Raw genomic sequence first — 55,682 nt, forward strand, 5'->3', positions numbered from 1 at the left:
GCGCAACGACGAGTGGCGCGCCGGCAAGGGCCTTCCCTTCGGGTTGCCCGGCCTGGGGGCCGTCTGCGGCGTTGCCCTCGCTTGCAAGGTGCATACCTTGCTGCGCACGGGCGCCTTGCATCCAGCCCCCAGGCCGGGCAACGCGATCCCCGAAATCAGTGTGAACAGGCCCTAGTACAACCCCCTGAGGCGCTTACGCGCCTTCACCCCTTCTCTCGAATGGCTGCGCCATTCGGGAAGGGGGACGCAGCCGGTGCGGCGGGGCGGCCCTTGCACGGCCGCCCTCGCTTGGGCAGCGCGCTATCCAAGGCCTGCTGCCGGAGCTTGTGCGCCGCAGCGTTTATGTACTAATACAAACGAAAAATTGTGGCCATACAGTGCGGCCTTGCCGCGACTGTAGGCGTGCCGATCAGCCGGCCGAGCGGTAGATCTTGGCGATGCCGGCGGCTTTTTGCTTGCCGCCCAGGCCGTTGCCGTAGGTGGCGTTGGCGGAGCTGTCCTGGGAGGGGACGAGCACGGCGGTCTGGCGGTCAGTGATGGCGGCCAGGCGGGCCAGGCTCTCGCGGTGCACCACCAGGGTGGCGGCGATGGCGTCCATGCGGGCCTTCAGGGCGGGGGTGATGCTGCTCACCTGCTGGCGCGACAGGTCCAGCGCATACGAAAACCGCGCTGCCGCGTCGCGCAGCCCGGTGCTTGCTTGTTCGAGGGTGGGGGCATCGGCCTTGAGCAGGGCAGCAGACACCATCTCGATGTGCTGCTCAACGGCCTGCAGGGCGTCTTCCAAAGGCGTGGTCACGGCGGGTCCTGGTGAATGCGGGCCGGTGACGCCTGGAAGAAAGGGGTCACGCTAGCCGCGCGAGCGGGAAAAAATCTCTTGGGCATTGGCCAGCAGCTTGTCGGCAATCGCGCCGGCACTGACCGTGAAAGTACCTTTTTCGATGGCTGCACGCACGGCTGCCACCTTTTTCGTGTCGAAATCGCTGGCCGCGCGGCCAGCAGGGTCCAGGGCACGGACTGCCGTGGAAACCGTCACAGGCACGCCAGCGGCCTGGGCTGCCGTAGTGCCCTTGGCCACTCCCTCGGGTGTCGCAGGGGCTGCAGCGGGGGCCTTGGCCTGCTTGGCCTGCCCCGTTTGCGCCAGTGCGCCCGGAAGTTCCGGTTGTTGACCTATCTTCATCGCCTTCTCCAGCGCTCCGATGACACGGAGCTCGTAGCAATGTTTTCGACCCTTCGGCGCTGGACTTTAGCTATTTATGCAGGTGGGATGAATCAAAGGGTAACGTCAACCGTCCCATTTTCACCCACAATACCAGAGATCGTGCGGCCATTGTCCATGCGGACTCGCACAGTCTGGCCTACGGCGCCCGCGGTGAGTGCCTGCCCTGCCGAGGTTACCGCATAACCGGGTCCCTGTGCCACCACCCGCACCTGGGCCCCGGCCTTGAAGATGCTCGGCGCGCGCACCATGGGCTGCCGCAGGGCCTGCCCAGCCACCAGGGGGCGTGAGGCGATCTGGCCGACCCATTGGTCGGGATTGGCCACGATGGGGGCGACATCCGCCGCCCAGTCCACCTCGGCCTCGGCGGCGTCGCTGGCGGACAGCACCGCGCCGGAGGCCACGTTGCCCGTCAGCACCCATGCCGGCCCCCAGGCCTTGACCGTGACCGGCAGGAACACGTTCCAGGCGGCCTGCCCCTCCACGCAACGCAGGCCCAGGCGGGTGCGGCCCCACAGCCGCGATCCGGCCGGCAGGTAGGGCTCGACCCGGGCACAGGGCGCCAGGCGCAGCCGGGTGTCCAGCGCACCGATGCTCACCTCCATGCGCAGCGGCAGGCCCGCAGGCTGGTTGCGCGTGATGGCATCGTCCAGCCAGCGCTGGGTCAGGGCGGGCAGGTCGGCAGCCGGGTCGGCCACGGCCTGGGCCTGGGCCACGCCGGTGGCCAGCGCGCATGCGAGTGCGGCCAGCGCTGCACGGCCGGCGGTGGACAACAAGGTGGGAAATGCGGGTGCCATGGGGCGCTCCTGGTGGGTCAACGGGGCCCTGCAATCCGGTGCAACGGCCATTTCACGACCATCACTGTAGGCCCTGTGGCCGCCGCCGAACCCCTGAACTGCGGCCGCAAACGCAGGCTCTTCGCGCTTTAGAAAATCCGGGCGGTTTTCATAATCGAGCCACGCCAGAAAACCGTTTTTGCTGGCAGTTTCGCAACCTGGACGTGAGGCAGACATGCTTGACAAGATGACCAACCGGCTGGACTTCCACGGCAACGCACTGATACTGCGTGCCGAGCGCCAGCGTGCCATCGCCAGCAACATCGCCAACGCCGACACCCCCGGCTACGTCGCCCGCGACTTCAAATTCTCCGACGCGCTGAGCAACGCCACGGGCGAGCGCTCCTCGTTCACCGAATCGCCACGCCGCCTGTCCACCACCACGCTGGGCGGCTCCGGCTACACCAGCGAGCGGCCCACGGTCACCATCGGCACCGATCCGCGGCACATCACCGCTTCCACCGCCGACGAGGGCTCTTCGGCCGAGCTGGGCGGCAAGGGCAAGCTGGCCTATTCGCTGCAGACCCAGCCCGCCCTGGACAACAACTCGGTGGACCTGGACCGTGAGCGCGCCGCCTTCGTGGACAACGCCGTGCGCTACGAAGCCACGCTGCGCTTCATCAACGGCAACGCCAAGACCATGCTCAGCGCCATCCAGGGCCAGTAAGCAGCCCTACCGCGATAGAAGAGGCTCCCCACCATGTCCATGTTCTCCATCTTCAACGTCTCGGGCAGCGCCATCAGCGCGCAGTCCCAGCGCCTGAACGTCGTGGCCAGCAATCTGGCCAACGTCGATGCGGTGGCCGGCCCCGATGGCAATGCCTACAAGGCCCGCCAGGTGGTCTTTCGCACCACCAACATGGGCGAGCAGGGCTCGGACGGTGTGCGCGTGAGCGCCATCACCGAAAGCAATGTGCCCGGCCGCAAGATCCACGACCCCAGCCATCCCTCCGCCGACGAACAGGGCTACGTGACCCATTCCAACGTGAATGCCGTGGAAGAGATGGTGAACATGATTTCCGCGTCGCGCTCGTACCAGAACAACGTCGAAGTGATGAACACCGCCAAGACCCTTCTGCTCAAGACCCTGCAGATGGGCCAGTAACCCCGGGAGACCCTCGCCATGATCCTCAGCGCCACCAATGCCGCCACGACCGCCGATACCGCCAATGCCAAGGCGACGGAGGCCAACGACCCTGCCGCCTCCCAGGACCGGTTCCTCAAGCTGCTGGTTGCCCAGCTCAACAACCAGGACCCGATGAACCCGCTGGACAACGCCCAGATGACCTCACAGATCGCGCAGATCAACACCGTCACCGGCATCCAGCAGCTCAACACCACCATGGCCAGCATGGCTGCCCAGTTCAACTCGCTGCAGGTCATGCAGGGCACGACCCTGGTCGGGCGCAATGTGTTGACAGAGGGTTCGGGCATGAACGTGGCCGACAAGGTGGGCAAGGCCGGATTCGAGATTGCCTACCCAGCCACCAAGGTGGAGGTGGAAGTGGTGACCCCCGGCGGCCAGGTGGTCGACACCTTGGACCTGGGTCCCAAGGACGCGGGCCGCCACAATTTCGAATGGGATGCCAGCGCCTACAAAGGCAGCACCGAGGGGCTGCAGTTCCGCGTCAAGGCGGTCAACGGGGCCACAACGCTCGAATACGCCCCGCTCACCCTGTCCAAGGTCACGGCCGCTGGAGCCACCGACGGCCAGCTCGTGCTCACGCTGGCCAACGGCAAGAACATCAACTACAGCCAGATCAAGTCCCTGGTCTGAGGCTGCCCTCCCCCTTCGTCCCCCGACACCTGAACACCACGCCCCCTCAAGGAGAACACCATGGGTTTCCAGCAAGGCCTCTCCGGCCTGAACGCCGCCAGCAAGAACCTGGACGTCATCGGCCACAACATCGCCAACTCCAACACCGTGGGCTTCAAGGCATCGCGTGCGGAATTCGCCGAGATGGTGGCCAATGCCATCGGCTCGGCCGGCGGCTCCAATGCCGGCATCGGCGTGGAAACCGCTGCCGTGGCCCAGCAGTTCACGCAGGGCAACCTGACCATCACCGGCAACAGCCTGGACGTGGCGATCAATGGCAACGGCTTCTTCACGCTGCAGCTGCCTGACGGCTCTTCCGCCTACACCCGCGCCGGCAACTTCAAGCTGGACAAGGTGGGCAACATGGTCACCAACGACAACGCCAAGGTCATGGGCTACCCCATCGACCCGACCACGGGGCTGCGCACCGGCACCGATCCGATTCCCATGGTGTTCCCGACCTCCGAACCGATTCCTGCCAGGCAGACGACCAAGATCACCGCCGCCTTCAACCTCGATGCGCGTGCCACGGACGCCGCGGGCGACCCGGCCGCCACGCCGCCCGTGCCGGCCACGCCACGCGCTACCTACGGCACCTCGATCAACGTGTTCGACAGCCAGGGCGTGGCCAAGCCGGTCAACCTGTACTTCCAGAAGACCGCCACGGACAACACCTGGGACGTGTACGACGCGCTCGACGACCCCACGGCCGTGCCGCCCGTGGTGGCCACGGCCATCGGCCAGATCACCTTCGACAACAACGGCGTGATCACCGGCCCGGCCGCCACGCCACCCGCCACCGGCTTCTCGCTGGCGCTGAACGTGAACCCCACGCCGCCCAACCCGAACAACCTGCCGGCCTACAACGTGGACGTGCAACTGGACGACGTGACGCAGTTCGGCCGCAAGTTCTCGGTGTCCGACCTCTCGCAGGACGGCTATACCGCCGGTGACCTCACGGGCATCAACGTCGAGAACAACGGCATGATCATGACGCGCTACTCCAACGGCGTCACGCGCGCCGAAGGCCAGATCGCGCTGTCGAGCTTCCGCAACACGCAGGGCCTGGCCTCGGTGGGCGGCAACAACTGGGTGGCCACCTTCGAATCAGGCCAGCCCGTCATGGGAACGGCCACGGACGGGAACTTCGGTGCACTGCGCTCGGGCGCGCTGGAGGACTCCAACGTGGACCTCACGGCCGAACTCGTGAACATGATGACCGCGCAGCGCACCTACCAGGCCAATGCGCAGACCATCAAGACGCAAGACCAGGTGATGTCCACCCTGGTGAACCTGCGCTGACCCGCACCTGAGCACCTGACCGGAAGCCGCCATGGACCGCATCATCTACACCTCCATGACAGGGGCCAACGCCGCTGCCCACCGGCAGTCGGTGCTGGCCAACAACCTGGCCAATGCGTCCACCAACGGCTTTCGCGCGGAGATGTCCACTTTCCGCTCCGTCCCGCTGCAAGGCGATGGCTCCACCACGCGCGTGTTTGCGCTCGAGGCCACCTCGGGCCATGTCGACAAGCCGGGCCCCGTGCAGCGCACCGGCCGGGCCCTCGATGCCATGGCCGTCGGCAACGCCTGGTTTGCCGTGCAGGGCCTCGATGGCCTGGAAGCCTACACGCGCAACGGCGGCTTCGAGGTTTCGCCCACCGGTGCCTTGCTGACCAACACCGGGCTGCCCGTGCTCTCGGACGGCGGCGGCCCCATCGATGTGCCGCCCGGCGCGGAAGTGTCGCTGGGTGCCGACGGCACCCTCACCGCCAAGACCGCGGGCCAGCCACCAGCGGCCATCGGGCGCCTGAAACTGGCCACGCCCACCGCCGAAGACCCGCTCAAGCGTGGCGACGACGGGCTGTTCCGCGCCGCCTCGGGCGAACAGATTCCCAACGACCCCAATGCACGCCTGCTGTCGGGCGCGATCGAAGGCTCCAACGTGAACGCCGTGGAAACCATGGTCGGCATGATCGCCGCCTCGCGCCAATTCGAGCAGCAGATCAAGATGCTGCAGACCGCGGAAGCCGATGACAAAGCCGCCAGCCAGTTGCTGAGCATCAACGGCTGAACCGCCACCAGCCCCTAGGAAAACGCCATGATCAATTCCCTCTGGATCGCCAAGACCGGCATGGAGGCCCAGCAGACCCAGCTGGACGTCATCTCCCACAACCTGGCCAATGTCTCCACCACCGGCTACAAGCGCGCCAACGCGGTGTTCGAAGACCTGATCTACCAGAACCTGCGCCAGGTGGGCTCGCAGACCACCGAGCAAAGCCAGCTGCCCACCGGCCTGCACCTGGGCCTGGGTGTGCGCACCGTGGCCACCGCCCGCAACTTCATGCAGGGCAGCATGCAGCAGTCCAACAACAACCTGGACGTGGCCATCAAGGGCAATGGCTTCTTCGAGGTCACGCAGCCCGACGGCACCATCGGCTACACCCGCGACGGCTCGTTCCAGCTCGACTCGCAGGGCCGCCTGGTCACGTCCAGCGGCCTGCCCATCGCCAACGGCATTACCGTGCCCCCCAACGCCACCAGCGTCTCCATCAGCGCCGAAGGTGCCGTCACGGCCACGGTGCCGGGCAACACCGCGCCCCAGCCACTGGGCAACATCGCCATGGCCACCTTCGTGAACCCGGGCGGCCTGGAGCCACGCGGCCAGAACCTGTTCATCGAGACCGCCGCCTCGGGCCAGCCCCAGCAGGGCACGCCCGGCACCAACGGCCTGGGCACCATCCTGCAGGGCTACCTCGAAACCTCCAACGTGAACGTGGTGCAGGAGCTGGTGACCATGATCCAGACCCAGCGCGCCTACGAAATGAATTCCAAGGCCATCCAGACCTCGGACCAGATGCTGGCCAAGCTCAGCCAGATGTAAACCGCAGACAGGCCACAAGCCCCTTGCCAGGATTCTTCCCATGACCTTCCTCCACGCTTTCCAGGACGCCCGCGCCCGCCTCCTTGCATGGCCCAGCCTGGTCGCAGCCGTGCTCAGCACCGGCTGCGCCAGCATGTCCCCACCACCGCCCGTGGACATCCTGCCCACCACGCCGCCGCCCCTGGCCGCGGTCATGCCGCGCACGCCGCCACCGGTCACCGGAGGCCTGTTCCACACCGCCAGCTACCGCCCTTCGTTCGAAGACCGGCGTGCACGCCTGGTGGGCGACAACGTCACCATCCAGATCGTGGAGAACGTGACGGCCAGCCAGAAGTCCTCTTCCACCGTGGACCGCACCTCCAAGGTCAGCAGCGGCGTGACGGCGCTGCCGTTCACCGGCCAGAAGTTCACCGACAAGCTGGGCGTGGGCGCCAATTCGGAAAATGCCTTCGAGGGCAAGGGTGGCACGGAAAGCGCCAACACCTTCCAGGGTTCGATCACCGCGACCGTCATCGACGTGCTGCCCAATGGCCACCTGATCGTGGCCGGTGAAAAGCAGATCGGCGTGAACCAGAACGTGGATGTGCTGCGCTTCTCGGGCACGGTGGATCCACGTGCCCTGCAGCCCGGCTCCATCGTCGCCTCCACCCAGGTCGCCAATGTGCGTGTCGAGTCGCGCGGCCGCGGCGCCCAGAACGAAGCCCAGGTGACCGGCTGGCTGGGCCGCTTCTTCAACACCGTGACACCTTTCTGATACAAAATGTGACCGGGCCTCTGCGGATTGCCTGCCAGCAAGGCGGCCAGCGCAGTGCCCCTGTGCATTCAGATCCGAGGTTCACGATGTCATTTTTCCGCAGCTCCCTGGTGTGCGGCCTCACGGCACTGGCCGCTGCATTCTCGCCGCTCGCCCAGGCGCAGCCCACCACCTACGCCTACTCCGTGGGCCTGACGGTGGCAGCCCCCAAGGGCTCGGCGTCCGAAGCGGTGTCCAAGAACAAGACACTGCCTGCGGGCATCAAGTTTTCGCCGTGCGACGCGACCGCGCTCGACCAGTTCGCCTTCACCATCAAGTACGACGCTGGCAAGCCCTCGGTGGGGACCACCCCCGGCACGCTGCAGAACGTGTACCTGATCTTCTACCGGGACGGGGGCTTCGTCTTCCCCCTGGTGCGCTCGCCACTGATCACCACCGGAGCGGTGTTCAAGGTGTATGTCGCGCCGGGGAACATCCCGCCGACCGACGCCTACATCGCCACGGCCGACAACCTGGGCGGCGCCCAGACCGAGGTGGTTCTGGGCGGCAACCTCACGCTACACGGGCTGGACTCCGGCATCTGGCTGGTCACGGCCATCATCGCGCCGGCCGCCACGGTCAATTTCGACGACCCGCGCACCTGGAGCGCTTGGGACACCGTGCCGTTCATGCTGCGCAAGCCCTGGAAGGGCTTCACCAACAACTACTGCGAGTGATTTGCAGCGACCTGGCGCAGCCAGGCCGGCGGCAAGGCGCCCGGAATATGTAACCGGGTCCCTCTCCCAAAAGGCAGGTGAATTCGCCTCTTTTTCGGCATTCCCTTGTGCGGCAACCGCCCACAATGAAGCCTATGAAAGCCTCGCCCTCCCCCTTCCTGGCACACCCCCTGCGCGCGCTGTGGCTGTCGGCCATGGCCCTGGCCCTGGTGTGTGCCGCGTGGCCGGCGCATGCGCTGCGCATCAAGGAAATCGCGGCGGTGCAGGGCGTGCGTACCAACCAGTTGACCGGCTACGGCCTGGTCGTGGGCCTGGACGGCACGGGTGACCAGACCACCCAGATGCCCTACACCACGCAGGCCATGTCCAACTACCTGCAGCAGATGGGCATCAGCCTGCCGCCTGGCACGGCTTCGCAGCTGCAGCTCAAGAACGTGGCGGCCGTGATCGTCACGGCCCAGTTGCCCGCCTTTGCGCAGCCCGGCCAGCAGATCGACGTCAACGTCTCCTCCATGGGCAACTCCAAGTCGCTCAAGGGCGGCATGCTGATGGTCACGCCCCTGCGCGGTGCCGACGGCGAGATCTACGCCCTGGCCCAGGGCAACCTGGTGGTGGGCGGTGCCGGCGCGTCGTCCGGCGGCAGCAAGGTGCAGATCAACCACCTGGCCGCTGGCCGCATCCCCCTGGGTGCGCAGGTCGAGCGCTCCGTTCCCACCCCGCTCAACGAGGGTGACACCATCAGCCTGGGCCTCAATGCCTCGGATTTCCAGACCGCCCGCCGCGTGGCCCAGGTCATCAACACCCGGCTGGGCAACGGCCTGGCCACGGCCCTGGACGGCCGCACGGTGCAGGTGCGCGCCCCCAGCGATCCCGGTGCCCGCGTGGGCTTCATCGCCGATCTGGAAGAGCTGCCGTTCGAGCTGTCGGCCCCCGCCGCCAAGGTGGTGATCAACGCCCGCACCGGCTCCATCGTGCTCAATCAGGCCGTGACCCTGGGGCCCTGTGCCATCGCGCACGGCAACCTGTCCATCACCATCAGTTCGCGCCCCGTCATCAGCCAGCCCAATCCGCTGTCGCAGGGGCAGACCGTGGTCACGCAGCAAAGCGACATCAAGATCAACCAGGAGCCGGGCAACATCATCCAGATGCCGCCCTCGCCGCAGCTGGCCGACGTGGTGCGCGCACTGAACACGCTGGGCGCCACGCCGGGTGACCTGCTGGCCATCCTGCAGGCCATCAAGGCCGCCGGCGCCCTGAACGCCGAGCTCGAAGTGATCTGACCATGGCCCTCACGCTGCCTTCGTCCTCCACCACCAGCACGTCCAATGCGCTGGCGGCCGACGTTCGCTCGCTGAACGCGCTCAAGTACGAAGCCGGCGCCAACAATCCCCAGGCCACGAAAGAGGCCGCCAAGCAGTTCGAATCGCTGTTCATGCGCGAGCTGATCAAAAGCATGCGCGAGGCCACCATGAAATCCGGCCTGATGGATGGCGCCCAGGGCGACCTGGGCACCGACCTGCTGGACCAGCAGCTGTCGGTGCAGATGGCCGGCCAGCCTGGCGGACTGTCCGAAGCCATCGCGCGCCAGCTCTCGCGTCAGATGGGCGGCCCCGATCCATCGTTCTCCGTGCCCTCCACGGTCAGCCTGTCGCAGATCCAGCGCCCGGCAGCCGCGAAGGTCAGCGCCAGCACCGCCAGCACCGAAGCCGTGGGCCAGGCCCCCAAGGGCCGCGACGGCTTCGTGCAGCACCTGAGCGGCACGGCCGAGAAGGTCTCGCAGGAGAGTGGCATCCCCGCGAGCTTCATGCTCGGCCAGGCCGGCCACGAGACCGGCTGGGGCAAGAGCGAGATCAAGAACGCCGACGGCAGCAACTCCTTCAACCTGTTCGGCATCAAGGCCGGCAAGGGCTGGACCGGCAAGGTCGCCGAGATCACGACCACCGAGTACATCAACGGCACACCGCGCAAGGTGGTGGCCAAATTCCGGGCCTACGACTCGTACGAGGATTCGTTTCGCGACTACGCGCGCCTCATCAAGGAAAGCCCCCGCTATGAAAAGGCGGAGTCCGTGGCGCAGTCCGGCTCGGCCATGGCCTATGCCTCCGCGTTGCAGAAGGCAGGCTATGCCACCGACCCCGAGTACGCCAGGAAGCTCAGCGGCGCCATCAACAGCGTGCAGCGTGCGCAACGTGCGCAGGCCTGAGAACACGAGGTAAACCATGAGCTTGCTCAACGTCGGCGCCCGCGCCCTGCTCGCCAACCAGGTGGCCCTGCAGACCGCCGGCAACAACATTGCCAACGTCAACACGCCGGGCTATTCGCGCCAGACCGTGGTGCTGCAGACCGTGCAGGGCCAGTTCACGGGCGGCGGCTACATCGGCCAGGGCGTGGACGTGCAGACCATCCTGCGCAACCAGAGCGAATTGCTCACGCGCCAGTCGGCCACGGCAGGCTCCGTGCAGGCCGGCGACATCGTGCGCGCCGAGCGCCTGCGCCAGCTGCAGGAGGTGTTCAGCGGCGGTGCCACGGGCCTGGGCGCCGCCATCAACGACATGATGAACGCGTTCTCGGACGTGGTGAGCGCCCCCACCGACATCACGGCCCGCACGCTGGCGCTCACGCGCATGGACGAAACCGCCTCGCGCATGCGTTCCGCGGCTGAACGCGTCGACGAGGTCGAGTACACGGTCAAGGAGCAGCTGCAAAGCAGCATCACCGCCATCAACAGCCTGGCGGGGCAGATCGCCGCAGTGAACGAGCAGATCGCGCGCGCCAAGGGCAATGGCCAGACACCCAACGACCTGCTCGACAACCGCGACCAGCTGATCCGCGAAATGAACCAGTACGTGCAGACCACGCAGATTCCTGCGGATGACGGCACGATCGGCCTGTTCGTGGGCGGCAGCCAGCCGCTGGTGCTGGGCACCACGCCATCGCAGGTGTCCGTGGACGATGCCACGCAGTTCCCCGGCAGCGGCCAGCTCAAGCTGTTCTTCAACCGCCCGGGATCACCGCCCATCGAGGTGGATGAGAACATGCTCGGTGGCGGTTCCGTCTCGGGGCTGCTGCGCTTCAACAACACCGACCTGTCGGAAAGCCGCAACCTGCTCGGGCGCATGGCCATGGCCATCGGCATGACCATGAACGAGCAGCACAAGCTCGGCCTCACGCTGGACGGCCAGGTGGGCAAGGACCTGTTCAGCATCCCCACCAGCATGCCGGGCCTGACCAACGGCGCCGGCGTGGGCAACGTGACCTTCAGCGACCCGACCAAGTTCGCGGCCTCCGACTACGAGATCCGCTTCACCACCGGCACGGCCGGCCAGGTGGTGCGCCTGTCCGACGGCAAGGCCACGCCCTTCACCGACGCCGCCAACCTGGCGACGCTGGACATCGACGGGCTGACCTTCAACCTCACGACGCCGGGCGTGCCGGGCGACCGCATGCTGTTCCAGCCGTTCAATACGGCGGGGGCCAACATCAACGCCCTGGTGTACTCGCCGCGCGACCTGGCGGCAGCCAACCCGATCAACGCCGCCATGGGCACCACCAATGGCGGCACGCTGCAGCTGTCCGGCCTCAAGGCCACCGACACCCTGGTGACCCCGCCCATCCCGGGCGGCGTGACGCTGACCTTCACGGCCGGGCCGCCCACGACCTACGCCGTGACCGGCTCGACCACGCCCCCATCGGGCACGGCGGGCCTGGCCTATACCTCCGGCTCCACCATCACCATCGATGGCTGGGAAATCAAGCTGCAGGGCTCGCCCAAGACCGGCGATACGGTGCGCGTCGGCAACGCGCTGGACCCCCAGTACGGCGACACCTACACGCGCAATGCCGGCAATGCCACTGCGCTGATGAACCTGCGCGACGTGAAGATGTTCGACGAATCCACGCTCGCCGATGGCTATGCCGGCCTGATGGCCCAGGTCGGCACGCGCACGCAGAGCGCCACCTTCGCCGCCGAGCTGTCCACCACCATCGCGGCCAACCTGGAGCGCGACCGCACGGCCGTATCGGGCGTCAACCTCGACGAGGAAGCGGCCAAGCTGATCCAGTACCAGCAGGCTTACCAGGCTTCCGCCAAAATGCTGCAGATTGCACAAAGCGTCTTCGACACGCTGATCCAAGGGTTGACACGATGACCCCCCTGAGTCGCTTTGCGCCTTGGCCCTTGCGCGGGGCCACTGGCCCCGGCCGCGCCGGTTTCGCAGGCCGTGGGTGGCGCGCAGCAATGTGGAAAACTAAGATGATCCCCCTTGGGAACTGGTCCAGGAGTACGACATGAGCAACACCCTTTACCGGCTTGGCACGGCCAACATGTACGACAACGCGCTGCGCAATCTCGGCGCGCGCCAGACCAACCTGTCCAACCTGCAGGAGAACCTGACCTCGGGCAAGCGGGTCGTGCGCGCCAGCGACGACCCGGTCTCGGCGGCGCAGGCAGAGCGGGCGCTGACCCGCCTTACCCGCATCCAGACCGAGCAGCGCGCCCTGGAAACCCAGCGCAACGCCGTGGCCCAGTCCGAATCCGCGCTGGGCGACGCCATCGATCTGGTGCAGAACGCGCGCGAACTGATGGTCAATGCCGGCAGTGCGACCCTGACCAGCAACGACCGCGCCACCATTGCCAACCAGTTGCAGAGCCTGCGCGAGCAGTTGCAGACGGTGGCCAACCGCAAGGACACCAACGGCATCCCCCTGCTGGGCGCGCTGGGCAGCGCGCTGGCCCCCTTCCTGGGCCCGCAATCCACCTCGCCGGACTACCTGTTCGATGGGCTTCCCGGGCAATCGGGCAGCACCGGAACCTCGATTCCCAACACCCTGGATGGCGAGTTCGCCTTCATGTTCAAGCCGCAGCGCGACGGTGCCTACAACGTGCAGGTGAACCCGGCGACCATCAACAACAACCAGCAGCTGACGACCACGGGCGTCAAGCCCACGAACCTGGCCCTGGTGACGGGGGACAACTACTCGATCACCTTCAGCGCGGTGGGCCCCGGCGCCACCGTCGGCACCAGCACCGCCACCTACACCATCACCAACACCACCACCGGCGTGGTATCCGCCCCCGTGGTGGTGCCCGACTACCCGACGGACAAGCCGGTGACCATCTCGGTGACCGGCGTTCCGGGGTTGGCCTTCGACATCACCGGCGCACCGGCGAACGGGGATGCCATCACCCTGCAGCCCACGGCCAGTGTCTTCAGCACCCTGGACAGTGCGATCCGCGACCTCCGTAGCGCCCCCAACAGCAACGCGGCCACCCAGGCCGTGGGGCAGGCCCTCACCAACGTGGACATCGGCCTCGAACGCATGAGCAACATGCGCAGCTATGCGGGCGAGCTGCTCAACCGTGCCGACCGCATCACGGGCGACCAGGAAAAGCGCTCGATCCAGCTCGAGGGCGACCGCTCGCGGGCCGAGGATCTGGATATGATCAAGGGCATTTCAGACTTCCAGAACCAGCAGGTGGGCTACGAGGCAGCACTCAAGTCCTATGCCCAGGTCCAGAAGCTGTCCCTGTTCAATTTCATCAGTTAAGCGGGCCTGCCCTGAGCCGCACTCCCTGGCCGGGGGACGGACCCCAACGAGACAACGCCTGAGAGCCCATGGTCCAATCCGTCCTCGGCAGCCTGATCCTGGGGTACCGCCCCCTGTGGAACCGTGCCCGCAAACTCGCTGCGATCCAGCTCTACGTCCAGAACGAATCCCCCAGCGCCATGGTCGATACCGGCCACCTGCTGCGCACGCTGCAGGAGCTGTGGTCCGCCAGCTCGCCGCCACTGCTGCTGTCGCCCCAGACCCACCAGGTGCTGGCCGACATGCTCGAGCATGCCCCGCGGGGCGCGCCGTGGATCGAGGTGCGTGGCGACTGGCTGCAGGACTCGGGCATCTATGCCCTGGTGAAAGCCGCGCACCAGCGCGGCTTGAAGCTGGTATGGCGCGGCGACATCGGCAAGCTGCCCGAGCCGGCCGTGGCGCAGTGCTTTGACAACAGCCTGCTGAGCCTGACCCCGGCCGATGCGGTCGCGACCCTGCAGGCCAACGCGCGGCCCGGCAGCCCGGCGGCAAGGACGCCGCCCCGGGCCGTGAGCCCCATCCTGGCCGGGCAGATGTACGAGAACATTCCCAGCCGCGCCCTGATGGAGCACTGCCTGGACAAGCACAATGCCCTGGCCCTGGCCGGCTGGCCCACCGAGGACGTGCTCTACAGCGTGCGCCACACGCCCCAGCAACCTTCGCACGCCGTGATCGCCAAGCTGCAGAAGGCCATCGACGCGGAGCAGTCGCTCGAGACCTTCGAGGACATCATGGGCGAGGACCCGCTGCTGGCTTACCGCTTCATGGTCTACACCAACTCGGCGGCACTGGGCCTGCGCACCGGCATCGACTCGCTGCGCCGCGGGCTGGTGATGATGGGCTACGGCTCCATCAAGCGCTGGCTGTCCGACCAGTTGCCCCATGCCAGCACCGACCCCAACATGCTGCCCGTGCGCGAGTCCATGGTGCTGCGCGCCAAGCTCATGACGCAGCTGCTCAACGCCGGGATCGAGAACGACCTGCGCCGCGAGATCTACCTGTGCGGCCTGCTGTCGCAGATCGACGAGCTGCTGCAGGAGCCCCTGGGCACCATCTTGCACCGCATCCCGTTGTCCGAGCGCATCTACGACGCCACCGTGCTGCGCACCGGCCCCTATGCCGCCAGCCTGCAGATGGCCTGTGCGCTGGAGACCGGCGACGCCAGCGCCATCCGCCACCTGTGCGAGACGCAGGAGATGGACCTCGAGGAGGTCAACCGCGGCCTGCTGCGCGTGCTCTCCGACATCGAGGTACAGCGCTAAACCGGCGGCGGCTACAGCAGCGGCGAGAACAGCCGCGCCGTGGCATCGCACAGGCGCGGCACGAAGGCCTGGCGGCGGCGGGTGGGTACAGCCCGGGCATTGCGCATGTCTGCCTCGAACTGGCGCGCCAGCGGCAAAGCCAGCGCCGACCCGTAGACCACCGCGCAGACCTCGAAGTTGAGCCGGAAGCTGCGGTTGTCGAAGTTGGCCGTGCCGATGAAGGCGCAGTTGTCGTCCACCAGCATGGTCTTGGAATGCAGCATGCCGGCCGTGTACTCCCAGACCTTGACGCCGGCGGCGATCAACTCGTCGAAGTAGGAGCGTGCCGCCGCGCTGACCACGAAGGAATCGCTGCGCCGGGGCACCAGCAGGCGCACGTCCACCCCGCGCAGCGCCGCGCTGGTCAACGCCATGAGCGCCGGCTCGCCGGGCACGAAATACGGCGTGGTGAGCCAGACCCGGTCCACCGCCATGTGGATGGCGGCCACATACACGCGGTGGATGGCCTCGTTGGCGTTGTCCGGTCCCGAGGTGAGGATCTGCACCGGGTGGTCGCCCGGCTCGGTGGCGGGCAGCAGGTGCCGGCTCTCGCGCGCCACGGCACCGGGGCCCTCGCCCGTGGTGTACACCCAGTCCTCCATGAAGGTCATCTGCAACAGGCGCACGGCCCCGCCCTCGATGCGCAGGTGTACGTCGTGGTAGGCATCGCGCCGCGCGCGCTGGTCTTCCTCGTCGGTGACGTTGATGCCGCCCGTGAACCCCACGACGCCGTCGCAGACCACGATCTTGCGGTGGGTGCGGAAGTTGATCACGGGCCGCACACGCCGGCCGATGCGCGAGGCATGGAAGAACGCCACCTGCACGCCCGCATCGAGTAGCGGCGCGAGGAAACGCTTTCCCAGCCGCTTGGAGCCCAGGGCGTCGACCAGCAGCCGCACGATCACCCCCTGGCGCGCTCTCTCGGCCAGCAGGTCGCGCAGGGCCGTGCCGATGCCATCGGGCTCGAAGATGTAGTACTCCAGGTGCACGTGGTGGCGCGCCGCGCGGATGGCGTCGAAGATCGCATCGAAGGTCTCGGCGCCGTCGACCAGCAGATCCACCCGGGTGGCGGTGGAGACGCGCAGCTCGCAACTGGCCTCGCCCAGCAGCACCAGTTGCCGCAGGGCCTCGGGAGCGGCAGCGGCCGTCTGGCGCAGGCTGGCGAAGTCGGCATGGGCGTACAGCGCCGACTGGCTGCGCATGCGCTTGATGCGCTGCTTGCGCAGCCGCTGCGGGCCGAAGAAGTAATAGATCACATAGCCCACGAAGGGCAGCAGCGCCATCGACAGGATCCAGCTGAGCGTGGAAACCGGGAGGCGCTTTTGCAGCACGATCCAGACCGCCAATACCGCGATGTACAGGCTCCAGGTGACGGAGACCGTCGTCAGCAGTCCTTCATGCCCGCCAGGAAAGAACTGCACCATGGACTGCAGGCCATCGGTCATTGCGGCCCAGCGCCCTTTTACGTCCATGGTTCCTTCGCGGTAGTGGGATCAGGTGGCGATTGTAGGCAGTGCGCCCATCACCGGCTTTGCTTGACGACGCGCTCGAAGGTGCGCCAGAAGGTCGCGTCCTGCGTGGTCGCGAAGTTGATGCGCATCAGGGTGCTGGGTTTTCGCTCGGCATGGAACAGCGCGCCGGGCGCGAGCAGGTAGCCCTCGTCGAGCATGCGCTGCGACAGCGCATCGGTATCCACCCCCGTGTCCACCCAGCCGAACAGGCCCACCGGGTCGGCCGCGAAGGTACAACCCGCACTCAGTGCCAGCTTGACGCTGCGCGCCCGTGCCGCGTCGAGCCGGGTGCGGATGCGCTCGGCATGCCGGCGCAGCTGGCCCTGTTCGATGCACAGTGCCAGCGCCTTCTCCAGCAGCGCGGGCGTGGTCAGCGTGGCCAGCAGCTTGGTGTCGAGCAGTTGCTCGACCAGGGCCGGCGGCGCGGCCAGGAAGCCGATGCGCCAGTTGGGCGCGAGGATCTTGGCAAAGCCGCTCACGTAGATGGTGCGCTGCAGGCCGTCGAGCGCCGTGAGCCGCGTCGCATGCTCGGGCGCGATGTGGCTGTAGGTGTCGTCCTCGACGATGTGGAAGTTGTGCTGGTTGGCCAACTGCAGGATGCGGTGCGCGCTGCCCGGCGACAGGCAGTAGCCCGTGGGGTTGTGGAACACGCTGACGCTCACGTAGAGCTTGGGCTTGTGCACTTCGCAGTAGCGCGCCATCACCTCCAGATCCGGGCCATCGGCGCGGCGCGGTACCGGCAGGATGTGCATGCCCAGCGCCGACAGGCGCGCGAACTCCACGGCCCAGCCGGGCTCCTCGACCATCACCGGGTCGCCGGGGCGCAGCAGCGTGCGGCTCACGATGTCGAGGGCATGCGTGGCGCCCACGGTGGTGATGATGTTCTCGGGCGCGGTGTGCACGCTCAGCTGGGCCAGCTTCTTGACCAGCAGGCGGCGCAGGCCGCTGTCGCCCAGCGGCTCGCCGTACTGCAGCGAGTATTCCTGCAGCGCCCGGGTGCTCGTGACCTTGCGCACCGCGGCCGGCATGAAGGTGGATTCGAGCCATTGCGGCGGCAGCACGCCCATGCCGGGCTGGGGCTTGTCGCTGATCTTGTGGAACATGCCCCGGATCAGCGCCGTGGCGTTCACCGGCGGCGAACCGCGCCCGGCGCCGCGCGCCGCGAACCAGTGGGCGGTGGTCCAGTTGCCGCCCGCCGCCTCCATGGCCGCGACGTCCACGGCCTCCGGCGCCTCGGCGCCCGCGGGGGCCACCTCGCGCACGAAGAAACCGCGGTTCTTGCGCGCCTCCACCAGGCCCTGCGCCAGCAACTGGTCGTAGGCCGCCACCACGGTGGAGGGGCTCACGCTGTGCTGCAGCGCGCACTGGCGCACCGAGGGCAGGCGCGCGCCCGGCGCCAGCAGCCGGTTGCGGATGCGCTCGCCGAAGCGCGCCGAGAGCTGCTCGGTCAGCGATTGGGTGCTGGTCTTCATCAACATGGCGGCGTCCTCGCAAAACACGTGTACTGTCATCGCAACCAATACAGATCACCAACTGCGCTGTTGTACTGTACTGGTTGTGTACTGGCACAGAAGATTACAGTGAAGGCCAGACGCTGACAAGCCCACGATTCCAGAACCCCACCCATGACCGCCGCCGAACTCACTGCCCTGCTGGTCTTCTGCACCGCGATGAGCTTTTCGCCGGGGCCGAACACCACCCTGTCCACGGCGCTCGCGGCCAACCTGGGGCTGCGCCGGGCGCTCAACTTCTGCCTGGCCGTGCCCACCGGCTGGACACTGCTGATGCTGGTCAGCGGGCTGGGCCTGGGCGCCCTGATCACCGGCGTGCCGACCCTGCGCATGGCCGTGACCCTGCTGGGCGTGGCCTACATGCTCTGGCTGGCCTGGAAGCTCAGCCGCGCGGGCCAGCTCTCCGACGTGGACAGCTCGCGCCTGTCGGTGACCTTCTGGCAGGGCGTGGGCCTGCAGTTCGTGAACATCAAGGCCTGGATGCTGGCGCTCACGCTCAGCGCGGGCTGGGTGGTGAATGCGGCCGGCCAGCCCTCCAGCAACCCGGGTGAACGCCTGGCCATCATCTGCGTGGTGATGATGGTGTTCGCCTTCACGAGCAATTTCGTCTATGCCCTGATGGGCTCCCTGCTGCGCCAGTGGCTGGCACAGGGCCGCCGCCTGCTGTGGTTCAACCGCGCCCTGGCCCTGGTGCTGGTGGTGACGGCCGCCTGGATGGTGACGCTATGAACCGCAGCCAGGAACGCGAAGCCCTGCTCTGGGGCCTGGTGGGCGTCACGCTGTTTGCCGCCACGCTGCCGATGACGCGCCTGGCGGTCGGCTCCACCGATGCACCGCAACTGTCCCCCTGGTTCGTCACCTTCGGGCGGGCCGCCGTGGCCGGGCTGCTGTCGCTGGCCTACCTGGGCTGGCAGCACGCCCAGGGGCGTCTGCGGGTCCCCGTGCGGTCGCAGTGGCCCGTGCTGGGTGTCACGGCCTTCGGCGTCATCGTCGGCTTTCCGCTGTTCCTGGCGCTGGCGCTGCGCCATGTGCCCAGCACGCACGGGGCCGTGGTCACCGCGCTGCTGCCCCTGTCCACGGCGGTGCTCGGTGCCCTGTGGTACCGGCAGCGCCCCTCGGCCGGCTTCTGGGCCTGTGCCGTGCTGGGCAGCGGCCTGGTGCTGGCCTTCATGACCTGGCGCGCAGGCGGCTTCTACCTGGGCGCGGCCAACATCTACCTGATCATCTCCATGACCACGGGCGCCCTGGGCTACATCGGCGGTGCGCGGCTCACGCCCAGCCTGGGCGCCGAGCAGGTGATCTGCTGGGTGCTGGCCTGTGCCCTGCCACTGACCTTGCCCGTGACCTGGTGGTTCGCGCCGGCCGTGCCTTCGTCCATCGGCAGCATGAGCTGGCTGGGCTTTGCCTATGTGGCCCTGTTCTCGATGTGGATCGGCTTCTTCGCCTGGTACCGCGCGCTGGCGCTGGGCGCCGTGCGGGTCAGCCAGATCCAGCTGATCCAGCCCTTCCTGAGCCTGCTGTTCGCCGTGCCGCTGGTGGGCGAACGCCTGGACCTGGCCACGGCCGGGTTCGCGCTGGCCGTGATCGCCACGGTGTTCGTGGGCAAGAAAATGCCCGTCCACCAGGCCGCCACCGCATGACGAACCCATTGCACACCTGAAAGGCCGACCCGCCATGCAGATGAACAATATTCCCTTCGCCGCCACCGACTGGAGCACGGTCGAGCGCGTGCAAAAGAGCGCCCAGGCCGGCCAGGCCTTCTGGCAGACGCTGCAGTACGGTGAGCTGCGCGTGCGCAAGGTGGAGTACACCCCGGGGCTATGTGTCGGACCACTGGTGCCGCAAGGGCCACGTGCTGCTGTGCCTGGCAGGCGAGCTGCACACGGAACTCGAAGATGGCCGGCAGTTCACCCTCACGCCGGGCATGAGCTACCAGGTGGCGGACAATGCCGAAGCGCACCGTTCGACCGCGCCCAAGGGCGCCACGCTGTTCATCGTGGACTGAACGGCAAGGGCTCTTGTGCTATGAAATACTCGGTGGAACAAGGCCTCGCGCGGCTTCCCGGCCCGGCGGGAGAGCGTTTTGCCGAACTGATCGCGCATGGCAGCATGCGCACGGAACTGTATGCACCGCGCGGGCACGACCCGCAGCAACCGCACGCACAGGATGAGCTGTACTTCATCCACAGCGGGCGGGGACAATTCGTCCAGGGCGAAGAGCGGCACCGCTTTGCGCCTGGCGATGCGTTTTTCGTACCGGCGGGCCAACCCCACCGCTTTGAAGAATTTACCGACGACTTTGCAACATGGGTGGTCTTTTGGGGACCGCCCACAGGAGAACGAGAGTGAAACTGAACGACCTGCCCCTCACCAGCAACCCCTGGACGCTGGCACGCCGCGCCGAGCGCATGAACCCCTCGGTGATCCGCGAAATCCTCAAGGTCACCGAGAAGCCCGGCATCATCAGCCTGGCCGGCGGCCTGCCCTCGCCCAAGACCTTCCCGGTCGAGGCCTTTGCCGCCGCCTCGGCCGCCGTGCTGGCCAACGACGGCCCCTCGGCCCTGCAGTACGCGGCCAGCGAAGGCTTCGGCCCGCTGCGCGAGGCCATCGCCGCCTTCCTGCCCTGGGACGTGGACCCGGAGCAAGTGCTGATCACCACCGGTTCGCAGCAGGGCCTGGACCTGATCGCCAAGGTGCTGATCGACACCGACAGCCGCGTGCTGGTGGAAACGCCGACCTACCTGGGTGCCATCCAGGCCTTCACGCCCATGGAACCCAAGGTGGTGGCGGTGGCCAGCGATGACCAGGGCGTGCTCATCGACGACCTGGTGGCCAAGGTCGGCACGGGTGCCGACAAGGCACGCTTCCTGTACGTGCTGCCCAATTTCCAGAACCCCACGGGCCGCACCATGAGCGATGCGCGCCGTGCCGAGCTGGTGGCCAAGGCCGCCGAGCTGAACCTGCCGCTGGTGGAGGACAACCCCTACGGCGACCTGTGGTTCGACAGCCCGCCACCCGCCCCGCTGACAGCGCGCAACCCCGAGGGCTGCATCTACATGGGCTCGTTCTCCAAGGTGCTGGCCCCGGGCCTGCGCCTGGGCTTCCTGGTGGCGCCCAAGTCGGTCTACCCCAAGTTGCTGCAGGCCAAGCAGGCGGCCGACCTGCACACCCCCGGCTACAACCAGCGCATGGTGGCCGAGGTCATGAAGGGCGGCTTCCTGGACCGGCACGTGCCCACCATCCGCGCGCTGTACAAGCAGCAGCGCGATGCGATGCTGACCGCGCTGGACAAGGAGATGCAGGGCCTGTCCGTCGAGTGGAACAAGCCGGACGGCGGCATGTTCCTGTGGGTGCGCCTGCCCGAGGGCATGAGCGCCATCGAACTGCTGCCCAAGGCCGTGGAGCGCAACGTGGCCTTCGTGCCCGGTGCGGCCTTCTATGCCGACGATGCCGACCACCGCACGCTGCGCCTGTCGTTCGTGACCTCCTCGGCCGAGCAGATCGCCACCGGCATCGCCGCGCTGGCCGCTGCCATCCGCGACCACCAGGCCAAGGGCTGAGCGGCATGCTGCGCCTGTGGGGACGGCTGTCGTCGATCAACGTGCGCAAGGTCGTGTGGGCCGCGCAGGAGCTTGGCATCAGCCTGCAGCGCACCGATGCCGGCGGGCAGTTCGGCATCGTGCGCGAGGCCCGCTACCTCGCCATGAACCCCAACGGCCTGGTGCCGCTGGTCGAGGACGAGGACACGGGCCTGGTGCTGTGGGAGTCGAACCCCATCGTGCGCTACCTGTGTGCCCGCCATGCGCCGGGCGACCTCTACCCCGAGGAGCTGCCCGAGCGCTTTGCGGCCGAGCAGTGGATGGACTGGCAGCAGACCACGCTGAACCCGGCGGGGCGTGATGCCTTCATCCAGTGGGTGCGCACACCGGCCGCGCAGCGCAACGAGTCGCTGATCGCCGCCTCGGTGGCCGCCACCGAGCCGCTGCTGGACCTGCTGGACACGCACCTGGCGCACCAGCCCTTCATGGTGGGAGAGCGCTTCACCATGGCCGACATCCCGGTGGGCTGCGAGATCCACCGCTGGTGGGGCCTGCCCCAGGAGAGGGCCGCCCGGCCGAACCTGGACCGCTGGTACCAGGCGGTGAGCTCGCGCTCGGGCGCACGCGGCGTGCTCGACCAGGCGTTATCCTGACGGGACCATCCGCCCGCAAGACCGCACCATGCAGCCACGCCCCTTCAAGCAGATCGACGTCTTCAGCGACCACCCCGGCGATGGCAACCCCGTGGCCGTGGTGCTGGAGGCCGAAGACCTGGGCGATGCGGACATGCGCCGCTTTGCCGCGTGGATGAACCTGTCGGAAACCACCTTCCTGCTGCCGCCCACCGAGGCCGGCCGCGCGCAAGGGGCCGACTACCGCCTGCGCATCTTCAGCCCGCAGGGTGAGCTGCCGTTTGCCGGCCACCCCACGCTGGGCACCTGCCATGCCTGGCTGCAGGCCGGCCATGCGCCACGGTTGGAGGGCCTGGTGGTACAGGAATGCGCGCTGGGCCTGGTGCGCATCCGGCGCGAGGACCACACCCTGGCCTTTGCCGCGCCACCGCTCAAGCGCAGTGCGCCCAGCCCGGCCCTGGTGCCGTTGATCGCCAGCGCCCTGGGCGTGCGCCCGGCGCAGATCCTGGGCACGCAACTGCTCGACAACGGCCCCGTGTGGCTGGGCATGCTGCTCGACAGCGCCGACACCGTGCTCGGCCTGCAGCCCGACCATGCGCGGCTCATGGACCTGGGCCAGTCGGTGGGCGTGGTGCATGTGGGCCCGCATGCCAGCGACACCAGCCGGCCCGGCGTGGTGGTGCGCGCCTTTGCAGCCCCCATGGGCAACCGCGAAGACCCGGTGACCGGCAGCCTCAACGCCAGCCTGGCCGAATGGCTCATTGCCGAAGGCCTGGCACCGCACAGTTACCAGGTCTCGCAGGGCGAGTGCCTGGGCCGCGCAGGGCGGGTGCAGATCCGCCAGGACGGCCACCAGGTGTGGGTGGGCGGACGCTCCGTCACCTGCATCGAAGGCACGGTGCTGCTGTGATGAAGCCCCGACCCGTTCCCCTTCACGCCAGCGGCTGATTTGCAGCCCGGCACCACGGAAAGAGGCCCAGGCCAGCCCCCAGGCGTGGCCCGGCCAGTGACCGCTCTTTGTTCCACCATCCCCACTGACACAGGCATCCCATGAAACTGCGCCCCTTCCAGCAAGTCGACGTCTTCACCGACCAGGCCTACCGCGGCAACCCGCTGGCCGTGGTGCTCGATGGCGAGGACATCACCACCGAGGCCATGCAGGAGTTCACCAACTGGACCAACCTGTCCGAGGCCACCTTCCTGCTGCCGCCCACGCCCGAAGGCCGCGCAGCGGGGGCCGACTACCGCGTGCGCATTTTCTGCCCCGGGCGCGAGCTGCCGTTTGCCGGCCACCCCACGCTGGGCAGTTGCCATGCCTGGCTGGGCGCGGGCGGCAAGCCGCAGACGCCGGGCCGCGTGGTGCAGGAATGCGGCGTCGGCCTGGTGCCGCTGCGCCAGGACGGCGAGCGCCTGGCCTTTGCCGCGCCCGAGCGCCTGCGCAGCGGCCCGCTGGACGAGGCCGACGTGGCGCTGATCGCTCGCGGCCTGGGCGTGGACCGCGCCGACATCCTGCACCACGCCTGGTGCGACAACGGCCCCAAGTGGCGCGGCGTGATGCTGAAATCGGCCGAGCAGGTGCTGGCACTGCGGCCCGACAGCGCCATCCTCGCGGGCCTGGATATCGGCGTGGTGGGCCCGCGCGGCAAGGTCGGCGTGATCGGCGCCGACACCGCGCGCGAGGACATCGCCTTCGAGGTGCGCGCCTTCTTCCCCGGCAATGCCGGCCTGGCCGAAGACCCGGTAACCGGCAGCCTGAACGCGGCCCTGGCGCAATGGCTGATCGGCGAAGGCCTGGCACCCGCCAGCTATGTCGCCAGCCAGGGCACGGCCCTGGGCCGCGCCGGGCGGGTACATGTGCACCAGGAGGGCAGCGAGATCTGGATCGGCGGCCATTCGGTGACCTGCGTGCAGGGCGAGGTGCTGCTGTGACGGCACAGACCGCTGCCTGCATCGACCACCTGGTGGTGCTGGCGCGCGACCTGGCCACGGGCGTGGAGTGGTGCGAGCGCACGCTCGGCGTCACGCCCGCCGCAGGTGGCGAGCACCCGCTGATGGGCACGCACAACCGCCTGCTCAATGTCTCCAGCCCGGCCCATCCGCGCGCCTACCTGGAGGTCATCGCGATCAATCCGCAGGGCACCAGGAGCATTCCCGAAAGCGACCGGCGCTGGTTCGACATGGACGAGGCCGCCCTGCAGCAGCAGGTGGCCGAGCACGGCCCGCAGCTCATCCACTGGGTGGCCTCGGTGCCCGACGTGGCGGCCAGCCTGGCTGCACTCGCTGCCCTGGGCGTGGACCGGGGCCGGGCCATCACGGCCAGCCGCCCCACGCCCCAGGGCCTGCTGCAGTGGCAGATCACCGTGCGCCCCGACGGCCAGCGGCTGTGGGACGGCTGCCTGCCCACGCTGATCCAGTGGGGCGCCGCGCACCCCTGCGATCACCTGCCTGCCAGCGGCGTGCAGCTGCAGTCGCTCACGCTGCAGCACCCGGACGCCGCCGGTTTGGGTGCGGCCTGCGATGCCGCGGGCCTGCGCGCCATCGCCACGGCCCTTGCCGGCCCGGCACCTCTGCTGCAGGCGGCACTTTCTACGCCGCGCGGCCCCGTGGCCTTGCGCTCGGCCCCGCCCCCTTCCACCCCATCGACGGAGTAGGCCACCATGCTCGCACCCCAGGAACTGATGCTCTTTGCGCTCGCCGCGCTGCTGCTCGTGCTCACGCCCGGGCCCAACATGGTCTACTGCGTCTCGCGCAGCCTCACCCAGGGCCCGCGCGCCGGCCTGCTCTCGCTGGCCGGTGTGCTGGCGGGTTTTGGCGTGCACCTGCTGGCGGCCTCGCTCGGCCTCACGGCCCTGCTGGCGGCCGTGCCCATGGCCTTCGACGCCATCCGCATCGCGGGTGCGGCCTACCTGCTGTGGCTGGCCTGGCAGGCCGTGAAGCCGGGGGGCGCCGCGCCCTTCGAGGCGCGCGACCTGCCGCACGACACGCCGCGCAAGCTCTTCCTCATGGGTTTCATGACCAACCTGCTCAATCCCAAGGTGGCCATGTTCTACCTGTCGTTCTTTCCGCAGTTCCTGCACCCTGAACGCGGCCAGTGGCTGCTGCAGAGCCTGAGCCTGGGCGCCGTGCAGATCAGCATCAGTGGGCTGGTCAACGCCCTGCTGGTGCTGTTCGCAGCCCGCGTGGCGCTGTTCATGAACCGCAGCCAGGGCTGGATGCGCGCCCAGCGCTATGTGATGGGCACAGTGCTGGGCCTCTTGGCCGTGCGCCTGCTCACCGAAAAGAGGCCTGCCGCATGAGTGCCCGGCCCTCCCCCCCCCTGCCCTGGCTGCCGGGCCTGGCCGACATCGAGGCGGCGGCCGAGGTCGTGTACCGCGACTTCGCGCCCACGCCGCAGTACCGCTGGGGCCTGCTCAGCGAGCGCCTGGGCACCGACTGCTGGCTCAAGCACGAGAACCACACGCCCGTGGGTGCCTTCAAGATCCGTGGCGGGCTGACCTATTTCGACCAGCTCGCAACGCGCGGTGCCCTGCCGCGCGAGGTGGTCAGCGCCACGCGCGGCAACCATGGCCAAAGCATGGGCTGGGCCGCGCGGCGCCACGGCGTGGCCTGCACCATCGTCGTGCCCCGGGGCAACTCGGTGGAGAAGAACGCCGCCATGCGCGCCCTGGGCGTCACGCTGATCGAGCATGGCAGCGACTTCCAGGAGGCGCGCGAGCATGCCATGCAACTGGCCGCCGAGCGCGGCGCGCACATGGTGCCCAGCTTCCATGCCGACCTGCTGCGCGGCGTGAGCACCTACTGGTGGGAATTCCTGCGCGCGGTGCCACAGCTCGATGTGGCCTACGTGCCCATTGGCCAGGGTTCGGGCGCATGTTCGGCCATTGCGGCCAAGCTGGCGCTTGGCCATGGCGTGCGCATCGTCGGTGTGGTGAGCAGCCATGCCACCACCTATGCCGATTCGCTGGCCGCGGGCCGCGTGGTCGAGGCGCCCGTGACCACCGAGCTGGCCGACGGCATGGCCTGCCGCGTGGCCGATGCCGAGGCGCTGGCCATCCTGGCGCCGCACATTGACCACATCGTGCAGGTCAGCGATGCCCAGGTGGCCGCCGCCATGCACGCGATCTACACCGACACGCACAACGTGGCCGAGGGCGCGGGTGCCGCCGCCCTGGCCGCGGCGCTGCAGGAGCGCGAGAGCCTGCGCGGCCTGGCGGTGGGGCTGGCGCTCACGGGCGGCAATGTCGACGCGCCGGTGTTCAGCCGCGTGCTGGCGGGCTGAGCCGCACCACGGCACTGTCTCCAAGGCTACTGGCGCCACGGCTCCGGTCGCTTGGGAGACAAACGGCCAGGCCGGTGCCTGCCCACAATCCGGCGCATGGGAACCCTTTACCTCGTGCGCCACGGCCAGGCCTCGTTTGGCGCAGACGACTATGACCAGCTGAGCGCGCGCGGGCGCGAACAGGCGGTGCGCCTGGGCGAGCACTGGCGCGAGCGCGGCCAGGTCTTCGATGCCGTGATCACCGGCACGCTGCGCCGCCACACGCAGACGCTCGAAGGCATTGCCGAAGGCCTGCAGACCACCCCCGAGGTGCTGCAGATGCCCGGCCTCAATGAATACGACAGCCATGCGCTGATCACCGCCATCCACCCCCAGCCCCTGCCCAAGCCCGATACACCCGAGCTCTACCGCCACCATTTCCGCCTGCTGTGCGATGCGCTCGCGCAGTGGATGGCCGGGGTGATCAGCCCCCAGGGCATGCCCAGCTGGAACGAATTCAGTGCCGGCGTGCGGTCTGCGCTCGACCATGTGCGCCAGCACCATGTGGGCCACAACGTGCTGCTGGTGAGCAGCGGCGGCCCGATCTCGACCGCCGTGGGCCAGGTGCTGGGCACCGCGCCCGAGGTGACGATTGCGCTCAACATGCGCATCCGCAACAGCGCGGTGACGGAGTTCAGCATCGCCCCCAAGCGCCTGATGCTGCAGACCTTCAACACCCTGCCGCACCTGCAGGCGCTGGAGCATGCGGACTGGCTGACGCACGCGTAAAGGCATCCAGCCTGGCTGGTTGGCTGGTTGGCTGGTTGGCTGGTTGGCTGGTTGGCTTACATAAATTTATTGCAAAACAATAATTATTTGCTGTTTAATGGCAACTCCATGCACTGTCTGGAGTTGCCATGCGCCGCCGCCACCTGTTGGGCCATGCCCTGCTGACCCCTTTTCCGCTGCTCGGCGCCCTGAGCGGCTGCGGCGGCTCCCTGGGCGCCACCAGTCCCCAGGCCGAGGTCTTCGCGCCCGGCGGCGTCACGGTTCCAATGCAACGGCAACAGCACCCCCATGTGTCGGTGGCGGTGCGTGCCAACGGCCAGCCCCTGCGCTTTCTGCTCGACACAGGGGCGGACCACAATGTGCTCACGCCGCGCGCGGCGGCCATGCTGGGCCTGCCCCTGTCCGAGGAGCGGGTGCCCAGTTCCGGGGCCGAGGCATCGGCCCCGCCCGTGCCCTGGACGGTGCTGGACGACCTGGCTGTGGGTGATGCCGCGCACCTGCGGCGCGAAGTGGCCTTCGTCATACCGCTGCCCGACGAATTCACCCACGACGGCATCCTGGGCGCCACGTTCTGGCGCGCTTTCGCCGCGCGCCTGGACTATGGCCGTGGCGAGCTCACGCTGGCGCCCGTGGGCCGGCTGGCACCACCACCGGGGGCCGTGCGCCTGCCCCTGCAGGTGCTGCCCGGCGGCAAGATGCTGGTCCAGGCCAGCGCCGCAGGGCACACCGGCTGGTTCTCGGTGGACACCGGCGATGGCGGGGCCGTCACGCTGTTTCGCCCCGCGGTGGAGCGGCTGGGCCTGCGCAGGGCGCTGCAGCCCTCGGTGCGCATGCCCACCGGGGTGAGCGTGGGCGGCACCACCTGGGCGGATGTGGCACGCCTGCCCGTGTTCGAACTGGGCCCCTGGCAATGGCCACGGGTACCGGTGCACCTGTCTCTCGCCACAGGGGGGCTGTTCGGCAGCGACGCCTGGATGGGCAACCTGGGGGGCGAACTGTGGCGGCGCTTTGCCGTCACCATCGACGTGGCCGGCGGCGCGCTGTACCTGGAGCCCCAGGCGGCGTTCACCGAGCCGTTTGCCGGGCCGCGCAGCGGCCTGATGGCGCGCTGGAATGGCGAGCGCTTCGAGGTGCTCCATGTGGTGGCCGGCAGCCCCGCGGACCAGGCGGGTGTGCGGCCAAGCGAAGCACTGCTGGCGGTGCAGGGACATGGCCTGGGTGCCAGCGATGTCGGCTGGCTGCGCGCGCAACTGGCAGCGGCACCCGGCACGGCACTCGCCTTGCAGCTGCGTGCCGCCGATGGTGCCGAGCGCCAGGCCACGCTGGTGCTGCGGGAACTGGTCTGACTCAGGGCGGGCTGGCGCCGTCCGGCGCGTCGCGCAGGGTGCTCAGCGGCAATGCCACCATCTCCTGCAACAGGGCCACGAGCTGCGTGGCTGCGGCATCGACCACCTGCCGGCCCTTGTCGGCCGTGGCGGCAGCGGCATTGCCCACGGCGCCGGCCGGATGGTAGTCCTGCATCTGCCAACCGAGCTTGGCGCTCTTGCCGTTGCCCAGGAGGGCGTACTGCTCCGAGCGGTCCTGCGAGGTGGAGCGGAAATCCTGCGCATGCGCCATGTGCACGGTACCGGGCGCCAGGTGCAGCATCATCGAGGTCTCGATCTCGCCCGCATGGATGCCGAAGCGGTGCTCCTGTGCACTGAACTGGCCGGCCACGGCATCGGGCAGCGGCAGGCTGAACCAGCTGGCGCTGTAGACCAGGAGGTCGCAGCGCGTGCGCAGCTCGCGCGCCACGATGTCCATCACGCTGACCTGGCCGCCATGGCCGTTGAACAGCAAGAGCTTCTTCACGCCGGCGCGCGCCACGCACTCGCCCAGCTCGGTCCACAGCGCGATGATGGTGGCCGGCGAGAGCGTGAGCGTGCCGGGGTAGCGGATGTGCTCGGGGCTCAGGCCCACGTTCTGCGGCGGCAAAAAGAGCACCGGCAGATCCGCCGGCAGCAGCGGCAGCGCGGCATCGATCACGCCCTGCAGCAGCGTGGCATCGACCGACAGCGGCAGGTGCGGCCCGTGCTGCTCGATGGCCGCCACCGGCAGCACGGCCACGGTCTGCGCCGCCAGGCCCGAGGCCTTGCGCTGCGCGAAATCGCGCGTGCCGAGATCGGCCCACCAGCGCGGGGGCGTGGCGGCGGGTGGGGAAGAGGGAGGCACCGGTGGCTGCGTCATGCCCGCCATGGTAGCGGTGTCAGCCCAGAACGATCTCGTCCTGGTGGTTCGCGATGTGGAAGGTGTGGGCACGCGCAAAGTCGGCCTTGTCCAGCGCGCCGTAGGCGAAATGCGGGCGCAGCGCCCCGGCGTGGGCGTTGAACCGCGCGATGGCAGCGCGCAAACGCTGGGCCGCCGGCTTCCAGTCGCCCGACATGGTGAGCGCCGGCGCCGCGGGAATGGGCTCGGCCAGGCCATGCGACATGCGCCCGCGCCAGCCGAAGAAGCCGAATGCTGCAGCACCCAGGGTGCGCTGGAACAGGGCGCTGTTTTCCTTGGGGAAGCCGTCCATGCTCATCTCGATGCTCTGCGACAGGTGCTCGAGCACGGCCACCAGCGGCCAGGCGCCCGTGGTGCGGGCCTGGGGTGTGGCCTCCAGCTTGTCCAGCCAGCGCAGCGCGCCGGACAGGTCGGCGACCTTGGGCTCATCGGCCCAGCCGAGGGCGGGGACCAGGACCAAAGGGGCGGCGATCAGGGCGGTGCGGCGTTTCATGGTGCACCGATGGTAGCGCCCCCTGCAGCCGCACGGCGCTGCCGCTACCATGCGGGGATGACCCACGATCTGTTCCGAGAAGACGGCTACCTGCGCGAATGCAGCGCCCGCATCACCGCGATCACCGAGGCCGGCATCGTGCTCGACCGCACGGTGTTCTACCCGCTGGGCGGCGGCCAGGCCGGCGACGCCGGCAACCTGCTGCTGGCCGATGGCACAGCCATCACTATTGCCGACACGCGCAAGGGCAAGGACGCCGACGGCCAACCCACCGCCGACATCGTGCACGTGCCGGACCCGGGCCAGGAAGCGCAGCTGGCCGCGCTCGCCACCGGCACGCCCGTCACCGCGCGCATCGACTGGGAGCGCCGCCACCGCCTGATGCGCCTGCACACCACCACCCACCTGCTGTGCCACCTGGTACCGCAACTGGTCAATGGCTGCTCCATCACGCCCGAGTACGCGCGCCTGGATTTCTCCATGACCGACCCGCTCGACAAGGATGCGCTGACGGCCGGCATCGCCGCGCTGGTCGCAGCCGCCCACCCGCTCACCGTGGCCTCGATCAGCGACGAGGAGCTTGACGCCAACCCGGCCCTGGTCAAGAGCATGAGCGTGCAGCCGCCGCGCGGTTCGGGGCGCATCCGCACCATCCGCATCGGCGGCGAAGGCGATGCCCCGCTGATCGACCTGCAGCCCTGCGGCGGAACGCACGTGGCCAATACGGCGGAGATCGGCGCCATCGTGGTGACCAAGATCGAGAAGAAAAGCGCCACCACGCGGCGCGTGGTGCTGGGCTTTGCTGCCTGAGGCCAGGGCCCTCACCGCTGGGTCAATCGTCAAAAAACATCAACCCAACCCCTGGATACACTGCGCCACGCTGCGCGGTGGTACCTTGGGCGGCCTGCCGCCCGTTCGCGGCACCGCCACTTGACCGCCTGCCGTTTTCCGCTGCCCCATGTCCTTTCCCAAGCGCCTTTCCCTGACCCGCCCTTCCCTGGCTGCCCTGCGCCAGCACCGCTGGGCCCGCCGCGCGGCCGTTGCGCTGGCGGCCTTGCTGGCCCTGTGGCTGCTGACCTGGCTGGCCGTGCCGCCCCTGCTCAAGGGCCCGCTGCAGCGCGCGGCCAGTGAGCAACTGGGCCGCGCGGTGACGGTGGGTGCCATCGATTTCCAGCCCTGGTCGCTGGAGCTCACGCTGCGCGACATTGCCGTGGCCGGGGCCGATGGCGGCACACCGCAGCTCACCATCGCCCGCGTGCATGTGGATGGCGAGCTGCAGTCGCTGCTGCGCCTGGCGCCCGTGGTGGACGAGTTCACCGTGGAGTCGCCCGTGCTGCACATCGCCCACCTGGGCGAGGGCCGCTACGACGTGGACGACGTCATCGCCAAGCTCACCGCCCCGCCCGCCGAACCCCAGCCGGACACTGGCCCCGCCCGCCTGGCGCTGTACAACCTGGCGCTCACCGGCGGCAGCATCGACTACGACGACCGCAGCGTGGGCAAAAAGCACAGCCTGCGCGACCTGGCGCTCAAGGTGCCGTTCATCAGCACCCTGCACTCGCAGCGCGAGGTGAAGGTGGAGCCCCACCTGGCCTTCACGCTCAACGGCAGCCGCTTCGATTCGTCCGCCCAAGGCACGCCGTTTGCCCAGACCGGCAAGACCGATGCCGCCGTGCGCTGGGAAGGCGTGGACCTGGCCCCTTACCTGGCCTACCTGCCCGCCAGCCTGCCTGTGAAAGTGCAGGGCGCCACGCTCGATGTGAACCTGAAGGTGGCCTTCGAGCAGGCCCCGACAATGGCCGTGAAGCTCACGGGCAGCGTGCAGGCCAGCAATGTGCGCCTGACGGACCGCGCTGGCCAGGACCTGCTGGCCTATGAACGCCTGAAGATCGACCTGGCCGACGTGCGCCCGCTCGACCAGGTGGTACGGCTGTCGCAGGTGGAGCTCATCGCCCCGGTGCTCAGCGCCCGCCGCGATGCCGCAGGCCAGGTCAACCTGGCGCAGCTGGCACCGGCCACACCGCCAGCGGATGCAGTGCCAGCCAGCGCAGCCTCTCGCCCCGCATCGTCGGCCAGCGGGAAGGCCGCTGCCGCCAGGCCCTGGACCGTGGAAGTGGCCCACACGATCGTGCGCGGCGGCACGCTGCGCTGGGCTGACCAGTCCACCCGCCCCGCCGCGGCCCTGGAGGCGCGCGAATTCACGCTGGACGCCAAGGACCTGGCCCTGCCCTGGGCCCACCCTGTCACGTTCGAGGGCGGCCTGAAGCTGCAGGATGGCAGCCTGGCCTTCCAAGGCGAGGCCACGGACCAGAAGGCCCAGGTGCAGGCCAGCCTGAATGCGCTGGCCTTGCCCTTGGCCGCACCCTACCTCGCCCAGGTGCTGGAGCCCACCGTTGCGGGCCAACTCACGGGCGACATCGGCGTGCAGTGGGCTGCGGCCGACACACCGGCGGCCACCGGCATCACGCTCACGGCCGGGCCGCTGGCGCTGGAGCAACTGGCCCTGCGCCAGGGCAAGTCACAGCTGGCCAGCCTGGGCCGGCTGGAGCTCAAGGGCCTGCAACTGCCCCTGGACAAGCGCACCGCCACGCTGGAGAGCCTGGTGGTCACGCAGCCTAAAGTCACTGTGGACCGCGACGCCGATGGCCGCTGGATGTTCGAGCGTTGGATGAAGGCCCAGCCCGCGGCAGCAGACGAAAGCGCTGCCACCGCGCCTGCGGCCGCAGCCCCCTGGGTGCTGCGCGTGGCCGACTTCGCGCTGCAGGGCGGCACCGTCTCGCTGGCCGACAGGGCCCAGGCCCGCCCCGTGGCGCTGGAGCTGTTGGCCCTGGGCATCACGGCGAAGAACCTGGCGACCGACGGCAGCAAGCCCGAAGCGCTGCAGCTCTCGGCCCAGGTCGCCACCGGCAAGGGCAGCACGCCCGGCAAGCTCGACTACCAGGGCACGCTGGCACTGCAGCCGCTGGCCACGCAGGGCAAGCTCAATGCCACGCGCCTGCCGCTGCATGCGCTGGACGGCTACCTGGCCAGCCAGCTGTCCATCGAGCTGCTGCGCGCCGATGTGGGCTTTCGCGGCGATGTGGCCTTTGCGCAAGGCGACAAGGGCCCCAGCCTGCGCCTGTCGGGCGACGCCGTGGTCGATGACCTGAAGGCCAACAGCACCTCGGCCTCCACCCCCAAGACCGAAGCCCAGGTGGGCGAGGAACTGCTGGCCTGGAAGAGCCTGAACCTGCGCGGCCTGGCCCTGGCCACCGCCCCCGGCACGGCACCGCGGCTCGAGGTCAAGGAGACCAGCCTGGCCGACTTCTTCGCACGCATCACCATCAACGAGGCCGGCCGCATCAACCTGGGCGACATCGCCAAGACGCCGGCCGAAGCCCAGGCAGCCAACGCCGCCAGTGCGGCCAAATCGGTGCCACCCACGCCGGTGCCCGCGGCATCCACACCGTCCGCCGCCGTGGCGACAGCGCCAGTGGACCCGCTGGCACCGGTGGTGCAGTTCGGCCCGGTGAGCCTGGTCAACGGCAAGGTGCTGTTCTCGGACTTCTTCATCAAGCCCAACTACTCGGCCGACCTGTCGGAACTCACGGGCAAGCTCAGCGCCTTTTCCACGGCAGCGCCCGGGGGCGAGCCGGTGCTGGCCGACCTGGAGCTGCGCGGCAAGGCCGAGGGCACGGCCTCGCTGGAAATCACCGGCAAGCTCAACCCGCTGGCCAAGCCGCTGGCGCTGGACATCGCGGGCAAGGTGCGCGACCTGGAGCTGCCACCGCTGTCGCCCTACGCGGTGAAGTATGCGGGCCACGGCATCGAACGCGGCAAGCTCAGCGTGGACGTGGCCTACAAGGTGCTGCCGAGCGGCCAGCTCACGGCCAGCAACCGGCTGGTGCTCAACCAGCTGACCTTTGGCGAAGCCGTGGCCGGCGCGCCCAACAGCCTGCCCGTGAAGCTGGCCGTGGCCCTGCTGGCCGACCGGCAGGGCGTGATCGACCTGGACCTGCCGCTCAGCGGCTCGCTCAACGACCCCGAGTTCCGGGTGGGCCCGGTGATCTGGAAGATCATCGTCAACCTGATCGGCAAGGCCCTGACCTCGCCCTTCAGCCTGCTGGCCAGCGCGCTGGGCGGCGGCGACGAGCTCAGCAGCGTGCCGTTTGCCCCGGGCAGCGCCACGCTGAGCCCCGAGGCGCAGCAGAACCTGGCCAAGGTGGTCAAGGCGCTGACCGACCGGCCCAACCTGCGCATCACCGTGACCGGCCTGGCCAGCCTGCAGGCCGAGCGCGAAGGCATCCAGCGCGAGCACCTGCAGCAGCTGGTGTTGGCCGAGAAGCGCCGCGCCAGCCCGGCGGACACAGCACCGGTGCAGGCCGCCGAATACCCCGCCCTGCTCAAGGAGGTGTACCGCCGCGCCGACATCCCCAAGCCGCGCAACCTGGTGGGCCTGGCGCGCGAGCTGACCACGGCCGAGATGGAAGCCCTGCTGCTGGCCAACCAGCCTGCCACCGAGGCCATGGCGCAGGAACTGGCCACCCAGCGGGGCCAGGCCGTGCGCAGCTACCTGCTGGCGCAGAAGCTGCCCGTGGAGCGCCTGTTCCTGGCCGCGCCGCGGGCAGGAACCCAGCCGGAAAAATGGTCTCCCCAGGCGCAGATGAGCCTGGCGACACAATAAGGGGCCACTCCATTGCGCTGGAACCAATCGCCGGTTCCAGCGCTCACACCCTGCAACATGCCCCACCGCCCGCCGTCCCTGCTCGTCAAAGCTATATTTTTCATAGCATTTCTGCTCGCCGGCGCAGGCAGCTGGGCCCAATTGCCTACCAAGGGCAGCGGCGCCGCCAGCGCCGTGGTCACCACCCCCCATGTGCGCGCCGAACTGATCGCCCACGCACCGCAGGGCATCGAGCCCGGCCAGCCGCTGTGGCTGGGCCTGCAGATCACGCACCAGCCCGAGTGGCACACCTACTGGAAGAACCCCGGCGATTCGGGCCTGCCCATCGAGATGGCCTGGACCCTGCCGGCCGGGCTGGACGCGGGCGAGATCGCCTGGCCGCTGCCCAAAAAGATCCCCATCGGCACCCTGGCCAACTACGGCTACGAGGGCACGGTGCTGCTGCCCGTGCCGGTCACCGTGGCCAGCACCTTCGCGCCCAAGGCCCTGTCGAACGATGCCACGGTGCGCCTGCACGCCACCTGGCTGGTGTGCCGCAAGGAATGCATTCCTGAAGAGGGCGACTTCACCCTGACCATCCCCGCGCGCAGCACGACGGCCATGCACGGCGCGGCCTTCGATGCGGCCCTGGCGGCCCAGCCCCGGCCCGTGGCGGGCCAGGACAGCCAGGCCCGCATCGAGGGCGGTACCCTGCAGCTGAGCGTGCAGGGCCTGCCCGAGGCGCTGCGCGGCAAGACGCTGGAGCTGTTCCCCGAGACGCCCGAGGTCATCGAGAACGCCGCCGCCTGGACCCAGGCCTGGAAGGGCGCCGTGTGGACCGCCGAGGTCCCGCTCTCGGCCCAGCGCAGCAACAGCCCCGACCCCATGCCCGTGGTGCTGGCCGCCGATGGCCAGGGCTACCGCGCCGAGCTCAAGGTGCTGGGCGCCTGGCCCGCGGTGGCTGCCGCGGCCGCGGTATCGCCCGCGCTGGAGGCGGCGCTCAAGGCCAATGCGGCAGCTGCCCCGCCCGGCCCGCCAGCCACCACCCCGGCACCCGCCGCCACACTGGCGGCAGCCCTGCTCAGCGCCCTGCTGGGCGGTCTGCTCCTGAACCTCATGCCCTGCGTGTTCCCGGTGCTGGCCATCAAGGTCGTGGGCTTTGCCCAGCATGGCCAGGACCGGCGCGCCCACCGGCTCAGCGGCATTGCCTACACCGCGGGCGTGGTGCTGTCCTTCCTGGCGCTCGGCGCTCTGATGCTGGGCCTGCGCGCCGCGGGCGAGGCCATCGGCTGGGGCTTCCAGCTGCAGTCGCCGGCCGTGGTGGCGGGCCTGGCGGCCTTGTTCACGCTGATCGCGCTGAACCTGGCGGGGGTGTTCGAGTTCGGGCATTTCCTGCCCTCCTCGGTGGCCAGCCTGCAGGCGCGCCACCCGGTGGCCGACTCCTTCCTCACCGGCGTGCTCGCCGTGGCCGTGGCCTCGCCCTGCACCGCCCCGTTCATGGGCGCCTCGCTGGGCCTCACGGCCACGCTGCCGGGACCGCAGGCGCTGGCCGTGTTCGCGGCGCTGGGCCTGGGCCTGGCCCTGCCCTACCTGGCGGCCGCCTTCGTGCCTGCGGTGGCGCGCGCCCTGCCGCGCCCCGGCGCGTGGATGGACACGCTGCGCAAGTTCATGGCCTTCCCCATGCTGGCCACCGTGGTCTGGCTGGTCTGGGTGCTGGGCCAGCAAAGCGGCATCGACGGCGCGGGCGCGCTGCTGATCCTGCTGGTAGCCCTGGGCATGGTGGCCTGGGCGCTGTCGCTCGCGGGCACGGCGCGCCGTTTCATGGCGCCGGTCTCCGTGCTGGCGCTGGCGCTGCTGGCCTGGACCTTTGCGCCCCACATCACGAATGTGGCTGCCGCGCCCACGTCCACTGCCACGACCAGCACCACCGGTCCGCAGTGGCAGGCCTGGACACCCGGAGCGGCCGAGCATCTCGTCGCGAGTGGCCGCCCGGTGTTCGTGGACTTCACGGCCGCCTGGTGCGTGACCTGCCAGTACAACAAGAAGACCACGCTGGCCGATGCCGGCGTGCAGGCCGATTTCGCGGCCAAGAACGTGGCCCTGCTGCGCGCCGACTGGACGCGCCGCGACCCGGCCATCACCGCAGCCCTGGCCCAGCTGGGCCGCAGCGGCGTGCCGGTGTATGTGCTGCACGCCCCGGGCAAGGCACCCGTGGTGTTCTCCGAGATCCTCGGCGAAGCGGAACTGCGCGCCGCCGTGGCGGCGCTGTAAGACCAGCCGGTCGGCAGGGGCTCCGCCTGGAAATCCAGGGCCGCATCACCCATACTGCCCCACCACCGTCCCTCACCTGGAGATCTTTCATCCATGCTGCTTCGACGTACCCTCATCGCCCTGCCCCTGCTGCTGACCGCCGCTGGCGCGCAGGCTGCCGCCACCGTGGGCCAGCCGGCCCCCGAGATCACCCTCAAAGACACCACGGGCAAGACCGTGCGCCTGTCGGACTTCAAGGGCAAGCATGTGGTGCTCGAATGGACCAACCCCGGCTGCCCCTTCGTGCGCAAGCACTACGACAGCGGCAACATGCCCGCCACGCAGAAGGACGCGGCCGGCAAGGACGTCGTGTGGCTGGCGGTCAACTCCACCGAAAAGGCCAGCGGCGACTACCTGGAGCCCGCCAGGCTGACCAGCTGGCTCAAGGAGCGCCAGTCGGTGCCCACCGCCATCCTCATGGACGAGGAAGGCACGGCCGGCCGCGCCTACGGCGCGCGCACAACGCCGCATATGTACATCGTGAACCCGCAGGGCCAGCTGATCTATGCCGGCGGCATCGACAGCATTCCCTCGTCCAAGGTCGACGACATCCCGCGCGCCACCAACTATGTGAAGACCGGGCTGGCGGAGGCCCTTGCAGGCAAGCCGCTCACCGCGTCCACTACGCGGCCCTATGGCTGCAGCATCAAATACAAAGATCCTGCCTGACGAATAGCGCATCTACACTGGTGGCATGAGCACCATCAGCGAACTGCGCCATATCCTCGCAAGCTGCCGCACCATCGCGGTCGTGGGCCTGTCGCCGCAATGGCACCGACCCAGTTTCTTTGCGGCCAAGTACATGCAGGCCCATGGCTACCGCATCGTGCCGGTGAACCCCATGGCGAGCGAGATCCTGGGCGAGCGCTGCTACCCCAGCGTCACCGCCGCAGCGGCCGACCACCGCATCGACATGGTGGACTGTTTTCGCAAGAGCGAGGACATCCCGCCGCTGGCCGAAGAGGCCATTGCCATCGGCGCGCAGTGCCTGTGGCTGCAGCTCGGTGTCGTTCATGAGGCTGCGGCGGCGCGGGCCCGTGCGGCGGGCCTGGCGGTGGTGATGGACCGCTGCGTGAAGATCGAGCATGCGCGCCTGTTCGGCGGGCTCAACTGGGCGGGTGTGAACACGCGCGTGATCTCGGCCAAGCGCCCGCAGCAACTGCCCTACTGAACAAGAAGAGCACCAGAGAGACATCCGCCCATGGAAAAGGACAGAGACTACGGCTTCGGCACGCGCGCCATCCATGCGGGCGCCATTCCCGACCCGGTGACCGGCGCGCGCGCCACGCCCATCCACCAGACGACGAGCTTCGTCTTCGACAGCGCCGAGCACGCCAGCAGCCTGTTCAACCTGCAGACCTTCGGCAACGTCTACAGCCGCATCAGCAACCCCACGGTGGCCGTGTTCGAGGAACGCATCGCCAGTCTGGAGAACGGCCGCGCCGCCCTGGCCTGCGCCAGCGGCATGGCCGCGCAGATGGCGGCGCTGCTGGCCATCCTCAAGACCGGCGACCACATCGTGGCCGCCAGCACGCTCTACGGCGGCACGGTGGGCCAGCTCGGCGTGGGCTTTGCGCGCCTGGGGATCGAGACCACGTTCGTGGACCCGGCCGACCCGGAGAATTTTGAGCGCGCCGTGCGCCCCACGACCCGCGCCGTGTACGGCGAGACCATCGGCAACCCGCTGGTCAATGTGCTCGACATCGCGGCCGTGGCCGACGTAGCGCACGCCCACGGCGTGCCCCTGGTCATCGACAACACGGTGGCCAGCCCCTACCTGTGCAACCCGCTGGCCTTCGGCGCCGACATCGTGGTGCACAGCGCCACCAAGTACATCGGCGGCCATGGCACGACCATGGGCGGCGTGGTGGTGGAGGGTGGCAAGTTCCCGTGGGACAACGGCCGATTCCCCGAGATGGTCGAGCCCAGCCGCGCCTACCACGGCGTGAAGTTCTACGAGACCTTCGGCGACTTCGGCTACACCATGAAGGCGCGCATGGAGATCAACCGCACCTTCGGCGGCGTGCTCTCGCCCATGAACGCCTGGCAGCTGCTGCAGGGCGCCGAGACCCTGCACCTGCGCATGCGCGAGCACTGCCGCAACACGCTGGCCGTGGCCAAGTTCCTGCAGGCCCACCCCAAAGTCAGCTGGGTCAACTACCCGGGGCTGGCCGATTCACCGTACCACGCCCTGGCGCACAAGCAGTTCCGCGCGGTGGACGGCACGCCGGGCGCCTCGGGCATCCTGACCTTCGGCATCCAGGGTGGCGCCGCGGCGGGCGAGAAGTTCATCGACGCCTGCGAGTTCCTGAGCCACCTGGCCAACATCGGCGACGCCAAGACGCTGGTGATCCACCCAGCCTCGACCACGCACCGGCAGCTCAACGACGAAGAGCTGGCCCGCGCCGGCGTGAGCGCCGACATGGTGCGCCTGTCGGTGGGCATCGAGGACCTGGACGACATCCTCTGGGACATCGACCAGGCGCTGTCGAAAACCTAGCGCTCGCCGCCCTGTGCGGCGCCCAGCCGCTGCGACAGGCTGCGCGCCGTCTCGCGCAGATGCCCTGCCGCGGCACTGTCCGGCCCGGTGCGCAGCGTAGCGCTCGGGCCGATCACGGCCAGGCACAGCACCAACTGGCCGAAGCCGTCGAAGACCGGCGTGGCCAGGGCGCTGATGCCGGGCAGCAACCGGTCGGTGACCTCGGCCACCTGGTGGGTGCGCACGGCGTCCAGTTCCGCGGCAAAGGCCGGGTCGTCGAGCGCCCCGGCATGGCCGTCTGCGGCCAGGGCGGCAAGGGTGCGCTCGCGCGGGCCGAAGGCCGCGAACACCTTGCCCGTGGCCGTGTGCCGAACCGATGCGGTCGTGCCATGGCGCATGGCCACGTAGACGGCGGTGGGCCCCTCTTCCACCCGGATGATGGTGGGCCCGCTGTCGCCCCAGACCGATGCCGACACGGTGTAGCCGATGCGCTGGGCCAGGGCCGGCAGCTCGGCAATCGCCAGCCGCACCGGGTCGACCTGCTGCAGGCTGATCAAGCCCAGTTGCATGGCCAGCGGCCCCAGGCCATAGTGGCCACTCACGGCGTCCTGCTCGATCAGGCCCAGCTTGCCAAAGCTCACGAGGTAGGGGTGGGCCTTGGCGGGCGTCATGTCGGCGGCACGCGCCAGGTCCTTGAGGGCCATGCGCCGGCCGGTGCGGGCCAGCACCTTGAGCAGTTGCCCGCCCACCTCCACACTCTGGATGCCGCGCGGCGCACGGGGGCTGTCTTCGTCGTCGGCAGAAGCAAGGTCACGGGAAAGGTCGTCCATGGCGCCATTGTCCACCGAGCCTGCAGCGATCCTGTCCACCCTGGGGTTTCCACTTAAACAAATGAATTAGACATTAACGAATTTATTGCCTATGATCAAAACATTCCGTTTAGGTGAATGCATTCCACTAAACCAAATCAACCGGTACCACCCATGAGCACCAAGACCTTCGCCTCCGCCGCCGACCTGGAAGTCAAGAAGGTGAGCTTCGACAAGCTCTCCGACCATGCCTACGCTTACACGGCCGAGGGCGACCCCAACACCGGCATCATCATTGGCGACGACGCCGTGATGGTCATCGACACCCAGGCCACGCCGGTCATGGCGCAGGACGTGATCCGCCGCATCCGCGAAGTGACCGACAAGCCCATCAAGTACGTGCTGCTGTCGCACTACCACGCCGTGCGCGTGCTCGGTGCCAGCGCCTACGGGGCCGAGCACATCATCGCCAGCGAGGACACGCGCGACCTGATCGTCGAGCGCGGCCAGTTCGACAAGGACAGCGAGATCGGCCGCTTCCCGCGCCTGTTCCAGAACGTGGAGAGCGTGCCCGACGGTCTGACATGGCCGACCATGACCTTCAACAAGAAGATGACCCTGTGGCTGGGCAAGCTCGAGGTGCAGATCCTGCAGCTGGGCCGCGGCCACACCAAGGGCGACACCGTGGCCTGGTTGCCTGCGGAAAAGATCCTGTTCTCCGGCGATCTGGTGGAGTTCGATGCCACGCCGTATGCGGGCGATGCCTACTTCCAGGACTGGCCGCAGACCCTCGATAACCTGGCCGCCCTGAAGCCCGAGAAGCTGGTGCCCGGACGCGGTGCGGCGCTGCAGACGCCCGAGCAGGTGCAGGCCGGCCTGGCCGGCACGCGCGCCTTCATCAGCGACCTGTACGAAAGCGTCAAGGCCAGCGCCGCCCAAGGCGAGGACCTGCGCAAGGTCTACGAGGCCACGTTCGCGAAGCTGCAACCCAAGTACGGCCACTGGGTGATCTTCAACCACTGCATGCCGTTCGACGTGACGCGCGCCTACGACGAGGCCACACAGTACCCGGACCCGCGCATCTGGACCGCCGAGCGCGACATCCAGATGTGGAAGTCGCTCGAAGGCTGAGGCGCCCCGGAGGAGACAAGCATGACAACAACAGCGTCCGCGCCACCCGCCTTCGACGGAACTGGCGCCCAGGTGCAAGCCATCGAATTCGCCTACCGGCGCTCCCCGGACCAGGATGCAACCAGCCCGGTGCAGCACCCCATCGTGGTGGTGGGCGCAGGCCCCGTGGGCCTGTCGCTGGCCATCGATCTGGCCCAGCGCGGCCAGCGGGTGGTGGTACTGGACAACGACTGCAGGCTGTCCACCGGCTCGCGTGCCATCTGCTTTGCCAAGCGCACCCTGGAGATCTGGGACCGCCTGGGCGTGGGCCAGCGCATGGTGGACAAGGGCGTGTCGTGGAACGTGGGCAAGGTGTTCTTCCACGGCGCGCCGCTGTACGAGTTCAACCTGCTGCCCGAAGAGGGCCACGAGCGCCCGGCCTTCATCAACCTGCAGCAGTACTACGCCGAGGCCTACCTGGTGGAGCGGGCGCTGCAGTTGCCCAACATCGAGCTGCGCTGGCACAACAAGGTCACGGGCGTGGCACAGCGCGGTGACGGCGCACTGCTGACCATCGCGACGCCCGAGGGCGACTACCGCATCGACGCGCAGTGGATCGCCGCCTGCGACGGCTCGCGCTCGCCCATGCGCCAGTTGCTGGGCCTGGAGAGCAAGGGCCGCATCTTCCAGGACCGCTTTTTGATTGCCGACGTGAAGATGGCCGGCAGCACGGACTTCCCGACCGAGCGCTGGTTCTGGTTCGACCCACCCTTCCACCCCAACCAGAGCGTGCTGCTGCACCGCCAGCCCGACAATGTCTGGCGCATCGACTTCCAGCTGGGCTGGGACGCCGACCCGGAGGAAGAGAAAAAGCCCGAGAACATCCTGCCGCGCGTGCGTGCGCTGCTCGGGCCCGATGCGCAGTTCGAGCTCGAATGGGCCAGCGTCTACACCTTCGCCTGCCTGCGCATGGACCGCTTCGTGCACGGCCGCGTGGTGTTCGCGGGCGACAGCGCCCACGGCGTCTCGCCCTTCGGTGCGCGCGGTGCCAACAGCGGCGTGCAGGACGCCGAGAACCTGGCCTGGAAGCTCGACTGGGTGCTGCGCGGCCGCGCCGGCGCGGAACTGCTGGCCACCTACGGCCCCGAGCGTGAGTACGCGGCCGACGAGAACATTGCCAACTCGACCCGTGCCACCGACTTCATCACGCCCAAGAGCGAGATCAGCCGGCTGTTCCGCGATGCCGCGCTGGAGCTGGCGCGCGAGCACCCGTTCGCCCGCCGCATCGTCAACAGCGGGCGCCTGTCGGTGCCGGCCACGCTGCACGGCTCGGCGCTCAACACGCCGGATGGCGACAGCTTCGCCGGCACCCAGGTGCCCGGTGCCGTGCTGCTCGACGCACCCGTGCTGCAGGGTAGTCAGGGCGCCTGGCTGCTGCGCACGCTGGGGCCGGATTTCACCCTGCTGGTGTTCGGCCCCGCGCCGGCCTGGGCCACGACCCTGCCCCAAGTGAAACTGCTGCAGGTGGGCAGCGACGTGGTCGACGCGCAGGGCCTGCTCACGCAGCGCCTGGACGCGCGGCCCGGCACAGCCTACCTGGTGCGGCCCGACCAGCATGTGTGCGCGCGCTGGCGCAGCCTGAGCGAAGCCGCCGTGCGCGCCGCACTGGCCACGGCCACAGCGATTGCCAGCAGCCACCAGGCTGCAGCCGCCCCTGCCGACCTCGCCACCGCTTGAACCAGGAGCCCGGAACATGCTCGACACCCAGCCCCGCCTGCAGGCCTGCGACGATTTCTACGAGGCCCTGATCGCCAGCCACAACGGCCTGACCCCGCCCGAGAGCCATGCGATGAACGCCCGCCTGATCCTGCTGCTGGCCAACCACATCGGCGACCAGGCCACGCTGCTGCAGGCACTGCAGTTCGCACGCGGCACCACGGTGCCCGCCGGCAGCGCGGGCATCGCGCCCGTGACGCCGGTCGCCCCGGTACACGCCGCGGCCTGACGCAGCCCCCCCACCAACCCGCCATCCAACGCCGCCGCGCAAGCCCCGCACAGACGGGGCCTGCGGCAGCGCCGTGCCCAAACCATCCACCCCTTGACCACCGGAGACAACACCATGCTGCGCAAACACTTCCTCGCCACCCTCACGGGACTGGCACTCACGCCCTTCGCCCTGCCCCTGCACGCGCAGGACAACGGCAAGCCCCTGGAATGGGTGGTCGGCTATGCCGCCGGCGGCGGCTCGGACATCGTGGCGCGCACCATCGCCGAATCCATGGGTGCCAGCCTGGGCCGCCCCGTCATCATCAACAACAAGCCCGGCGCGGGCACCAACATCGCTGCCGACTATGCGGCGCGCAGCAAGGACCTGGGCAACCTGATCTTCTCGGCCGACTTCGCCACGCTGGCGGCCAACCCCTTTTTGTTCAGCAAGCTGAGCTACAACGCCGAGAAGGACTTCCAGCCCGTGGGCCTGCTGGTGCGCTTTCCGATGTTTCTGGTGGTCTCGAACAACGTGCCCGCCAAGAACCTCAAGGAGTTCATGGCCTGGGCCAAGGGCAACGCCGACGGCGTGAACTGGGCCTCCGCCGGGCCGGGCAGCCCGCACCACCTGGTGGGCGAGCTGTTCCGCGAGCAGAGCGGCCTCAAGCTCACCCATGTGCCCTACCGCGGCGCGGCCCCGGCCATCCAGGACGTGATCGGCGGCCAGGTGCCGGCGATGTGGATCGACAGCGCCACGGTCTACCCCTTCCTCGCCACGAACAAGGTGCGCGCCATCGGTGTGGCCAGCCCGCAGCGCGTGGCGACCATGCCCGACGTGCCCACCATCCAGGAGCAGGGGCTGCAGGCATTCGAGGGCTATGCATGGCAGGGGCTGGTGGCCCCCACGGGCACCTCGCCCGAGGCCGTGGCCCAGTTCAGCAAGGCGCTGCAGACCGCCCTGGCCGACACGCGCACCCGCGCGCGCCTGCAGGCCCTGGGCGTGGAGCCCCTGCCCGGCACCCCGGCCCAGATGGGCAGCTATGCGCGCGCCGAGCGCGAAAAATGGGGCCGCGTGATCACCAAGGTCGGCGTCAAGCTGGATTGAACCGCTAGCCTCACGGCGGGCCGCGCAGGGCCCGCGCACGCTGCAGGCGGCGCCCGCGCTGCAGTACGGGCGCGAGCCAAAGGGCCTGCACCACCGCATAGCCCAGCACTGCCAGGACCAGACCCAGCACCGGCAGGCCGACCAGCAATGGCGTGCCCAGGGCCTGCATCCACTCGGCCAGCGCCTGCACGCTGAAGGCGCCGGCCGGGCCGTCCGCGTTGAAGGCCGGCAGCGACTGTTCGCCAGGGAGCACCAGCGAGCCCATCTGGAAGGCCAGCACATACAGGGGCACGGTGGTCAGCGGGTTGGTGTAGAAGGTGGTGACGCCACCGGCGACCACGTTGCCGCGCAGCCAGGCGCAGGCACCGACCGCCCCCACCAATTGCAGCGGGCCGGGGATGAGCCCGCAGAACAGGCCGGCAGCCACCCCGCGCGCCAGCGGCTCGCGCTGGAAGCGGAACAGCGCGCGCTGCTCCATCCAGGGCACGGCACGGGCCAATGCCGTGCGCGCCAGCTGGTCGCGCACGCTGGGTTCCAGGTGCCGCAGCTTGCGGCGCAGGGTGCTCAGCATCCGCATGGTCCTGCGGTCACCAGCTGAAGGCTGCGGCGGTGGCCAGGCCCCACAGCGCCGCCAGGGCGGTGAGCAGGCCCACGTCGCGCCGCTCGTTGCCCAGGCGCCAGGCCATCAGGGCCGTGCCCGCCAGGGCCACCAGCAGGGTGAGCATCACCGATTCGATCATGTCCATGGCAGGTTTCCTTCAGGGCTTGGGAGGCTGTGCAGCAGGCGGGCTGCCGGCCGAGCTGCGCAGCGACAGGACGATGGAGCCGGCGATCAGGCCTGCCGTGACCAGCAAAGCGTAGCCGATCGGGATCTTCACCAGGTCGATGAGCAGCATCTTGCTGCCGATGAACACCAGCACCAGGGCCAGGCCATAGGCCAGCAGGTGGAAGCGGTCGGCCAGGTCGGCGAGCAGGAAGTACAGCGCACGCAGGCCCAGGATGGCGAAGATGTTGGCCGTGAGCACGATGAACGGGTCGCTGGTGATCGCGAAGATGGCCGGGATGCTGTCCACCGCGAAGATGATGTCCGTGGTGCCGATCAGGATGAGCACCACGAACAGCGGCGTGTAGTGCTTGACGCCGTTGATGGTGGTGGTCAGCTTCTCGCCATCGAACACGTCGGCGATGCGGATGCGCTTGCGCAAAAAGCGCAGCACCGGGTTGGTCGCGATGTCGGGCTCCTGGCCGGCAGCGAACCACATCTTGGCACCCGTGAACACCAGGAAGGCACCGAACACATAGAGCAGCCAGTGGAACGAAGCCAGCAGCCAGGCGCCTGCCAGGATCAGCAGCGTGCGCAGCACGATGGCGCCGATGATGCCGATGATCAGCGCGCGCTTCTGGTGCTGTGCCGGTACCGCGAAGTAGCTGAACAGCATCAGGAACACGAAGATGTTGTCGATGGACAGGCTTTTTTCCACCAGGTAGCCGGTGATGAACTGCATCGACACGGTGTTGGCCACCTCGCGGCCCTGGCTGCCGTCCAGGTACCACCACAGGCCGGCCACGAAGACGAAGGCCAGCGAGAACCACAGGGCGCTCCACTTGAGGGCCTCCTTGGTCGTGACCTTGTGCGCGCCCTGGCGCTCCATCACCAACAGGTCGATGCCGATGGCAACGACCACGAAGACGGCGAATCCCGCCCACATCCACCAGGTTCCAATGGTTTCCATGATGTCGTTCTCCTTCGCGCAGCGGCGGCGTCAGCGCCGCGAACGCGGCAGGGGTGGCAGGCCCGGGGTCGGGGTGGCGGGGGTGTGGACGGCGGTGTCGTGCATGAGGTATCTCCTGGGAAATTCAAGGCAAGCCCGCACTGTAGGGATGCCTTTGCATCTTTAAAACCTGTCTTTTCGATACCATTCATCTGGTTTTTACGAACCAAACAATTTTTTACGAATACCCCTTTCCACCGTTGGGACAACCCAGACCATGAGCCAGAGCTTCAACTACCGCCATCTGTACTACTTCTGGGTGGTCGCCAAGGAGGGTGGCATCGCGCGCGCGGCCGAGCGGCTGGACATGGCCGTGCAGACCATCAGCGCCCAGGTGCGCCTGCTCGAGCAGGCCCTGGGCACCAGCCTGCTGCGCACCGAGGGGCGCAGCCTGGTGCTGACGGAAGCCGGCGTAGCCGCCTTGCACGAGGCCGACCACATCTTTGCCCTCGGTGAGCAGCTGACCCATCGCGTGCGCGAAGCCGCCAGCGGCCAGACGCTGCGGCTGAACCTGGGCATCTCGGACGGCATCGCCAAGCTGGCCATGCACCGGCTGCTGACGCCGGTGCTCGACGAACCGCACCTGCGCCTGCTGTGCCACGAGGGGGAGTTCCAGCCGCTGCTCGGTGAGCTCGCGCTGCACAAGCTCGACGCGGTGCTGGCCGACCGCGCCGCACCGCCCAACCCGGCCCTCAAGACCACCAGCCAGCTGCTGGGCACGAGTGCCGTGGCCTGGTACGCCCCGCCGGTATGGGCCGAGGCGGCGGCGCAGCAGTTTCCGCAGAGCCTGGCCGTGGTGCCCGTGCTGCTGCCCACGGACCATGCGGCCATGCGTGCGCGCATCGACCACTGGCTGGAGCGCGAGCGCATCCGCCCGCGCATTGCGGGCGAGTTCGAGGACAGCGCCCTGCTCAGCACTTTTGCCGCCACGGGCATGGGTGTGATGCCGGCGCCCATGTCGGTGGGCGCGCACCTGCAAAAGACCCATGGGCTGGTGCAGGTGGGCTCCACGCCCGACGTGCAGGAGCAGTTCCACCTGATCTACAACGCGCGCAAGGTCATGCACCCGCTGCTCACGCGGCTGCTGGAGGCCGCAGAGGGCGGCGCGCTGCTCACCTCCTGAGCAGCGTCTCCCGCCTCGGAGCGGCTCAAAAACTCAGCGAAGCGGTTCTGGCTAGGCGCTGCGTCGCAGGCAGTCGGAGCCCGTCCACGGCCTTTTACGGGGTTGCGTTGCCTCCTCCGGGAGGATCAGGCAAGGCGCCCACCGCAGATGGACGCATGTCCATCAAGGATGGGCAACGCCGCATGGGCCTGACGGAGGTGGCAACCCGAAGGGCATGCAGCCCACGCCCCGCCCCTCGTCGTTGCCCACCTTGCCCATGCCACCGGCATGGGCAGCGGCGCGCGCCTAGACGGACGCACCGTGGACTGCATGCGCATCCCCGTAAAAGGCCGTGGACAGGCTCTAGTACGACAAGACGCAGCAACGACGCCAGAAGAGTTTTTGAGTCGCTCCTACTTCGTGAATCGGCCGTCGCGGCCCATCATGAGCAGATCGACGAACTTGCCCGAGCTGTGTTGCGTGGCCGACAGCTCCACGGGGTAGCCGCCCAGGTTCAGGTTCTTCATCGACTCCATGGCCTGGACCAGGCCGGCGCGGGTGGGCTTGGCGCCGGCACGCTGCAGCGCCTCGACCAGGAAGCGGGCGGAGATGAAGCCCTCCATCTGGCTGAAGGTGTACTCGGTGATGCCCCGGGCCTTGGCCAGGGTCTGGAACTCGCGCGAGATCGGCATGCTCTGGTTCCAGGGCGAGGGCACGACCTGCGACACCACCACGCCGCGCGCGCGCTCGCCCAGTGCTTTCACGAGCTGGGAATTGCTGATCACCGAGAGCATGTAGAAGGTGGAGCGGTGGCCGGCTGCCAGGTAGGCATCGACGAAATCCACGCTGGGCTTGCCCGCGCTGATGACGATGATGGCCTGGGGCGACTCCTTGGCCACGGTGGCCACGGCGTCCGCCATCTTCGAGCCGTCCACCTCCAGCGGGGCCTTGACCGCCAGGGTCACCTTGTGGACCTGCACGGACTTCTCGACCGAGGCCAGTCCGCCCGTGCCGAACGGGTTGTTGAGGTAGACCGCGGCGATGCGCGAGATGCCCACCGAGGCCAGTTGCTTGACCGTGGCGTCGAGCTCGGCCGCATAGCCGGCCTTGATGTTGAAGACATAGCGGCTGCCAGGCTGGCGCAGGCCGTCCGAGCCGGTGAACGGCGCGATGAAGGGCACGCCGCGCTCCTCGGCAATCGGCAGGGCGGCCAGCGCGGGCGGCGTGCCGGCGTACTGGAACAGCGCCAGCACCTTGTCCTCGTCGATCAGCTTCTTCGTGTTCTCGGCGGCCTTCTTGGGGTCGTAGGCGTCGTCGATGGCGACCACGCGGATCTTGCGGCCGCGCACGCCGCCCGAGGCATTCACGTGGTCGAAGTAGAGGCTTGCGCCCTGGCGCACCTCGGTGGTGAGCGCGGCCAGTGGACCGCTCAATTGGCAGGACTGGCCGATCACGATCTCGCCATCGGCCCCGCCCGCGCTGTCCTGGGCCCAGGCCGTGCCCGCCAGGCCCGCGGCCAATGCCCCACCCGAACGCAAAAACTCCCTGCGCGCCAACCCCGGCCGAACGCCTGTCTTCATGCTTTGTCTCCTGTCGTATTTATGGATCTTCACAACGCAAAAACCCTTCCGCAGCCCCAGGGCCTGCGAAAGGGTGAAAACGGGACGGTCGCTGCGTTACACGGCGGTCCTCTGCAGGCTCAATGGGCCGCGGGCTCGGCCTGGGCGTGCGCCGACCCGCCCATGCCCAGGTAGGTGTCGATGATGCGGCGGTCGTTGAGCAAATCCTGCGCAGCGCCCGTCAGCGCCACCGCGCCCATCTCCAGCACATAGGCCCGGTCGGCCACGCGCAGCGCGGCGCGCGCGTTCTGCTCCACGAGCAGTACCGATACGCCGTGCGCGCGCAGCGAGGACACCACCTGCAGCACCTCGCGCACGATCAGCGGGGCCAGGCCGAGCGAGGGCTCATCGAGCATCAACAGGCGCGGGCGGGCCATCAGCGCACGGCCGATGGCCAGCATCTGCCGCTCGCCGCCCGATAGCGTGGAGGCCAGTTGCGGGCGGCGCTCGCGCAGGCGCGGGAAGATGCCGAACACTTCTTCCATGCGTTGCGCCTGGTCACGCTGCCCCTTGCGCCAGCGCGAAAAGCCGCCGAGCAGCAGGTTGTCCTCCACCGACATCTCGCCGAAGAGTTCGCGCTTTTCGGGCACCAGGGCCACGCCGCGCGCCACCATGGCCTCCACGCTGGGGCGGGCGATGCGCTCGCCGGCCAGGGCGATGGAGCCGGTGGCCGGCAGCAGCCCCATGGCTGCACACAGCAAGGTGGTCTTGCCGGCGCCGTTGGGGCCGATGACGGTGACGATCTCGCCCTCGTTCACATCGAGCCGGACCTGGTGGACGGCTTCCACCTGGCCGTACGACACGGAGAGGTCCTGCAGTTGCAGCAAGGCGGTCATGCGGTGGCTCCTTCAGCAATGGCGGCGGGCAGGTCGTCGTCGGCGCCACCCAGGTAGGCATCGAGCACGCGCTGGTTGCTCTGCACCTGTGCGGGCGTGCCCTCGGCGATCACGGTGCCGAACTCCAGCACGGTGATGCGGTCGGCCAGGTTCATCACGAACTCCATGTCATGCTCCACCACCAGGATGCCCAGGCCCTCGGCGCGCAGTTGGCGCAGCAGGTCGGCCAGGGCCTTCTTTTCCAGGTGGCGCAGGCCGGCGGCGGGTTCGTCGAGCAGCAGGATGGCCGGCTGGCCGGCCAGGGCACGCGCGATCTCGACGATGCGCTGCTGCCCCAGGGCCAGCGAGGCGGCGGGCGCATCGGCATGGACCCCCAGGCCGCAGCGCTCGATCTGGCGGCGCGCCTCGGCCAGCAGGGCCGCCTCTTCGGCGCGGTCCAGGCGCAGCATGGAGGCGAGCCAGCCGCGGTGCGCACGCTGGTGCGCGCCCAGGGCGACGTTCTCGACCACGCTGCGCTGGCCCAGCAGGCGCACGTGCTGGAAGGTGCGCGCCATGCCCAGGCGGGCGAAGGCGCGCGAGGGGCGGCGCAGCATGGCCTGGTCCACCAGGCGCACCTCGCCTTCGGTGGCGTCGTCCACGCCCGAGACCATGTTGAAGAAGGTGCTCTTGCCGGCGCCGTTGGGCCCGATCAGCGCATGCACCTCGCCGGCCTTCACGTCCATGGAGACGTTGTTGTTGGCGACCAGGCCGCCGAAGCGCTTGGTCACGTTGCGCGCCTGCAGCAGCACCGTGCCAGCCGCGGGCAGCGTGCGCTGCGCCAGTTCGGTGGCCTGGCCTGCCGTGCGCGGCGCCTCGCGGCGCAGCCAGCGCTCGCCCAGGCGGTTCAGCGTGGGCCACAGGCCGTCGGCAAAGCGCTGCAGCACGAAGACCATGAGCAGGCCGAAGACGATGACCTCGAAGTTGCCGCTGGTGCCCAGCAGCGAGGGCAGCACGTCCTGCAGCTTTTCCTTGAGCAGGGTGATGAGGGTGGCGCCCAGCACCGCACCCCAGAGGTGGCCGGCACCACCGACCACGGCCATGAACAGGTATTCGATGCCGATGTTGAGGTTGAACGGCGTGGGGCTGACAAAGCGCTGCAGGTGCGCATACAGCCAGCCCGAGATCGCCGCCAGCAGCGCCGCCAGCACGAAAAGCTTGATGCGGTAACGCGCCGTGTCCACGCCCATGGACTCGGCCATCACCCGCCCGCCCTTGAGCGCGCGGATGGCGCGGCCCTCGCGCGAGTCGAGCAGGTTGTGCAGCAGCCACAGCGACACCAGCAGCACCGCCCAGATCAGCACGCCGATGGCGCGCGGCGAGGCCAGCGAGACGCCGGCCACGATGAGCGGCGGGATGCCGGTGATGCCGGTCTGCCCGCCGAGGAATTCCATGTTGCCGAACAGGTAGTACAGCGACAGGCCCCAGGCGATGGTGCACAGCGGCAGGTAGTGGCCCGAGAGCTTGAGCGTGACCGAGCCCAGGCCCCAGGCCAGCGCGAAGGTGATCGTAAGGCCCAGCACCAGGCCCACCCAGGGCAGGCCGGCCATGCCGACCAGGCCCGAGAGCGCCTGCACCGACGCGGGCGCCGTGCAGATCCAGGCCGTGGCATAGGCCCCGACGCCCACGAAGGCCGCCTGGCCGAAGGAGGTCATGCCGCCCACGCCGGTGAGCATGACCAGGCCCGCCGCGACGATGGCGTACAGGCCGATGTAGCTGAGCACGACCACGGTGAAGTCGGGCAGGAAGCCCCAGCACAGGGCCAGCAGCGCCACGGCCGCCAGCGTCAGCTGGGTGCGCGTGGCGATGCCGCGCGAGGTGCCTGCATCGTGTGCGCCGGCAGCCATATCTGTCTTGACGGGCGCGGTCATTCCTCATCCTCCACATGGCGGCTGTTGAGCGAACGCCACCACAGCACGGGCACGATCAGGGTGAACACGAGAACCTCCTTGTAGGCACTGGCCCAGAACGAAGCAAAGGCCTCCAGCTGGCCCACGATCAGCGCGCCGAGCAGCGCCATGGGGTAGCTGCCCAGGCCGCCCACGATGGCCGCGACGAAGCCCTTGAGGCCGATCAGAAAACCCGTGTCGTAGTACACGGTGGTGAGCGGGGCGATCAACAGGCCCGAGACCGCGCCGATCAGCGCGGCCAGGGCGAAGCTCACATCGCCCGACAGCTCGGTGGGAATGCCCATGAGGCGCGCCCCCACGCGGTTGAGGGCCGTGGCGCGCAGCGCCTTGCCGACCATGGAGCGGCCGAAGAACAGGAACAGCAGCATCACCAGCGCCAGCGTGACACCCAGCACCACCAGCGACTGGCCCGAGACGGGAATGCCGCCGAGGTCGAAGCGCGCCTCCGAGAACGGTGGCGTGCGCGAGCCTTCGGCGCCGAAGAACAGCAGGCCCAGGCCCACCAGCACGCCATGCAGCGCCACCGAGACGATGAGCAGCATCAGCACCGTGGCATCGGCCAGCGGGCGATAGGCCAGGCGGTACAGCAGCGGCCCCATGGGCGTGATCAGGATCAGCGTGGTGAGCGCCTGCATGCCCAGGGACGTCGGACGCAGCCCTAGGATCAGCGCTGTGGCCAGCAGCGGCAGCACCAGGCACCAGACCACGGTGGCGGGCCAGTTCACGGGGCTGCCGCGCTGAAAGCGCACCACCTCGACCACCAGCACCACGGCGGCCATGCCCAGCAGCAGCCACAGCGTGGCGGGAATGCGCCCGCCCTGCATCATGGCCATGGTCAGCGCCCCGAAGGCCACGAACTCGCCCTGGGGGATGAAGATCACCCGGGTCACGGAAAAAACCAGCACCAGCGCCAGCGCCATCAGTCCATAGATGGCGCCGTTGACAATGCCGTCCTGCCCCAAGAGCAGGGCGATCTGCAAATCCATATTCGGCTTTCTGTCTATTGAAGGCAGGCAGGCCGCAGGGCTGCGCAGGCAGCGGGCACTTCATCGGCCCGCCGCCCTCGCATCTGCGCCATCAGACCTCGCTCTGCTCGGTCAGGGCTGGTACTTCCAGGTGCCGTTCTCGATCTTGACCATCACGCGGGCGCGCTGGTCCAGTCCCAGGTGGTCGTTCTCGGACATGTTGAAGATGCCGTGGGCGCCGGGCACTTCCTTGATCTGCTCGAGCGCATCGCGCAGCGCGGCGCGGAACTCCACGGTGCCGGGCTTGGCCTTCTTGAGGGCCACGGGCACGGCAGCGGCCATCAGCACGCCGGCGTCCCAGCCGTGGGCGCCGAAGGTGGAGACGCTGTCCTTGCCGTGGGCGGCCTCGTAGGCAGCCACATAGGCGCTGGCCGACTTCTTCACCGGGTGCGAGGCGGGCAGCTGCGAAGCCACGAGCACGGGGCCGGAGGGCAGGAAGGTGCCTTCCACGTCCTTGCCGCCCACGCGCAGGAAGTCGGCATTGGCCACGCCGTGGGTCTGGTAGACCTTGCCGGCAAAGCCGCGCTCCTTGAGCGCCTTCTGGGGCAATGCGGCCGGCGTGCCGGAGCCGGCGATGAGCACCGCGTCAGGCTTGGCCGAGATCATCTTCAGCGTCTGGCCGGTCACCGAGGTGTCGGTGCGCGCATAGCGCTCGTTGGCCACGATCTGGATCTTCTTGATGGCGGCGGCCTTGCCGAACTCCTGGTACCAGCCTTCGCCGTAGGCGTCGGCAAAGCCGATGAAGGCCACGGTCTTCACGCCGGCGTTGGCCATGTGGTCCACGATGGCCAGCGACATCATGATGTCGTTCTGCGGGGTCTTGAAGACCCACTTCTTCTTGGCGTCCATGGGCTCGACGATGCGCGCCGAGGCGGCCATGGAGATCATGGGCGTCTGCGCCTCGGCGACCACGTCGATCATGGCCAGCGAGTTGGGCGTGGTGCTCGATCCCAGGATGATGTCGACCTTGCTTTCGCTGATCAGCTTGCGCGTGTTGCCCACGGCCGTGGTCGTGTCTGAGGCATCGTCGAGCACGATGTAGTTGACCTTCTGGCCGCCGATGGTGCGCGGCATCAGGGCGATGGTGTTCTTCTCGGGAATGCCCAGCGAGGCGGCCGGGCCGGTGGCCGACACCGTGACGCCGACGGTGATGTCGGCCAGGGCGGCGCCGCAGGCCATGGCGGCGGCTGCGGCCACGAGCGCGAGTTGTGCGAAGCGGGATTTCATGCTTTTGTCTCCTGTGGATCGTTGTGAAGAAAGAAGGAAAAAAGTCAGCGCAGAGCGTTGCTCTGGGCTGGACCCGGCTCTTCGCGGCCGGTGGTGGGTGCACTGCGGTGTGCGTGGATCGGCATTGTCATGGGCGGGGCGGCCTTTCGGCCAGAGGCGGGGGCATGCGCACCGCGGGCACGCCGCCAAAGAACAGGTCGGCCACGATGGGTGCCATCGTCTCGTAGTCGAGTTCTCCATCGGGCTTGAGCCAGGTGAACATCCAGTTGATCATGCCGAACAGCAGCATGGTCAATGCCTTGGTCAGGCCGGCGGCATCGGTGTCGGGCCGCATCTGCGCCAGCGCCTCTGCAAAAACGGCCACCACGGCGCGTTCCTTGCCCAGGATGCGCTCGCTGTCCTCGGCTTGCAGGAAGCGCACGTCCTCGGTCAGCACGCGGTGGGCGTGCTGGGCCTCGGCATACTCCTCGACGAAGCGGTGGATCAGCTCGCGCAGCCGCGCCTCGGGCGCGAGCTGCTTGGCTTCGACTTCTTCCACCAGCGCCTGCAGGCGCGAGACGTGGCCGTCGGCGATGTGCACGAGCAGGTTGTACTTGTCGCGAAAGTAGTGGTACAGCGTGGGCTTGGACAGGCCGCAGGCCTCGGCCACCTCGTTCATCGACGTGGCCGGATAGCCGCGGCGTGCAAACAGCTCGGCGGCATGGCGGAGGATCAATTCGCGCTGGTCGTCGTATCCGGGGGAGCGTCCTCGGGCCATGGGCAGATTTCCTTTGCATCCGGTAGTGAAGGGCCGCCATCTTGCCGCATGCGCCGGCACCGTGGCCCCTCGCCTCCCGAATCCCCTGCGGGACCCGGCAGCGCGTGCAGCGGTGGATGCCGTCATCGCGACCATCAACGTTCGTCGAACGACAGCACCACGCTGTCGGTCAGGGGCCGGCACTGGCAGGTCAGCACGAAGCCGGCGGCCACCTCGGCCTTGTCGAGAGCGAAGTTGCGCTCCATGCGCACCTCGCCCTGCACGCACTTGGCGCGGCAGGTGCCGCACACGCCCGAGGTGCACGAGAACGGCACCTCCAGCCCGGCGGCCGAGGCCGCATCGAGGATGCTGGCCTGCTCGCCCGAGAACGGGAATTCGCGCCGCAGGCCGTCGCGCACGATGGCGATGCGGGAGGTCTTGGCGTCGCCGGGCAACGCCTCGTGAACCACGGCGCCGACCTGCCCACCCGCCGGCAGGGCCACGCCGAAGCGCTCCACGTGGATGCGCTCGGCCGGCACGCCGCCGGCCAGCAGCGCGGCCTCGGCCTCGTCGTTCATCTGGAAGGGGCCGCAGATGAAGGCCTCGTCGATCTTCTGCGCGGGGATCAGGGCCTTCAGAAACTCGGCGAGCTTCTCGCGGTTCACGAAGCCCATGTTCAGCGGCGCGTCGGTCTGCTCGGCCGAGAACACATGGTGCAGCACCAGGCGCGTGAGGTAGCGGTTCTTGAGGTCCTCGATCTCCTCCTTGAACATGGTGGACTGCAGCGTGCGGTTGCCGTAGATCAGCGTGAAGCGGCTGCCGGGTTCGCGCGCGAGCACCGTCTTCATGATGGACAGGATGGGCGTGATGC

54 protein-coding genes and 1 pseudogene (1 of these 55 running past the window's edge) are annotated in these 55,682 nt (G+C 68.7%); 37 read left to right on the forward strand and 18 right to left on the reverse strand.

Annotated features, from left to right (window positions below; genetic code table 11):
- Positions 1 to 409: 409 nt before the first annotated feature.
- The 3 genes from AC07PA_RS15800 to flgA form a co-directional block, all read right to left on the reverse strand.
- Positions 410 to 796 (reverse strand): hypothetical protein, encoded by a 387-nt coding sequence (locus tag AC07PA_RS15800; protein WP_145697185.1) that lies wholly within the window; start codon positions 794 to 796, stop codon positions 410 to 412.
- A 51-nt stretch (positions 797 to 847) separates the two neighbouring features.
- Entirely contained in the window at positions 848 to 1,177 is a 330-nt protein-coding gene (gene flgM, locus AC07PA_RS15805; protein WP_494607007.1) for a flagellar biosynthesis anti-sigma factor FlgM, read from the reverse strand.
- Positions 1,178 to 1,269: 92 nt separating this feature from the next.
- Positions 1,270 to 2,013, reverse strand: coding sequence for a flagellar basal body P-ring formation chaperone FlgA (gene flgA, locus AC07PA_RS15810; RefSeq protein WP_007852217.1), 744 nt, complete (start codon positions 2,011 to 2,013; stop codon positions 1,270 to 1,272).
- Between the two features lie 214 nt (positions 2,014 to 2,227).
- Here flgA and AC07PA_RS15815 point away from each other — a divergent pair, with 214 nt between their 5' ends.
- From AC07PA_RS15815 to AC07PA_RS15875, 13 genes are all read left to right on the forward strand, one after another.
- Positions 2,228 to 2,719: a flagellar basal body protein gene (locus AC07PA_RS15815; RefSeq protein WP_145697182.1), complete on the forward strand. Its 492-nt coding sequence runs from the start codon at positions 2,228 to 2,230 to the stop codon at positions 2,717 to 2,719.
- Positions 2,720 to 2,752: 33 nt separating this feature from the next.
- Positions 2,753 to 3,157 carry a flagellar basal body rod protein FlgC gene (gene flgC / locus AC07PA_RS15820; RefSeq protein WP_007852213.1) on the forward strand — a complete coding sequence of 135 codons (405 nt, stop codon included), beginning with the start codon at positions 2,753 to 2,755 and terminating at the stop codon, positions 3,155 to 3,157.
- Positions 3,158 to 3,175: 18 nt separating this feature from the next.
- Positions 3,176 to 3,829, forward strand: coding sequence for a flagellar hook assembly protein FlgD (locus tag AC07PA_RS15825; RefSeq protein ID WP_494607004.1), 654 nt, complete (start codon positions 3,176 to 3,178; stop codon positions 3,827 to 3,829).
- Between the two features lie 60 nt (positions 3,830 to 3,889).
- Positions 3,890 to 5,170 carry a flagellar hook protein FlgE gene (gene flgE, locus AC07PA_RS15830; protein WP_007852209.1) on the forward strand — a complete coding sequence of 427 codons (1,281 nt, stop codon included), beginning with the start codon at positions 3,890 to 3,892 and terminating at the stop codon, positions 5,168 to 5,170.
- A gap of 31 nt (positions 5,171 to 5,201) precedes the next feature.
- Entirely contained in the window at positions 5,202 to 5,942 is a 741-nt protein-coding gene (locus tag AC07PA_RS15835; protein ID WP_007852208.1) for a flagellar basal body rod protein FlgF, read from the forward strand.
- Between the two features lie 27 nt (positions 5,943 to 5,969).
- A complete protein-coding gene (gene flgG / locus AC07PA_RS15840; protein ID WP_007852207.1) occupies positions 5,970 to 6,752 on the forward strand; it encodes a flagellar basal-body rod protein FlgG in 783 nt (260 codons plus the stop codon).
- Between the two features lie 40 nt (positions 6,753 to 6,792).
- Positions 6,793 to 7,506, forward strand: coding sequence for a flagellar basal body L-ring protein FlgH (locus tag AC07PA_RS15845; protein ID WP_007852206.1), 714 nt, complete (start codon positions 6,793 to 6,795; stop codon positions 7,504 to 7,506).
- Positions 7,507 to 7,592: 86 nt separating this feature from the next.
- A complete protein-coding gene (locus AC07PA_RS15850) occupies positions 7,593 to 8,222 on the forward strand; it encodes a hypothetical protein (protein ID WP_007852204.1) in 630 nt (209 codons plus the stop codon).
- A gap of 125 nt (positions 8,223 to 8,347) precedes the next feature.
- Positions 8,348 to 9,502 carry a flagellar basal body P-ring protein FlgI gene (locus AC07PA_RS15855; protein ID WP_494607000.1) on the forward strand — a complete coding sequence of 385 codons (1,155 nt, stop codon included), beginning with the start codon at positions 8,348 to 8,350 and terminating at the stop codon, positions 9,500 to 9,502.
- Between the two features lie 2 nt (positions 9,503 to 9,504).
- Positions 9,505 to 10,425 carry a flagellar assembly peptidoglycan hydrolase FlgJ gene (flgJ, locus tag AC07PA_RS15860; RefSeq protein WP_494606998.1) on the forward strand — a complete coding sequence of 307 codons (921 nt, stop codon included), beginning with the start codon at positions 9,505 to 9,507 and terminating at the stop codon, positions 10,423 to 10,425.
- Positions 10,426 to 10,441: 16 nt separating this feature from the next.
- On the forward strand, positions 10,442 to 12,370 hold the full coding sequence (gene flgK, locus AC07PA_RS15865) for a flagellar hook-associated protein FlgK (RefSeq protein ID WP_007852198.1): 1,929 nt from the start codon (positions 10,442 to 10,444) through the stop codon (positions 12,368 to 12,370).
- A 139-nt stretch (positions 12,371 to 12,509) separates the two neighbouring features.
- A complete protein-coding gene (gene flgL / locus AC07PA_RS15870) occupies positions 12,510 to 13,769 on the forward strand; it encodes a flagellar hook-associated protein FlgL (protein WP_007852195.1) in 1,260 nt (419 codons plus the stop codon).
- 68 nt (positions 13,770 to 13,837) lie between these two features.
- Positions 13,838 to 15,070 carry an HDOD domain-containing protein gene (locus AC07PA_RS15875; RefSeq protein ID WP_145697179.1) on the forward strand — a complete coding sequence of 411 codons (1,233 nt, stop codon included), beginning with the start codon at positions 13,838 to 13,840 and terminating at the stop codon, positions 15,068 to 15,070.
- An 11-nt stretch (positions 15,071 to 15,081) separates the two neighbouring features.
- Here AC07PA_RS15875 and cls read toward each other — a convergent pair whose 3' ends face one another.
- Entirely contained in the window at positions 15,082 to 16,533 is a 1,452-nt protein-coding gene (gene cls / locus AC07PA_RS15880) for a cardiolipin synthase (protein WP_494607014.1), read from the reverse strand.
- Positions 16,534 to 16,631: 98 nt separating this feature from the next.
- Positions 16,632 to 18,098 carry an aminotransferase-like domain-containing protein gene (locus AC07PA_RS15885; protein ID WP_007852192.1) on the reverse strand — a complete coding sequence of 489 codons (1,467 nt, stop codon included), beginning with the start codon at positions 18,096 to 18,098 and terminating at the stop codon, positions 16,632 to 16,634.
- A gap of 147 nt (positions 18,099 to 18,245) precedes the next feature.
- Between AC07PA_RS15885 and AC07PA_RS15890 the strand changes: the two genes are divergently transcribed.
- From AC07PA_RS15890 to AC07PA_RS15950, 13 genes and pseudogenes are all read left to right on the forward strand, one after another.
- A complete protein-coding gene (locus AC07PA_RS15890; RefSeq protein WP_007852191.1) occupies positions 18,246 to 18,860 on the forward strand; it encodes a LysE family translocator in 615 nt (204 codons plus the stop codon).
- Positions 18,857 to 19,771 (forward strand): DMT family transporter, encoded by a 915-nt coding sequence (locus AC07PA_RS15895; RefSeq protein WP_007852190.1) that lies wholly within the window; start codon positions 18,857 to 18,859, stop codon positions 19,769 to 19,771. Before AC07PA_RS15890 ends, AC07PA_RS15895 begins: the two co-directional genes overlap by 4 nt.
- Before the next feature lie 34 nt (positions 19,772 to 19,805).
- Positions 19,806 to 20,136, forward strand: a pseudogene (locus AC07PA_RS15900) (DHCW motif cupin fold protein).
- 20 nt (positions 20,137 to 20,156) lie between these two features.
- Positions 20,157 to 20,480, forward strand: a complete 324-nt coding sequence (locus tag AC07PA_RS15905) for a cupin domain-containing protein (RefSeq protein WP_494606994.1) — start codon at positions 20,157 to 20,159, stop codon at positions 20,478 to 20,480.
- On the forward strand, positions 20,477 to 21,691 hold the full coding sequence (locus tag AC07PA_RS15910; protein WP_494606992.1) for an aminotransferase-like domain-containing protein: 1,215 nt from the start codon (positions 20,477 to 20,479) through the stop codon (positions 21,689 to 21,691). The genes AC07PA_RS15905 and AC07PA_RS15910 overlap by 4 nt, the downstream gene beginning before the upstream one ends.
- A gap of 5 nt (positions 21,692 to 21,696) precedes the next feature.
- Positions 21,697 to 22,323: a glutathione S-transferase family protein gene (locus AC07PA_RS15915; RefSeq protein WP_007852178.1), complete on the forward strand. Its 627-nt coding sequence runs from the start codon at positions 21,697 to 21,699 to the stop codon at positions 22,321 to 22,323.
- A 28-nt stretch (positions 22,324 to 22,351) separates the two neighbouring features.
- A complete protein-coding gene (locus tag AC07PA_RS15920) occupies positions 22,352 to 23,212 on the forward strand; it encodes a PhzF family phenazine biosynthesis protein (RefSeq protein WP_007852172.1) in 861 nt (286 codons plus the stop codon).
- Between the two features lie 140 nt (positions 23,213 to 23,352).
- A complete protein-coding gene (locus tag AC07PA_RS15925; RefSeq protein ID WP_007852166.1) occupies positions 23,353 to 24,231 on the forward strand; it encodes a PhzF family phenazine biosynthesis protein in 879 nt (292 codons plus the stop codon).
- Positions 24,228 to 24,953 (forward strand): VOC family protein, encoded by a 726-nt coding sequence (locus tag AC07PA_RS15930; protein ID WP_007852163.1) that lies wholly within the window; start codon positions 24,228 to 24,230, stop codon positions 24,951 to 24,953. Before AC07PA_RS15925 ends, AC07PA_RS15930 begins: the two co-directional genes overlap by 4 nt.
- Before the next feature lie 6 nt (positions 24,954 to 24,959).
- A complete protein-coding gene (locus AC07PA_RS15935; protein ID WP_145697174.1) occupies positions 24,960 to 25,598 on the forward strand; it encodes a LysE family translocator in 639 nt (212 codons plus the stop codon).
- Positions 25,595 to 26,581, forward strand: a complete 987-nt coding sequence (locus AC07PA_RS15940) for a threonine dehydratase (protein WP_494606988.1) — start codon at positions 25,595 to 25,597, stop codon at positions 26,579 to 26,581. The genes AC07PA_RS15935 and AC07PA_RS15940 overlap by 4 nt, the downstream gene beginning before the upstream one ends.
- Positions 26,582 to 26,677: 96 nt before the next feature.
- Positions 26,678 to 27,349 carry a histidine phosphatase family protein gene (locus AC07PA_RS15945; RefSeq protein WP_007852158.1) on the forward strand — a complete coding sequence of 224 codons (672 nt, stop codon included), beginning with the start codon at positions 26,678 to 26,680 and terminating at the stop codon, positions 27,347 to 27,349.
- A 128-nt stretch (positions 27,350 to 27,477) separates the two neighbouring features.
- A complete protein-coding gene (locus tag AC07PA_RS15950) occupies positions 27,478 to 28,695 on the forward strand; it encodes a retropepsin-like aspartic protease family protein (RefSeq protein ID WP_494606986.1) in 1,218 nt (405 codons plus the stop codon).
- Position 28,696: 1 nt separating this feature from the next.
- Here AC07PA_RS15950 and AC07PA_RS15955 read toward each other — a convergent pair whose 3' ends face one another.
- Complete coding sequence (locus tag AC07PA_RS15955) at positions 28,697 to 29,575, reverse strand: creatininase family protein (RefSeq protein ID WP_035202765.1); 879 nt, start codon at positions 29,573 to 29,575, stop codon at positions 28,697 to 28,699.
- A 19-nt stretch (positions 29,576 to 29,594) separates the two neighbouring features.
- Entirely contained in the window at positions 29,595 to 30,107 is a 513-nt protein-coding gene (locus tag AC07PA_RS15960; protein WP_007852154.1) for a DUF1569 domain-containing protein, read from the reverse strand.
- 57 nt (positions 30,108 to 30,164) lie between these two features.
- On the opposite strand from AC07PA_RS15960, the gene AC07PA_RS15965 reads away from it, so the two are divergent.
- From AC07PA_RS15965 to AC07PA_RS15990, 6 genes are all read left to right on the forward strand, one after another.
- Positions 30,165 to 30,917, forward strand: a complete 753-nt coding sequence (locus tag AC07PA_RS15965) for an alanyl-tRNA editing protein (RefSeq protein WP_007852153.1) — start codon at positions 30,165 to 30,167, stop codon at positions 30,915 to 30,917.
- Positions 30,918 to 31,065: 148 nt separating this feature from the next.
- On the forward strand, positions 31,066 to 34,770 hold the full coding sequence (locus AC07PA_RS15970; protein ID WP_494606983.1) for a DUF748 domain-containing protein: 3,705 nt from the start codon (positions 31,066 to 31,068) through the stop codon (positions 34,768 to 34,770).
- A gap of 57 nt (positions 34,771 to 34,827) precedes the next feature.
- Entirely contained in the window at positions 34,828 to 37,020 is a 2,193-nt protein-coding gene (locus AC07PA_RS15975; protein WP_494606981.1) for a protein-disulfide reductase DsbD family protein, read from the forward strand.
- A gap of 93 nt (positions 37,021 to 37,113) precedes the next feature.
- Positions 37,114 to 37,728, forward strand: coding sequence for a thioredoxin family protein (locus AC07PA_RS15980; RefSeq protein ID WP_494606979.1), 615 nt, complete (start codon positions 37,114 to 37,116; stop codon positions 37,726 to 37,728).
- A 25-nt stretch (positions 37,729 to 37,753) separates the two neighbouring features.
- Positions 37,754 to 38,230 (forward strand): CoA-binding protein, encoded by a 477-nt coding sequence (locus tag AC07PA_RS15985; RefSeq protein WP_494606977.1) that lies wholly within the window; start codon positions 37,754 to 37,756, stop codon positions 38,228 to 38,230.
- Positions 38,231 to 38,260: 30 nt separating this feature from the next.
- Entirely contained in the window at positions 38,261 to 39,559 is a 1,299-nt protein-coding gene (locus tag AC07PA_RS15990) for an O-acetylhomoserine aminocarboxypropyltransferase/cysteine synthase family protein (protein ID WP_494606975.1), read from the forward strand.
- On the opposite strand, the gene AC07PA_RS15995 is transcribed toward AC07PA_RS15990, so the two are convergent.
- On the reverse strand, positions 39,556 to 40,368 hold the full coding sequence (locus AC07PA_RS15995; protein ID WP_494606973.1) for an IclR family transcriptional regulator: 813 nt from the start codon (positions 40,366 to 40,368) through the stop codon (positions 39,556 to 39,558). The genes AC07PA_RS15990 and AC07PA_RS15995 overlap by 4 nt on opposite strands.
- Positions 40,369 to 40,521: 153 nt before the next feature.
- Here AC07PA_RS15995 and AC07PA_RS16000 point away from each other — a divergent pair, with 153 nt between their 5' ends.
- The 4 genes from AC07PA_RS16000 (at position 40,522) to AC07PA_RS16015 (ending at position 44,548) form a co-directional block, all read left to right on the forward strand.
- Positions 40,522 to 41,478, forward strand: a complete 957-nt coding sequence (locus AC07PA_RS16000) for an MBL fold metallo-hydrolase (protein ID WP_007852133.1) — start codon at positions 40,522 to 40,524, stop codon at positions 41,476 to 41,478.
- A gap of 21 nt (positions 41,479 to 41,499) precedes the next feature.
- Positions 41,500 to 43,194 (forward strand): FAD-dependent oxidoreductase, encoded by a 1,695-nt coding sequence (locus AC07PA_RS16005; RefSeq protein WP_494606971.1) that lies wholly within the window; start codon positions 41,500 to 41,502, stop codon positions 43,192 to 43,194.
- Positions 43,195 to 43,210: 16 nt separating this feature from the next.
- Positions 43,211 to 43,462 carry a DUF2783 domain-containing protein gene (locus tag AC07PA_RS16010; RefSeq protein WP_494606969.1) on the forward strand — a complete coding sequence of 84 codons (252 nt, stop codon included), beginning with the start codon at positions 43,211 to 43,213 and terminating at the stop codon, positions 43,460 to 43,462.
- A gap of 114 nt (positions 43,463 to 43,576) precedes the next feature.
- Positions 43,577 to 44,548 carry a Bug family tripartite tricarboxylate transporter substrate binding protein gene (locus tag AC07PA_RS16015; protein ID WP_494606967.1) on the forward strand — a complete coding sequence of 324 codons (972 nt, stop codon included), beginning with the start codon at positions 43,577 to 43,579 and terminating at the stop codon, positions 44,546 to 44,548.
- A 10-nt stretch (positions 44,549 to 44,558) separates the two neighbouring features.
- Here AC07PA_RS16015 and AC07PA_RS16020 read toward each other — a convergent pair whose 3' ends face one another.
- Genes AC07PA_RS16020 through AC07PA_RS16030 form a run of 3 tightly spaced genes read right to left on the reverse strand, consistent with a single transcriptional unit; the run spans position 44,559 to position 46,281 of the window.
- Positions 44,559 to 45,119, reverse strand: a complete 561-nt coding sequence (locus AC07PA_RS16020; protein WP_007852121.1) for a DUF2062 domain-containing protein — start codon at positions 45,117 to 45,119, stop codon at positions 44,559 to 44,561.
- Between the two features lie 16 nt (positions 45,120 to 45,135).
- The gene (locus tag AC07PA_RS16025) at positions 45,136 to 45,294 is read right to left on the reverse strand and encodes a hypothetical protein (protein WP_007852119.1); all 159 of its coding nucleotides are present in this window, start codon (positions 45,292 to 45,294) and stop codon (positions 45,136 to 45,138) included.
- Between the two features lie 12 nt (positions 45,295 to 45,306).
- On the reverse strand, positions 45,307 to 46,281 hold the full coding sequence (locus AC07PA_RS16030; protein ID WP_007852117.1) for a TerC family protein: 975 nt from the start codon (positions 46,279 to 46,281) through the stop codon (positions 45,307 to 45,309).
- A 256-nt stretch (positions 46,282 to 46,537) separates the two neighbouring features.
- Between AC07PA_RS16030 and AC07PA_RS16035 the strand changes: the two genes are divergently transcribed.
- Positions 46,538 to 47,443, forward strand: a complete 906-nt coding sequence (locus AC07PA_RS16035) for a LysR family transcriptional regulator (RefSeq protein ID WP_494606964.1) — start codon at positions 46,538 to 46,540, stop codon at positions 47,441 to 47,443.
- Between the two features lie 392 nt (positions 47,444 to 47,835).
- Here AC07PA_RS16035 and AC07PA_RS16040 read toward each other — a convergent pair whose 3' ends face one another.
- The 7 genes from AC07PA_RS16040 to paaE all read right to left on the reverse strand — a co-directional run.
- Positions 47,836 to 49,002, reverse strand: coding sequence for an ABC transporter substrate-binding protein (locus tag AC07PA_RS16040; protein ID WP_494606962.1), 1,167 nt, complete (start codon positions 49,000 to 49,002; stop codon positions 47,836 to 47,838).
- 119 nt (positions 49,003 to 49,121) lie between these two features.
- Positions 49,122 to 49,877 carry an ABC transporter ATP-binding protein gene (locus tag AC07PA_RS16045; protein WP_494606960.1) on the reverse strand — a complete coding sequence of 252 codons (756 nt, stop codon included), beginning with the start codon at positions 49,875 to 49,877 and terminating at the stop codon, positions 49,122 to 49,124.
- Positions 49,874 to 51,784, reverse strand: a complete 1,911-nt coding sequence (locus tag AC07PA_RS16050) for a branched-chain amino acid ABC transporter ATP-binding protein/permease (protein WP_494606958.1) — start codon at positions 51,782 to 51,784, stop codon at positions 49,874 to 49,876. Before AC07PA_RS16050 ends, AC07PA_RS16045 begins: the two co-directional genes overlap by 4 nt.
- The gene (locus AC07PA_RS16055; RefSeq protein ID WP_218296910.1) at positions 51,781 to 52,809 is read right to left on the reverse strand and encodes a branched-chain amino acid ABC transporter permease; all 1,029 of its coding nucleotides are present in this window, start codon (positions 52,807 to 52,809) and stop codon (positions 51,781 to 51,783) included. Before AC07PA_RS16055 ends, AC07PA_RS16050 begins: the two co-directional genes overlap by 4 nt.
- Positions 52,810 to 52,920: 111 nt before the next feature.
- Entirely contained in the window at positions 52,921 to 54,075 is a 1,155-nt protein-coding gene (locus AC07PA_RS16060; protein ID WP_494606956.1) for an ABC transporter substrate-binding protein, read from the reverse strand.
- A gap of 127 nt (positions 54,076 to 54,202) precedes the next feature.
- Positions 54,203 to 54,832 (reverse strand): TetR-type transcription factor C-terminal domain-containing protein, encoded by a 630-nt coding sequence (locus tag AC07PA_RS16065; protein ID WP_145697154.1) that lies wholly within the window; start codon positions 54,830 to 54,832, stop codon positions 54,203 to 54,205.
- A 134-nt stretch (positions 54,833 to 54,966) separates the two neighbouring features.
- Positions 54,967 to 55,682: the 3' portion of a 1,2-phenylacetyl-CoA epoxidase subunit PaaE gene (paaE, locus tag AC07PA_RS16070; RefSeq protein WP_145697153.1), read on the reverse strand. The gene runs 370 nt beyond the window's last position; 716 of the gene's 1,086 nt are visible here — the last part of the coding sequence; its start codon lies beyond the right edge, outside the window — the gene reads right to left on this strand; its stop codon occupies positions 54,967 to 54,969.

This window comes from Acidovorax sp. GW821-FHT09B03, from assembly GCF_059418305.1.

Coding starts and splice junctions, on each gene's coding strand:
- flgM (WP_494607007.1), bottom strand. CDS start 1,177: ATGAAGATAGGTCAACAACCGGAACTTCCGGGCGCACTGGCGCAAACG.
- flgA (WP_007852217.1), bottom strand. CDS start 2,013: ATGGCACCCGCATTTCCCACCTTGTTGTCCACCGCCGGCCGTGCAGCG.
- AC07PA_RS15815 (WP_145697182.1), top strand. CDS start 2,228: ATGCTTGACAAGATGACCAACCGGCTGGACTTCCACGGCAACGCACTG.
- flgC (WP_007852213.1), top strand. CDS start 2,753: ATGTCCATGTTCTCCATCTTCAACGTCTCGGGCAGCGCCATCAGCGCG.
- AC07PA_RS15825 (WP_494607004.1), top strand. CDS start 3,176: ATGATCCTCAGCGCCACCAATGCCGCCACGACCGCCGATACCGCCAAT.
- flgE (WP_007852209.1), top strand. CDS start 3,890: ATGGGTTTCCAGCAAGGCCTCTCCGGCCTGAACGCCGCCAGCAAGAAC.
- AC07PA_RS15835 (WP_007852208.1), top strand. CDS start 5,202: ATGGACCGCATCATCTACACCTCCATGACAGGGGCCAACGCCGCTGCC.
- flgG (WP_007852207.1), top strand. CDS start 5,970: ATGATCAATTCCCTCTGGATCGCCAAGACCGGCATGGAGGCCCAGCAG.
- AC07PA_RS15845 (WP_007852206.1), top strand. CDS start 6,793: ATGACCTTCCTCCACGCTTTCCAGGACGCCCGCGCCCGCCTCCTTGCA.
- AC07PA_RS15850 (WP_007852204.1), top strand. CDS start 7,593: ATGTCATTTTTCCGCAGCTCCCTGGTGTGCGGCCTCACGGCACTGGCC.
- AC07PA_RS15855 (WP_494607000.1), top strand. CDS start 8,348: ATGAAGCCTATGAAAGCCTCGCCCTCCCCCTTCCTGGCACACCCCCTG.
- flgJ (WP_494606998.1), top strand. CDS start 9,505: ATGGCCCTCACGCTGCCTTCGTCCTCCACCACCAGCACGTCCAATGCG.
- flgK (WP_007852198.1), top strand. CDS start 10,442: ATGAGCTTGCTCAACGTCGGCGCCCGCGCCCTGCTCGCCAACCAGGTG.
- flgL (WP_007852195.1), top strand. CDS start 12,510: ATGAGCAACACCCTTTACCGGCTTGGCACGGCCAACATGTACGACAAC.
- AC07PA_RS15875 (WP_145697179.1), top strand. CDS start 13,838: ATGGTCCAATCCGTCCTCGGCAGCCTGATCCTGGGGTACCGCCCCCTG.
- cls (WP_494607014.1), bottom strand. CDS start 16,533: ATGGTGCAGTTCTTTCCTGGCGGGCATGAAGGACTGCTGACGACGGTC.
- AC07PA_RS15885 (WP_007852192.1), bottom strand. CDS start 18,098: ATGTTGATGAAGACCAGCACCCAATCGCTGACCGAGCAGCTCTCGGCG.
- AC07PA_RS15890 (WP_007852191.1), top strand. CDS start 18,246: ATGACCGCCGCCGAACTCACTGCCCTGCTGGTCTTCTGCACCGCGATG.
- AC07PA_RS15895 (WP_007852190.1), top strand. CDS start 18,857: ATGAACCGCAGCCAGGAACGCGAAGCCCTGCTCTGGGGCCTGGTGGGC.
- AC07PA_RS15905 (WP_494606994.1), top strand. CDS start 20,157: ATGAAATACTCGGTGGAACAAGGCCTCGCGCGGCTTCCCGGCCCGGCG.
- AC07PA_RS15915 (WP_007852178.1), top strand. CDS start 21,697: ATGCTGCGCCTGTGGGGACGGCTGTCGTCGATCAACGTGCGCAAGGTC.
- AC07PA_RS15920 (WP_007852172.1), top strand. CDS start 22,352: ATGCAGCCACGCCCCTTCAAGCAGATCGACGTCTTCAGCGACCACCCC.
- AC07PA_RS15925 (WP_007852166.1), top strand. CDS start 23,353: ATGAAACTGCGCCCCTTCCAGCAAGTCGACGTCTTCACCGACCAGGCC.
- AC07PA_RS15935 (WP_145697174.1), top strand. CDS start 24,960: ATGCTCGCACCCCAGGAACTGATGCTCTTTGCGCTCGCCGCGCTGCTG.
- AC07PA_RS15940 (WP_494606988.1), top strand. CDS start 25,595: ATGAGTGCCCGGCCCTCCCCCCCCCTGCCCTGGCTGCCGGGCCTGGCC.
- AC07PA_RS15945 (WP_007852158.1), top strand. CDS start 26,678: ATGGGAACCCTTTACCTCGTGCGCCACGGCCAGGCCTCGTTTGGCGCA.
- AC07PA_RS15950 (WP_494606986.1), top strand. CDS start 27,478: ATGCGCCGCCGCCACCTGTTGGGCCATGCCCTGCTGACCCCTTTTCCG.
- AC07PA_RS15955 (WP_035202765.1), bottom strand. CDS start 29,575: ATGACGCAGCCACCGGTGCCTCCCTCTTCCCCACCCGCCGCCACGCCC.
- AC07PA_RS15960 (WP_007852154.1), bottom strand. CDS start 30,107: ATGAAACGCCGCACCGCCCTGATCGCCGCCCCTTTGGTCCTGGTCCCC.
- AC07PA_RS15965 (WP_007852153.1), top strand. CDS start 30,165: ATGACCCACGATCTGTTCCGAGAAGACGGCTACCTGCGCGAATGCAGC.
- AC07PA_RS15970 (WP_494606983.1), top strand. CDS start 31,066: ATGTCCTTTCCCAAGCGCCTTTCCCTGACCCGCCCTTCCCTGGCTGCC.
- AC07PA_RS15975 (WP_494606981.1), top strand. CDS start 34,828: ATGCCCCACCGCCCGCCGTCCCTGCTCGTCAAAGCTATATTTTTCATA.
- AC07PA_RS15980 (WP_494606979.1), top strand. CDS start 37,114: ATGCTGCTTCGACGTACCCTCATCGCCCTGCCCCTGCTGCTGACCGCC.
- AC07PA_RS15985 (WP_494606977.1), top strand. CDS start 37,754: ATGAGCACCATCAGCGAACTGCGCCATATCCTCGCAAGCTGCCGCACC.
- AC07PA_RS15990 (WP_494606975.1), top strand. CDS start 38,261: ATGGAAAAGGACAGAGACTACGGCTTCGGCACGCGCGCCATCCATGCG.
- AC07PA_RS15995 (WP_494606973.1), bottom strand. CDS start 40,368: ATGGACGACCTTTCCCGTGACCTTGCTTCTGCCGACGACGAAGACAGC.
- AC07PA_RS16000 (WP_007852133.1), top strand. CDS start 40,522: ATGAGCACCAAGACCTTCGCCTCCGCCGCCGACCTGGAAGTCAAGAAG.
- AC07PA_RS16005 (WP_494606971.1), top strand. CDS start 41,500: ATGACAACAACAGCGTCCGCGCCACCCGCCTTCGACGGAACTGGCGCC.
- AC07PA_RS16010 (WP_494606969.1), top strand. CDS start 43,211: ATGCTCGACACCCAGCCCCGCCTGCAGGCCTGCGACGATTTCTACGAG.
- AC07PA_RS16015 (WP_494606967.1), top strand. CDS start 43,577: ATGCTGCGCAAACACTTCCTCGCCACCCTCACGGGACTGGCACTCACG.
- AC07PA_RS16020 (WP_007852121.1), bottom strand. CDS start 45,119: ATGCTGAGCACCCTGCGCCGCAAGCTGCGGCACCTGGAACCCAGCGTG.
- AC07PA_RS16025 (WP_007852119.1), bottom strand. CDS start 45,294: ATGGACATGATCGAATCGGTGATGCTCACCCTGCTGGTGGCCCTGGCG.
- AC07PA_RS16030 (WP_007852117.1), bottom strand. CDS start 46,281: ATGGAAACCATTGGAACCTGGTGGATGTGGGCGGGATTCGCCGTCTTC.
- AC07PA_RS16035 (WP_494606964.1), top strand. CDS start 46,538: ATGAGCCAGAGCTTCAACTACCGCCATCTGTACTACTTCTGGGTGGTC.
- AC07PA_RS16040 (WP_494606962.1), bottom strand. CDS start 49,002: ATGAAGACAGGCGTTCGGCCGGGGTTGGCGCGCAGGGAGTTTTTGCGT.
- AC07PA_RS16045 (WP_494606960.1), bottom strand. CDS start 49,877: ATGACCGCCTTGCTGCAACTGCAGGACCTCTCCGTGTCGTACGGCCAG.
- AC07PA_RS16050 (WP_494606958.1), bottom strand. CDS start 51,784: ATGACCGCGCCCGTCAAGACAGATATGGCTGCCGGCGCACACGATGCA.
- AC07PA_RS16055 (WP_218296910.1), bottom strand. CDS start 52,809: ATGGATTTGCAGATCGCCCTGCTCTTGGGGCAGGACGGCATTGTCAAC.
- AC07PA_RS16060 (WP_494606956.1), bottom strand. CDS start 54,075: ATGAAATCCCGCTTCGCACAACTCGCGCTCGTGGCCGCAGCCGCCGCC.
- AC07PA_RS16065 (WP_145697154.1), bottom strand. CDS start 54,832: ATGGCCCGAGGACGCTCCCCCGGATACGACGACCAGCGCGAATTGATC.